Below are 42,063 nucleotides of genomic sequence, written 5' to 3' on the forward strand. Positions count from 1 at the left end.
TCGTATTGTTTAATTCTATTTTTTCATCTATCGGATTAAGACAAGAAAGCACTATTTCTTGTTCTTCTATTGATGGAATATCAAATTCAAGCCTGTTAAGAGTTTCTATTCTAAGACTTGGAATGGTTGTTCCCTCATTATAGTTATTTAGGTCTATAAGAGACATAATATAATATAAGTATTTGGGACGTACAATATCCGTATTAATGATAGTATAAAAAAGCGTATCAACTGTCCAAAATGGATGCTCCACATATTTAACTTTTCCTATTGTCCCCTTTCTTCCAATCAAAACAGATGGTTTATCATAAAGAGCTGTTGTCGCATACCCCATTAATCCTCCAGTGCCATAAATAGGAATATTTCCATCCTCTGAATGAACTTTTTTCTGATTTTTCCCATATTTAATCATCACCAATTCCGAAAGAGCGTATCTTTTATACTTCATATCCAATCGCCCCCAGCTTCTTACGAATCTCCTCTTCCAATTCATGAGATTTCTTGAACATATCTGAAAGTTCTGAGGTCAGTCTTGTCATCTTTTTTTCAAAAGGCTCTCCATCATCTTCCTGTTCTTCAATTCCCACATATCGACCAGGAGTTAAGATATAGTCTTGTTTTGCTATATCTTCTATTGACGCTATAGCAGAAAATCCTTTTTTCTCCTCTAATTCTCCATTTTGAAAATCTTCAAAGGTTTTTGCTAATAAGTCAATATCTCCAAGACTTCCATCTTCTTGTATCCCTTCCGTAAAGTCTCTATGCTTTCTATCAACCATATATCCCATTTTTCTGGCATCAATAAAAAGCGTCTTTCCTTTTTGCTTTTTATTTTTAGTAATGAACCATAATGTCACTGGAATAGTAACGCTATAAAATAACTGTGTCGGTAAAGCTACAATCCCTTCAACAAGATCATCTTCTATAATCTTTTTCCTTATTTCTCCCTCTCCGGAAGATTGGGATGATAATGCTCCATTAGCAAGTACTAAACCTATTTTCCCATTAGGTGCTAAGTGGTGAATCATATGTTGTATCCACGCATAGTTTGCATTCCCCGATGGCGGAGTTCCATATTTCCACCTAACATCATCTTTTAATTTATCTGCACCCCAATTAGAAAGATTAAATGGTGGATTTGCCATAATGAAATCTGATTTTAATGTTTTATGGATGTCATTAAAAAATGTATCGGCATGGTAGGAACCGAAATTGGCATCAATTCCTCTTATTGCCATATTCATTTTCGCCATCTTCCATGTGTCTGCATTAGATTCCTGCCCATAAACAGAAATATTCCCTCGATTGTCGCTATGAGCCTGTACAAATTTTTCACTTTGCACAAACATACCACCACTGCCACAACAAGGATCATACACTCGACAGTTATTGAACGGTTTCAATATAGCAACGATAGTTTTTACAATACTCGAAGGCGTATAAAATTCACCGCCTTTTGTTCCTTCATAAGCAGCAAACTGAGCAATACAATATTCATACGTCCTACCCAGCAAATCTTTACTTGCTTCTGTTTCGTCCATTTTTACTTCGTTAGTAAATAAGTCAACAACTTCCCCTAATACTCTTTTATCCAAATCAGGGCTGGCATAATTCTTAGGCAAAACATTTTTTAAACTCACATTTTCTTTTTCAATCGCTCTCATTGCGTCATCAATCACTGTACCAATTTCAGGTGTGTGTGCAGCAGAAGAAATCTTACTCCAACGAGCTTCTTCCGGCACAAAAAATATATTTTCTTCTACATATGCATCCCTATCGTTTTCAAAACCATCGCCTTCTTTTAAAAGTTCTTCATAACGTTTTTCAAAGGCACTGGATATATAACGAAGAAAAATAAGTCCAACAATTACTTTTCTATATTCAGCAGCAGGAATATGTCCCCAAAGAACGCAAGCTGCGTCCCAAATTTGTTTTTCAAAGCCTATATTTGCATTGTTTTTTCCAGCCATTCTTTATTCCCCATCCTCTTCAAATTCCATAATATCGTCTAATGTGCAATCCAAAGCTTTACAAATCTTACCTAAAACTTCGACCGTTACATTATCGTTCTTATTAAGCTTGTTGATAGTATATGTACTAACTCCAGATATTTGGGCTAATTCTTTCTTTTTCATGTCCCTATCTAATAAAATATGCCACAGTCTTTTATAATTAGCTTTCATTAAATTTCCTCACTTTCTATAAGTCCCCAAACTCAATTTAGGATATTATATCATATTTAGACATAAAAATATAGCGTTCTCTCTATTTTAATTTTATATTCTACTATTCTTTATATTTTATCAATATAAAAACATAAGAAGTCGATGTAGTCCTACGACCACATGCCTCAAATGTGGAAATTGCTTAAGAAAAGCATTTATTTCCTCATATGATTTCTGATATGCTTCAACATCTTTTCTGTTCATCATCATGTAAATTTTATCATTCGGATTTTTACGATACCCCTCGTAATGTTCTCTTTTGCTAATACAAGTTTGAATATATTTTACAACTTCCTTTATCCCTTTTTTGTTCCCATGACAGCTTATCAAATTCTCATTTCAGCTCATTCTTTTCAAAGAAATTTCTATCAATAGCCTTTTCCAGTTCTTACATTGAACCAAAATCTTTTTCATAAATTATAATCATAGTACCGATAGCTGCCTTCATATTATGCTTTATTGCCCAACGCTCATATCCTTTGTTAAACTTGGCTTTATCGTTATTTTTAATATCTATGATATTGCCAAATTTTCTGTCCTTATCCAGAATTCTATTTTTGATTTTTTCTTCTGTGTCATTAACTCCAATAATCTTTGTTCTTGAGTTAAACTGTTTCTTTGTTAGTTCAAATTCCTTATGAGCATTTTCTCTGCTGCACAGGTGCGTTGTAACATAAATTTCATCATCGGTTTTATCTCCGTTATAGATATAATCTATTGCCTTTTTCAGTGTTATTTTAATCGGATATATCTTTGTAACTGCCATTAGCTTATTACTTTGTTGATAATAAAATCCGATACTTTTTCTCTAAAGTCTATTAGGAAAAGCAGTTCTCTCCGCAAAGCTTTCTTAATACTTTCAATATCATTTTTATAAACAACCCCTGTACTGTTTGCTACCTTTGCAATCTGATTCAGGTTCGCTGAATTGCGACTGATAAGAGAAGATAATTTCCCTAGTTATTTTCTAAACTCTCCAGATATGTTAATACTGATAATCCTGTTTTTGAAAATGCTATCTCGGTAAAATTCTCTTCTATTCTTAAATTAGTCAATACAAATCTTCGGTTAAATCATTTATATCTCCTTCGTTCACCATGAAATGAACGGTACAATTGTTTTTACGGTTAACGGTCTTTGACATTTTTCATTACTCCTTTCTTCTTCGGGGTTTTACGATCTTCCTAAAATTGATTAAACCGAATTTTCGACTTACAAGCCTACTTTTTCGACTGTAGTCAAAAAGTATATGCTTGCTATCTCACTGAAAATAATATTTTTACTATACATACACGGAATATGATCTTATACGATTCTTATTTGAGTTGAATGACAGTATTGAGTTTAATATAAACAGGTTATTATGAATGGCGAAGATCCTGAATATACTATCACAGGTGCATATTTTGGCAGTGAGGCTATTCTTAGAATCCGTAATATGCTTGAACAGTGGCAGAAAATGAAAGAAAAATATGAGAATAACGAAATTACGAAAGAAGCCTTGCAAGATTGGAAATCTAACTATCCTGACAGTCTGAAAAAAGATTATGTTCCTTTTGAAGAAAGCAATGTAAAATTTTACAGAAAAGGTATAACCGCTAAGGTTCCACCGGATATTAGAAAGTAAGCATAGAAAAAGCACGTAGCTGAAAGATTGTTGGATCTTAAAGTCATGTGCTTTCGCTATATTATTTATCGAATGAGCCCGACAAACTGGGGTTTAGATTTTAACCCTTACGGAAAATAAAACGGGCTATTCTCCTGAAGTATGTTCTATAACATTATAGTTTAATGCAAAGTGTAGCTATGTAGTCATTTCCATAACGTGATAATCTATGTCTTTTGTCACACGATTCATAAAAATCTATCATAGCGAGACCATTTTTAAGTTGTCCTCTAATCTGAGTTTCTAAGGTATGGCTAAATTCATATCCATATTCTGGATTTATGGTTATCTTGCCTTCCTCTTCAAGCTCTTTTGAATTAAAAGGTATTGAAAACTTTAAAAGTAATTCCTCATCGGGTTTGTCCCACACAATGTCAGCATCATACATGTATATCCAAGTATTCATAAATCCGACCATTAACAATCCACCCTTTTTCAATACTCGAGAGGCTTCTTTATATATGTTTTCTAAATCTTCTACATATACATTTGAAACCGGATTAAAAATAATATCAAAAGTTTCATTTTCAAATGGAAATGGTTTTGTCATATCGCCTTGAACTGTGTTGATTTTTAAGCCTTCTCTTTTAGCAACCATATCATCTCTTTGTAATTGTGATTTAGAAAAATCCATTATGGTTACATCATAACCTTTTATGGCAAAAACTGGTCCCTGCTGTCCACCACCACAAGCTAAACCTAATATCTTTTTTCCGTTAGCTTTTTCAAACCATTCTTTTGGAACTTTTTTCCCAACAGTTAATGCAACAGAAATTGGATTATTTCTAACTTCTTCTAATTCTTCATGTGTCAATGGCTCAGTATAGTCATTTTTTACATTATTCCATCTATCTTCATTTAATTTTATATAATTGTTCATCTTATAATCTCCTCGTAATTTTATATTATTTCGATTTAAGTTGAATATGTTGCCATTACATTTTTCTCACCTCTACAAATTCTGATTTGGTTAATATCTTTTCCCATATAAACTTTTTGCTAAATTTGTATATTTTCTTATAAAATCTGTTTTTGCTTCAGTATATCCATCTCTATCATGTTTAAATTCTTTCCAAAGGGATAATTTTAAAGTTTCATATCCTTTGGCTATTTCCTTATACTCATTCAAATAATCTCTGAAATATAATTCATCATTATCTCCGGCAATTCTAATATGAAGATGAAATACTTTTTCAGCAAATCCTTGTTCTGTGTAGCCTTTGTTTAATGTAATGCGGGCTTCAGTCATATTCATACATAGCCAACCCTTGTTTATTAGAATATTTTTAACAATATCTAAATCTGCCTTGTCGTTTACTTCAACTAATACATCCACAATATTTTTTGCCCATATTCCTGATATAGCCGTGCTTCCGATATGAGATATTCTTTTTATGCTTTTACTCGGCACTGCTGATAATATTGATTTTCTTTCTTCTTCATACCATTTTATCCACTCTTTATTATGTTTAACTAAAAATATCGGAAACAGTTGCCAAAGCTCTTTTAAACTCATTTCCTCCAATTTTTTATTCATATCTAACCTCTACAATTCCGATTTACAACTCACTATTTTTACAAAAGCCTCCCACCAAAATGATGGAAGGCTTCCTAAACTATCGACCTAAATTCAACAACTCCCTTTTAGACCTGCTTTTTCACCTTTTTAGTATCAAAACAGTATCATTCAGGAGTTTTTTGCTCCTGCAAATCGCTAAAAACCACTGTTTTCAACAGTTTTACAACAGAAACATATTTGTTACTCTATTCCCACTCTATCGTCCCAGGCGGCTTTGACGTTATATCCAAAGCAACCCGATTGACATGTTGAACCTCATTAACAATACGCGTTGAAATCCGATCCAACACCTCATATGGAATCCTAGCCCAATCCGCTGTCATCCCATCAATAGAAGTCACAGCCCGAACCACCACCGTATAATCATACGTTCTTTGATCTCCCATAACACCAACCGAACGAATATTCGGCAAACAAGTAAAATACTGCCAAATTTCTCTCTGTAGACCAGCCTTATTAATCTCTTCCCGTAAAATCAAATCCGAATCACGAACAATTTCTAACTTTTCTTCACTAATTTCACCAAGAACCCGAATTCCTAACCCAGGTCCCGGGAAAGGTTGTCTCCATACCATTTCTTCCGGTAAACCAAGCTCAATTCCTAAAGTACGAACTTCGTCCTTAAACAACTTATTCAAAGGTTCAATCAACTTGAAATTCAAATCCTCCGGCAGTCCTCCCACATTATGATGCGACTTGATGGTCTGAGCCGTCTTCGTACCGGATTCAATCACATCCGTATATAAAGTTCCTTGAGCCAACCAGTGAATATCCACACCTTTCAATAACTTTTGAACCTCATCTTGAAACGTATACACAAATTCATTACCAATAATCTTGCGCTTCTGTTCCGGATCCGAAACACCCTTCAGCTTATTTAAGAATCGTTTCGAAGCATCCACCTTCGTCAACTGAATATTCATATTCTTAGCGAAGGTTTTCATCACCGATTCAGCTTCTCCTTTACGTAATAAACCATGATCAATAAACATACAATGCAGCTGACTCCCAATCGCTTTATGCAACAAAGCTGCCACAACCGAAGAATCTACACCACCCGATAAAGCTAACAAAACCTTATCCGAACCAACCTTAGTTCGAATCTCACTTACTTGCTGATGAATAAAATCCTTCATCGACCAGTTCGCTTTTGCATGGCAAATATTAAACACAAAATTCCGTAACATAACCAAACCATATTCACTATGGCGCACTTCCGGATGGAACTGAAGCGTATATATATTTCTTTCCATATCCATTGAAGCCACTAACGGGCAAGTGGCACTTTGACCAATTCCAATAAATCCATCCGCTAATTTAGTTACCTGATCCCCATGGCTCATCCAAACGATTTGTTTTTCAGGAAGTCCTCTCAATAAATCATTATCCGTATCAAAAATAACCTCTGTCCGCCCATATTCTTTCTTGTCTGAGCCTTTTACTTCGCCTCCTAACATTTGATGGGTCATCTGCATTCCATAACAAATTCCCAAAATCGGAAGACCGGAGGTAAAAATAGCCGGATCACACTTCGGAGCCCCCTCTTCATACACAGAATTAGGACCACCCGAAAAAATAATTCCCTTCACATCTTTCATCTCTAGGATATCATTTAACTTCATATCCCCGGGGTGCAGTTCGGAATACACCCCAAACTCACGAACACGACGAGCAATTAATTGATTATATTGACTACCAAAATCTAAAACAATAATTTTATCTGCCATTTTATTTTCCTCTTTAATAAAGATACTATATCAAAAAAAAGAAGGTTCTTCACCCTCTTTTCAACCAAAACCCTATTCCGATGGAATCACCGATCCATCCGACCAATTAGACTTAATAAAATCCTTGATTTCCTTCGATTGTAACACTTCCACCAACGCTTTAATCTTCTTATCCTTTTCATGTCCTTCTTGGCAAACAACGATATTCACATACGGATTCTTCGCAGTGGCCTTTTCTAAAATCAGTGCATCTTGACTAGGTTTTAAACCGGCCGAGATCGCATAGTTCCCATTGATAGCCACTAAATCGCCTTCGCCATTAGCGTAAGCCGTCGCCAATAATTCCGGTTTAACCTCCTTGAACTTTAAGTGCTTTGGATTATTAGTATCATTATCAATATCTGCAATCGTTGTTTTCAAAACATTCGCATTCGCCGGCAATTTAATCAAACCGGCCTCATTTAAAATCGACAAAATACGGCCGTTATCTGCTACAGAGTTTGAAATAATAACGGTTGCTCCATCTTTAACATCACTCACTTTCCGAATAGTCTTCGCATAAATTCCAAACGGTTCAATATGCACACCCCCTACATTTACAAGCTTATATCCTTTCTCTTTCTTTTGATTATCAAAGAATGGTACATGTTGAAAGAAGTTCGCATCTGCACTGCCACCGGAAACGGCTTCATTTGGGATATAATAATCATCTGTGATTGAAACTTCTAATTCAATTCCATATTTCTCTTTCAAGATCGGCTTCGCTTTTTCTAAAATTGTCCCATGAGGATTGGCCGTAGCGGCCACTTTTAACTTTCCATCTTGATGAGAAGATTCTTTAGAACCACTCCCACAAGCTATTAAGCTCAGTGCCAAACTAGAAATCGCTACCACTTTTATCCATTTATTCATACTAATTCTCTCCTTTACGATTTACCTATCGCTTATCTATTCGTTTTACAATTGTATCACCAACCCATTGCATCAAAAATACGATTGCAATAATAATAGCGGTTGAAGTGTAGACAACCGGCTTGTTATCTCGTGCAAAGCCATATAAATACGCAAGATTACCAAGACCGCCAGCCCCAATAGCTCCTGCCATGGCAGTATAAGAAATTAAGGCAATTCCTGTCACGGTGATTCCCGACACAATCGCCGGTAAAGATTCAGGTAATAAAACTTTTGTAATAATTTGCCAGTTTGAAGCTCCCATTGATTTACTGGCTTCAATCGTTCCTTTATTCACCTCTTGAAAAGCAATGACACACATTCGAGCAAAGAAAGGGGATGAAGCTAAAATCAAAGACGGCAAAGCCGCTTTAGCTCCCAACATACTTTTCGCAAAAAATTTCGCTAAGGGAATGGCCAATATCAATAAAATAATAAACGGAATAGCTCGAAGAACATTAATAACCATATCCGAGATTCGATGAATGAATCGATTTGGAAATAAACCATCGCTTTGCGTCCCATATAATAAAATCCCTATCAACAAACCCAAAATCACCGATACCGCCAAAGAAATAGAAGTCATATAAACCGTTTCCCAAACAGCCGTTAAAAGTTGTTCCATATTCACTGTTTTTGCCATTTCAAAGAACCTCCACACCAACATGACTTTGTTCTAACATTTTCATAAAACACCCATAATCTTCTTTATTTCCATTACTCAAATGAATGTATGTGACTCCCATTGGTCCACTCGCTGATTGAGAAATATTGGATTCCACAATAGAAACATCAAAGGATACTTTTCGAGCAGCCTTGATGATAATCGGTTGATCGGCATTATTGCCGGTAAATGAAACTCGTAATAATTGACCTTCCGGATATCGCTTCTTTAAACTTTCCGCCAAGTCCTCAATGGATTGATCCGCCTCAATATTCTGTACAAATTTTCGAGTCACCGCGTGTTTCGGATGGGAAAATAATTCTTCTACCAATCCGATTTCAACCATTCTCCCTTCCTCCATCACCGCCATGCGATGACAAATCTTTTGAACCACCTCCATTTGATGTGTGATCATCACAATCGTCAAACGCAACTTCTGATTAATTTCTCGTAATAATGATAGAATCTGTTCTGTCGTTTCCGGATCCAAAGCAGAAGTGGCTTCATCACATAAAAGAATCTTAGGGTGATTTGCTAGGGCTCTAGCAATACCCACTCTTTGCTTCTGACCACCTGATAATTCACTCGGATAAGCGTTCTCGCGACCGGTCAAGCCAACCAATTCAATCAATTCTTTTGCCTGCTTCTGACGTTCTTCTTTAGAAACACCAGCCAATTCCAAAGGCAATTCGATATTCTTTTGAACCGTTCGACTCCAAAGAAGATTAAAGTGCTGAAAAATCATGCCGATACTTTGTCTTTGAAAACGCAATTCTTTCTGACTAAGTTGCTTGATATTCACCTCATCAATGAAAATATCACCCGTTGTTTGTGTTTCAAGTTGATTAATCAAACGAATCAATGTACTTTTACCGGCACCTGAATAGCCGATGATACCAAATATCTCTCCATCTTGAATGCTAAGCGATACTTCATTGACCGCATGAATATTTTCCGATTTCGTAGAAAATGTTTTAGTCACATTTTTAATTTCGATCATCTTTTCCATCCCCTTTTTTTCTATGCAAAAATCCCGTCCTGCTTATAAGGACGGGATAGATCATCTCGTGTTACCACCTTAATTCACATATACCTCACGATACATGCCTCATAGAGTACCAACATACTCCGCGTCTATAACGGGACATCCCGTTGATGCCTAACGATCGACACCAAAGCTCCAAGACCATATTCACCAAACCTTCCTTGTTCCCTTTTCAGCTGCCGGGACTCTCTAAGACAACTATTTTCTGGCTACTCTTCTTTTCATCGCTGTATATGTAGAATTGTACTGTTAATTTTCCGTTTGTCAAATTTTTTCATCAACGAACGATCTTGCCTGGCCAAGTACCAATACCACCCATCTCATAAACCTTAGTATACCCTAAAGCCACTAACTTTTTCGCTGCTTGCCGACTTCTATTTCCACTTCGACAATACACAAAAATTGGTTGATCTTTTCGAGGCAACTCCTTTGGAGCTTCATTTTGAATACTTTCATTCGGAACCAAAATAGCTCCCTCAATATGCCCTTCACGAAATTCTTCTTCACGACGAACGTCCACAATCCGATAATCTTTTAAGGATTTCATCATCTCAATAGCCTTTTCTTGTGAAATAGAAGTATATCCATTTTTATTGGAAGAACCAGCACAGCCAGTCAAAACCAAACCAAATAAAACCATTAAAACAAACCATTTTTTCATTTTTATCACCTCTGGTATCACTATACCAAAGAATATAAAAAGCATCTTCTCAGATGCCTCTTAATGAACAAATCCAACAAAACTAAAAATCAGAACAACGATCCCTAAAATGATACGATATACCCCAAAAATCGTGAAATCATGCTTACGGATATATTTTAATAAGCGTTGAATCGCCACGATAGAAACCAAAAAACTAACGATGATACCCACCAATAAAATCATAACTGCATACCAATTAAACGCAATTTTTGCCTTGACCAGTTTCAATAAAGAAGCCCCAAACATAGCCGGAATTGCCATAAAAAAGCTAAATTCCATCGCTGTCTTACGATCAAATCCCATCAAAGTAGCTCCCAAAATAGTAGATCCCGAACGGCTGGTACCAGGAATGACTGCCAACAGTTGGAATAAACCGACCGAAATCGCATCTTTTGGCATAATATAGCCCACTCGATCAATAAGAACATCATGTTCCCGATGCTCCATCCAAATAAAGAGGATGCCATACACTATCAAAGCTACCGCAATCACATACGAACTACTCAATACCGTATCCACCAGCTTATCAATCACCACTCCAACCACCAACGGTATAGAAGCAATGACCACCAATAACCAAAGCCGTTGCGTTCTTCTTTTCTTCTCCAAAGTCGCCCTCTTACCATAAGTCAATTTTTTCCAATACAATAAAAGAACTGCCAAAATACTACCAAATTGGATCACCACTTTAAATAAATTCCAAAAAGCCGTGTTCATAGCAGGATCCGTATATACCTTTAAAGGTAAGAAATTCTCCATCAAAATCAAATGTCCTGTTGAACTAATCGGTAACCATTCCGTAATCCCCTGCATAATGCCATATAAAACAGCTTTGAAAATATTCCAAACAAAAGCCATACCATCCACCTCAATATCTTATGTATTTTATCATTATCATATAGGCAATGCAATTTGAGAATTGTGTATAATGGTAACTAAAAGGAGACCTAAAATGATTGTAATTGAAATGGATAATGGTGGTGTGATTAAAATTAAATTAGACGTCAACGCTGCTCCAAAAACAGTAGAAAATTTCGAAAGCTTAGTCAAGAAAGGATTTTATAACGGATTGACCTTTCATAGAATTATTCCCGGTTTTATGATTCAAGGAGGCGATCCACTTGGCAATGGCATGGGCGGATCAGAAACGAATATCATTGGTGAATTTGCAAGTAACGGAATCCAAAACCCGCTACCTCACAAACGTGGAGTCATCTCAATGGCTCGTTCACAAGATCCAAACTCTGCCAGTTCTCAATTTTTTATTATGCACGCTGATGCTTCCTATTTAGATGGCCATTACGCTGCTTTTGGAAAAGTTGTAGATGGCATGGATGTTGTAGATGAAATCGCAATGACACCGACTGGATTCCAGGATAAACCAACTCATCCTGTTATCATGAAACGTGTTTATATTGAAAACTAAAAAAGGCTTCGGCCTTTTTTAAATATTCATTTTTTCACGAATCGGTTTTAGAGCTCGATACATGAAAGGAACCATCATCCCCGCCGCCATCATTTCAAATAAGCCATTGCTTAATAACACAGTTACAATCACCGATCCAACGCCAACGCCAACCACTCTTGAATAAACCGACCCGAAGACAAGCCAAATCAAACCCATAACACTTATCGTATGCACCAAAGTACAAATCACCGATAGAGCCATCATCCAAGGTAATTCAGAGAACCGTTTTTTTCCAAAGTTTTTCAAAAATCCGGCAAACCATCCTAAAAAGATTCGTGGTCCAAAACAAATTACCAAACTAAATATATTTCCTTGCACGTTTCCAACCGAATAAAATGGTGTAAAACAAAAGCTTGTTAAATTTGGCGCAAAAGTTGCTCTTAGAAAACTGGCTAAACCAAACACAAAACCAATGATCGCTCCTTCTTTTTTCCCCATAAACACACCGGATAAAATCACCGGCAAATGCATTAAAGTGATTGAAATCACTCCTACATTCAAATAGCCAAGAGGGGTCAATGCCAGCAGCAGTTCGATTGCTATAAAAAAAGCCAAGACTGTAAAGTGCTGTGTTTCTGATTTTATTTGCATAAAAGCTCCTTATTTCCGATATTATTTTATCATCCCTACTTTAGCACAGATTTATCTTACCAACAAAAAAACTCCCGCAGGAGTTTCGTTAGACTTACTTACTGTTGACTAAATCTTTCAAAGTCTTAGAAGCTTTAAACTTAGGAGCCTTAGAAGCTTTGATTTTAATCTTCTCACCAGTTGCTGGGTTTAAACCTTCGCGAGCCGCTTTTTCAACAACCACAAATTTACCAAAACCGTTAATGGAAACTTCTTCACCCTTCTTGATAGCTGTTGTGATTTGATCAAACACAAAGTTTACCAATTCATTTGCATCTTTTTTCGATACTTCATATTCAGCTGCGATGCCTTCAGCTAAAGTTTTCTTCGTTACTTGTTCTGCCATGATTCTCGGCCTCCTTAACCTAGTTCAATTCTATCTAAATTTTCATACTAATTTCAATAGGTTTCTTTTATTTTTTGCTCTTAATACCCATTTTTATGATTTTTTTCTGTAAAAATGGAACAATCTCTGCTTCAAACCAAGGATTTTTCTTCAACCATATCCCATTTCTTCCTGAAGGATGTACCAGTGGTAAATATTCCGGCAAATAGTTAAAGTAGTTTTTGACTGTCTCTGTTAACGTCTTTTTTCGTCTTTCTTTTAAATAATACGCTTGTGCATATTGACCAATTAACAGGAATAATTCCACTTCCGATAACTGTTTTAAAAGGAGCGGATGCCACTTTTGGGCAAACCCTTTCCGTGGGGCCAAGTCACCTCTTTTTGCACTTCCGGGAAAATAAAAGTCCATTGGTAAATGAGCTATCAAATTAGTTTGATAGAATTCTTCTCTGGATAAGCCAAGCCAATCTCGCAAGCGATTTCCACTTGGATCATTCCAATATAAATGACTTTCTTGCGCTTTAATACCGGGAGCTTGCCCAACGATAACCAATTTTGCCTCTTTGGGAGCTGAAAATAAAGGTTCAATGCCTTTTTCAGTATATACCCTATTTGGTGCATCATTCATGATGGAGGTTTTGATTTCTTCGATGTTCATACGATAAAAAACATAGCTTACGCTATGTTTAGTTAGCCTTTGCGTTTGCTAAAGCCGCTTTAACAGCCTCCTTGATTGCATTGGAAGTGATTGTAGCACCAGAAGCACCATCTACTTCTACTGAATTCTTCTTAACAATGGCTTCAGGAACATTCTTTAAAGCCGGATCCGCAAGACCGGCCGTTTCTTTATGTTCCTTGATCTCTACTTTTGTAATCGCTGTATCGGATACTGTTACCGCAACCATAACATCTCCATTACGACCTTTCGCCTTTCCTTCATACGTACCGGCCTTATAAACCTTCTTAGAACCGCATCCTGCCAATAAAGCAATTGATGCTGCCGCAACCACTAATTTGTTTAATTTCATGAGTATTATCCTCCCTTTGGTCAACCTCATTATAAAGGATTTTCCACCCCTACGCAAAACATTAATTCAAGCGATTTTTCCCTGTTTGATAATCAATCCAAATACCTTTCTGTACATTAAAACAGAAGACGCAAAAATGAATTCCCTTTCCTCCATCTTCAATGGATCGTGCTTCCATTAAAACTCCTCTGGCCACTAATTCATTTGCTTCATACAAAGGGCGAACACGATATAAGACATGATTCCCCGTTTTACGAATGTAACGCACCACTTGATTCTCATATGGTAACATCTCTTCCACATTCAACTGTCTGGTTCCTGTGATCAGATTCAAAGGATTCGCATTTTGTCCACTTAATTCATAAGCGATCAAATGACAACGGTGATACAAATACTTACCGTCAATAAAATCATACTTGGCCATCTGCCAACCACTTGGCTTCACCATACCAATGGATTCTCTTTTCTTTTTTGGTAATGTATGCACCCCCAATAAAGCATAAGCCATTCTAGCTCTACCTAATGAATCTAAAGGTTGGTATATTTCAAAAGCCTTTTGACGCAAATCCGCTTTTGAAAAATAAGGGATATTCGCATTCATTTCGACAACATGTTTCCCCTCATATTTTGGAATGGAGACAGGCGTTTCCATTTCCACTGTCGAAATTTTTTTCGGCCAATATTCCGTTATCAAAAAGGAAGTAAATAACGCCGTCACTAAAAAATACTGTCGAAATTTCCGTCTCCATTTTCGGTTTCGTGGTTGAAAAATCACCTTGACTAGTGCGATCAATAGAAAAAAGCTAGAGATAAAGACACAAGAAAGGCTTCCTAACCAGATCAAATCAATTTCTTTCCACATGGTTCTATTCTATCATTCCCCGTTTTTTTCATAAGCCATAAAAAATAGTGGGATTTTATAATTGTCCCACTAATTCATACATATATGCCGCCAAATGACTTGATATATTTCTTCCTACTTCATTGACTTCTTCATCTGATAGTGGTTGTTCTAAAATACCGGCAGCCATATTTGTACAAACCGAAAAACTCAATACCTTCAAACCACAATGACCGGCTGTCAGAGTCTCTGTGACCGTGGACATTCCTACTGTATCTCCCCCTAATATCCGAATGGCCCTAATTTCTGCCGGTGTCTCAAAATGAGGCCCCTGCATAAAGAAATAATTGCCCTCATGAAAAGTTAAAGGAAAATCACGAGCCACTTCTTTCGCTTTTTCTCTTAATTCCGGAGTATATAACGTGGAAACATCATAGAAACGAGACCCGAAATCTTCTTCATTGAAACCTCGCATCGGACTTTCAATGCCAAAAAACAGGTGATCTCGAATGATCATAACATCCCCAGGTCGATAACTTTCATTTACCGCTCCTGCCGCATTGGTGGTCATCAGAATTTGAATCCCCAACAATTTCAATAAACGAACAGGAATAACCAATTCCGAAAAAGAAAAACCCTCATACGAATGGAAACGACCTGACATACAAACCACTTTTTTACCATTTAGAAAGCCGAAAATCAATTCACCTTTATGAGATGGATTGGTGGTTTGTAAAAAACCGGGTATCTCTTGATAAGCAATCGTGATTGTATTTTCCAATTGTGTCACTAAAGTTCCTAACCCCGAACCTAAAATCAAACCGATTTCCGGTACCATATCCGTTTTAGTACGAATAAAATCTAGGGCTTCTTGAAAATAAGCTTTATTATACCGCATGTGTTCCTCCTAATTGCATGACTAATGCTAGAACTAATTTTGCACAATCTCTTGCAGCCTGTTCTTCAAACTGCTCATAAGTCAGTGAACTTTGATGATCTGCCTGGTCAGAAATAGCTCTGATGATCACAAAGGGTACCTGATTTAAATAACAGGTTTGAGCAATCGCAGATCCCTCCATTTCCACACAAAGAGGTTTAAAATCTTCCCACAATTTCTTTTTGACCGTCTCTTCTCGAATGAATTGATCTCCTGAGACAATCGGTCCCGCTTGCAAACTTCGAATGGTTTGAACCCAATGAATCATCTCTTTATCCGCTTCAAACCATAAAGGAAGCTGAGGTACTTGCCCCTTGGCATAACCGAAATTCATGACATCCACATCATGATGAGCCACCTTTGTACTAACTACAATATCTCCCACCTTTAAAGAGGGATTAAGCCCTCCTGCAATACCGGTATTCAGTATTTTATCCACACCAAATCGATCCACCAGTAACTGAGTACCGATAGCCGCATGCACTTTCCCAATACCACATTTCATCACCACAACTTCTTGATTATTGATTTTACCTGTATAAATTTTAAACCGTCCGATTTCATGTTCCCGAAGACTTTGGCATTGATGCAAAATAGTTTGAACCTCGATATCCATAGCTCCAATAATTCCCAATTTCATAAACTTTCTCCTATCTTTTTGACGTTAAAAAGCGTTCAAAAGTGTTCTTCTATTTTTTGCAATAACACTTCTCCAGACCGTTCGTAATAGTGATTAAAGTCCTCTTTAGCTTCCATAAATTCCACATATTCATTGAAAATAGCTAATTCCAAATCTATTTGATACTGCCTACGATCCATCTTTTCCGGTAATCTTTCATACATTCTCTGTACAAATATTGTTTTTTGTTCATCACTCATGTAAAAAGGGAAGGTACTTTTATGGACGGTGCTATGCGCTATGAAACGAGCCACATCCAAGGTATAGGGCATTTTACCACCAAATCCCCAATCGATGATTTTAACTCCACTCTTAGTTTCTATCACATGACAAGCCAATAAATCTCCACAAGATAGAGTTAAGGGCAATTCCTTTTGTCGATCTATAAAGATGTGATAGATTTTTTCCCATCTTGGTCTATTTCTCAAAAAAGCAGCTCTCTTTTGAATCCTTTTTAAATATCTTTCAAAACGATCGTCTTGGATATCGGTTTTCCAATATTTTCGTTGCAATTGAGAAAGACTCGTAACCAGCGGCATCACCAAATCATTCCTCATTTCAGACAAATCATTTCCTTGGCAATATTCCATCAACAACCAATTTCCTTCTTCTGTCTTTAGAAAGCCAAAATAGTCAGGGACCGCTAAGTGATGATCTTTCAAATACGTTTCATAAACAAAAATTTCTTGTTTTTCTACTTTTTTTAATATATATGAACAAGCTGAACATTCAATACGAAATACATCATACATTCTTCCCTGTTCTTCATATTGTTGGTAGATTTCCTGGATTTCTCCTTTTTGAAAAGATTGAAAGATCGCCATGACAAATTCTCTTTTTTTACCTTTAAGCTTTTTCTCCATGTTCTTTCTGTTTAGCAGCTAAAGCTGCTTTCTTCAAGTTGGCGATAGAAGTTGGACAAGTTTCCGGTGTACAAGCCCCATTTGGGCCGAGATCACTTGAACGATCCATAAATCCTTCAGTATGCAATAACTGATGAGACTGTTCACTCAATGGCGCTCCAAAAAATTCATTATACATATTTTGGATTTCCGAATTATCTTGAGCCGTTTTAATCACAACTTCACCATCTCGTTTATACAAAGAATCAATCCGAGCCTGCTTAGCCGCCATCACTTTAGGCATCTTCACTCTCGGCATCCCACCACCACCAATACAACCGCCCGGGCAAGCCATGACTTCAATAAAATCATAATGCTTACCCGATTCCTTCATTTCCAAATAAAACTTACGAAAGTTTCCAGTACCCGAAATAGCCGCCACATGAAGAGTGTGCTTTCCAATTTGTACATCTGCCTCTTTAACTCCCTGTAATCCACGAATTTCTTTAAATGGAATCAAAGACAATGGCGCATTTTCATTGGTCATAAACTTATACGCCGAACGCATAGCAGACTCCATCACTCCACCGGTGTTTCCAAAGATAACCCCACCTCCGGAGGCTTCTCCCATCACCTGATCAAAACTTCCTTCTTCCAGATTCACAAAATCAATTTCTTCTTCTCGAATCCATTTTGCTAATTCGCGTACTGTAATACACAAATCTCCATCTCTTAAATTTTCTTGATTCCAATACTGTGCTGAACTATTCATTTCCGGACGACGAATTTCCGCTTTTTTAGCTGTACATGGAGTGACGCAAACAGTGACCATTTTAGATGGATCAATTTGATGTTTCTTTGCAAAATAAGTTTTTTGCGTTGCTGCCGCCATTAAAATAGGACTTTTAGCAGACGATAAATGCGGAATCAATTCAGGATAAAATGTTTCTACAAACTTTACCCACGCTGGACAACAACTTGTTAATTGAGGTAATGGATGATTGGAACTTGTCAACCGTTCAATCAATTCTGAAGCTTCTTCCATAATTGTCATGTCCGCTCCGAAATTGGTATCTAACACATAATCAGCCCCTAATTGTCGAAGGGCAGTAATCACTTTTCCTTCCACAAAGGAACCATATTCCATGCCAAATTCTTCCCCCAAGCCAACCCGAATCGCCGGAGCGGTTTGGAAAACCACCACTGATTGTGGATCCATGATGGCTTTCTTTACTTCTGAAATCTCCGAGCGCTCATTGATACAATCAAAAGGACAGGCAACGGCACATTGCCCACAATTAATACAAATTGGCCGATCACCATTAGTTGTTAGATCATAAAAATCCATCACTCCCGCATCATTGACACAAGCCCTTCGACATAGGGTACAATTCTTACACTTGTCCAAATCTTGAACCAAAGACACATTATCCAAGGCAATCGGAACACGCTTATCTAAATTTTGATATTGACTCATTGTTTTCCTCCTCTAAAAACAGTAAGTATCTCTTTACTTCTATTGTAATCGCAGATCACTTGAAAGGTCTAGACACAAAGAGTCTTCCGGAAAGTCAAGTTCTTCATGATTTACCCAAAGTGTCAATGAACCATGACACTTTTCTAATAAATATTGATACACCATTTCTTTCGTTTCCGAATCAAATCCCTTCAACGGTTCATCCAATAACACTAAATCATAGGGAATTAAAAAAGCTCTTATAATCGCAATTCTTCTTCGCATTCCTCCTGATAAAGTGGCAACAGGTTGATCCATCCAATCCTCTAAGCCAAGTTTTTTTAATTCCTTTTTAATTTTATTCTTGGCTTTCTCCTTAGGTTCATCCATCACCATCCATAAATTGGTAAAGACCGTCAAATTCATGACTAAGCGATCCTCCTGAAAAACCATGGTTTTATGTTTGATTTCATCCACACTTCCTTGATATGGTTCTAAACCGGCCAAGATCCTCAATAGAGTTGTTTTTCCACAACCATTTTTCCCCTTGATCCAATATAAACTTCGATCTTGAAAATCATAGTTAAATGAATGGAAAACCTCCTGATCACCATACGATTTAGATAGCTGTCTGATGTTCATGAACGTAAAACCTCCTTAATCATTTTATGAATACCTATTTGAACCATTCGATCCATAAGACTACTTAAAATGATTACCAATAAAGTCCACGCAAACAAAGAATTGGTATCTAAAAAAACTTTGGCTTCATGTAGCTGACTACCAATGGCCCCATCCGGTAAACCGATCACTTCCGCTGCCATGCCTGCTTTCCAACAAAAACCAATGGCTAAAGAACAAGCCGTTTCCAAATAAGGCAAAATCTGGGCCAATGTCAGATAACGAAACTTTTTCTTCTTGGATATATGGAAAACAATACTCATTTCCTCTAAAGATGGATTCTGCGATTCTAGGGCTTTTAAAATCTGATCATAGAAAATAGGCAATCCTACTAAAAAGGAAATCACCGGCGCTAAAGCATTCGCTTTCACCCAAACTAGAATTAAAATCACAAAACTGGCAACCGGAATAGACTTCACCGTATAAAAAACCGGGTTCATCAACGTTTTAAACCAATTCCAACGATACGCTAGATAGGCCAATAAAACCCCTAATATCATAGCTAACAAAAAGCCTGACATCACCCGAACCATAGAGGCACCTATCAAAAACCAATTATGACTATCTTTCAGTAATTGAAAAAGCCTTTGAAATACGACAAAAGGAGACACCAACAGTATCTCCTGATTTAATAAACGAGCTCCTATTTCCCAAATCAATAACCAAAATAGGATGACCCACCACGTCCATTTCTTCTTACTTTTGAACTCCATAATAGAAATCATCTTCCGGCAAATGCCCCCCTATAGCCTTTGGATTTTGTTGGTGTAAAATACTTAAATAATTCGCTAATTGTTTCTTTAAATCTTTTCCGGTTACTAATGTAATATGGCAATTCGGTAATGCTTTTTTCGCAATAGCTTCTTTCACAATATTATATTGCCCAACCAATTTTGCTGCCTCATCCGTTTTCGAATTCGCAAAATCAACAGATTCTTTATACTTATGTAAGAAATCTTGAATGACTTCCGGGTTTTTCTCAACAAATTCTTTACGAGCAATCACCACACCTGTTAATAAAGGACTACCATTGACCTTTTCCCATTCCTTATTTAAATCCAAGGCTACACGAATCTTAGGATTCTTTGTCGTGGCAACGGTGACGAAAGGTTCCGGCAATAAAGCAATCCCCTTGGGATCTTTCGCCAAAGCTTGTACTACTTCTGTATGTTCGCTCTTCCATTCAATATGAACATCTGAAATTCCATTCTTTTCTAATAAGGATTTCAAGCTGTATTCCGGAGTAGCTCCTTTTCCACTGGCATAAATGGTCTTTCCTTTTAAATCAGAAAGTTGCTTCAATTGATTTCCCGTTTCCACCAAATACAAAACACCTAATGTATTAATTCCCAATACTTGAACCGATTTTTTAGTGTTATTATACAAAACAGAAGACAAATTCGCCGGCACAGTAGCAATATCCACTTCTCCCTTTGCTACTAAAGCAGTTACCTCATCCACCGCTGATGCTATCTTAAAATGATAAGCATGTGTCTTTACTTTTCCTTGTTCACTATCTTGCATCAGTTTGACAAGCCCCATGGAAGTCGGTCCTTTTAAGCTAACCACTTTAACCTCTGTTCTTTTGATTTCTTGCTTAGGAATGGCACAAGCCACTAAAGATAAAGCCGTGATACAAGCCACTATGATTTTATTAAAACGATTCATATTCCCTCTTTTCCTTTCTGAAATCATATCATAAAACTTCCCAATAAACCTAAGTCTAGAAAATTTATGAAAGCGCACCCAAACATGATATTATATTATCTGTAGGTATATAAGTCTTATATCAAAATGACTCATTGATATTTTAATACATACCAACTCCACCTACAGAAAGGATATGACATAATGAAATTATTCAATCGTTTAAATAGCCATCAACCTCTAAGTCCCATGGAAAGAAGAGATAATAATAACCGGTTGATTCAAGAAATGGGAATTTCCTGTTTGGAAAATTTACCAGTGCTTGAATCAAGTGAAGAAGTGCAACTAAAAGAAGTAGATATCATCATCAAAAGAGCTATTGCGTGTTTACTTGTTATCCAACTAGCTTGCGATATTTGTGGAAATGGCGATTATCAAGAGTCAAAATCAATTATTTCTGATTTATTAAAAAAGTTTCAGGTAGAAGAATGCTTATTGAGTCATGAACAAAGATTATTCGATCAAGATTATACCGAACAAGATGCCATTAATGTAGCGTGGACTTATGAATGTTACTGGAGTTTGATATGGGCTTTAGGATTGATTGAAGACGATGATTTAAAAGTTCCAAATACAATATGCGATTGCGAACGAGCCATTAATTTCGTTAAGAATTGTAACAATTTTAAGGAATTTAAAGACAAAACCAAATTAAGAAGTATCGAAGAGGTTTTAGATATGACAGATCTTTACTACCGATACCATTGGGCTTGTGTTGAAAAATCCATAAATCCCCAAACCAATATTGGCGATCTAAATCCGGAAGTGGTCTTAGAAAGAAGAAAAGGATTAGAATGGCTCATTTCCACAAAGGATGATTGGAATGAAATATCGCTTGATACTTAATGATTTTTAAAAAGAAGTTTTTCTTTCTTGAGAAACTTCTTTTTTATTATTCCTTACCAATAAAGTCACTTCTCAACATAGGATTGAAGTACTTTTCCTTTAAATTCTGCTAAAATAAACCTATGTTTCAAACCCTATTCAAACTAAGTTTATCCACTATCCTACTTCTTTCTTTCTCTGTTAAAACAGAGCTTTTTCAGAACACTAAAAGTAGTCATTATCTTTTACTGGATCTAGAACAAGGAGAAGTCTTAGAAGAAAAAGGAAAAAGTGAAAAAATTTATCCCGCTTCCTTAACTAAGATGATGGTAGTCTATGTGGCTTTAAATCACATCGAAGACAAGCAAAAAACCGCTATCATTTCACCGAATCTATTAAAAGAACTTCGTCAACAAGGAGCAGCTATATCCAATTATCCTAGTCAAACTCCTATCAGCTATGAAGATCTTCTATACGGAATAGCCCTCCCTTCTGGTGCCGATTGCTCCATCACTTTAGCTAAAGCTTTATTTCCCACAACCGATGCCTTTGTACAAGCTATGAATCAAGAAGCCAAACAGTTAGGCATGCTCCATAGTCATTTTGATAATGTGACTGGGCTACATAGCCCCAATCACTACACTACCCTAGAAGACCTTAGTCGCTTCTTAAAGGTAGCCCTCAAAAATCAACATTTTCGAAACTATTTTTCAGCTATCAAATATACTTCCAAAACAGGAATCACTTTATCTCATACCCTTTATCGGGATATACAAAAAACAGGATTGAAAATTCCCGGCTATCAAGGCTCTAAAACAGGATATACCGCTCAAGCCGGTCATTGCTTAGCTCTTTGGTTCAATCAAAAAGGTCATCCTTTCCTTTACTTAGCCACTGGTGGTCCGGGTGATGTTTACACTAGTAGTCACTTAAGTGATGCTCATCTAGTGACCTCTCGACTGGCCAAAGCAACAAAAAAGTCCTTTGGACCATTTGATTTTTTTTACAGTCATTCAAAAGAGGTTTTCTTTTCTTATTGCCTGATCCAATCCGGTATGCCTCATCTATATCTATTTCAACATGGTTCTTAATTCCAATCGCTGATTTTTCATTTCATAAATGCGGTCACAATGCACTAACGTTGAATAACGATGAGAAATAATGATCACCATCTTATGTTGATAAGCTTTTTCAATGGTTTGTAATAATTCCAACTCATGTATGGTATCTAAGTTGGCACTTGGTTCATCTAAAATCAAGATGTCGGGATCCTTTAAAATAGCTCTAGCCAAACTCAATCGTTGTCTTTCACCACCTGACACCCTATCATTCATCTCTCCCATCAACGTATCTAAACCTTCCGGTAAATGATGCACAAAAGTATCAATACCTGCCTCTTTCAAGCAGGCTTCTATTTCCTCTGTACTGGCATCTTTTTTTGCCATCAACAGGTTATCACGGATACTTTGATCAAATAAATAACTATCTTGTTCTAAAAGAGACATGCGATCATGTAACGATTGTAATGAATAGTTACGAATATCCTTCCCATTGATTAAAATAGAACCGGATTGAACATCATAAAAACGCATCAACAAACGTAATAAAGTTGACTTACCGCTACCACTTTCGCCAATAATACCAATTGTTTCTCCTGATTGAATCATGAGATTCATCCCACTTAAAATTTCTTCTTGAACTTTTGGATACGTAAAATGAACATCTTGAAATACAATTGTTGAAATCGAGGATAACGGTTCGCTATCCTTTTTCTCTTGCACAAACAAGGGTCCATCTTCCAGTTGAAATAAACGGCTCGCTGCCGCATACGCTTGTATTAATTGCGTTAATATAAATGTCAAACTAAAGGAAGAAGAAAAAGAAGCACTCGTTACAAAACTCACTACAATCGTTCCAACCGGATCCGCTTTCCCAATTCCCGCTAGATAAGCCGCTACATAAATCACTAATACTCGAGCCAAATAAACAAAGAAATTTGGAATGGAATTTAAAGCCTGTTTGTATAAAGTCAAAACATGTTGACCGGCATTCACTTCTTCATTTTCCTGTTGGATCATTGCCAAACGTTTTCCCTGGAAATGATAAATTTGAAGATCCTTTAATCCATAGACTGTTTCTAAAATAAGAGCTTTTAAACGACCCAAGGAACGACGTAAGCGAAGCCCGATTCGTTGTCCATATCGCAAAGAAACTGAAGGAATCACTACAATCACCATTATGTACACCGGCAATAATACCCACATCCATAAAGCAGAGTAATGGTAAGCAATGGCTAATGAAATGATTGGTAATAAAATAACTGTAATCATTGGTCCTATGGTGTGTGCATAAAAATACTCTAGCGTTTCAATATCTCCCATTGCTAAATTCATTAAGTTCCCCATTTCTTCCTGAACGAAGATGGCGGGGCTTCTTTTTTCAATAGAAGTGAAGAATTCAATTCGCAATTGAGCCAATATCGCATAAGCTCCAATATGAGAAAATATCCCTTCTATATACCTTCCTATCGCAATGAAAATAGCCGAAAGAATCATTAGCCATGGATAAAGCGCATGAAAAGAAATCATCTTTGCCACTGAAAGAAGCCAAAGAGCTCCAAAGCCCATAAACCCCATCTGACCAAGATGACCAAAAAAGCTAGCTAAACAAGAAATCACCAGTTCTTTCCAAATTGGTTTTGCTTTAGAAAGAAGTCTTTTAGTCAGAATAAAAATCGAATATTTCTTAATCACCAAAACCTCCTTCTAACGCCTCTTGTTGATCCACCATTTGAGCATACAAACCTGCATTAGCCATCAACTGATCGTGTGTTCCCTCTTCCACAATTTTCCCCTCTTCCATCACTACAATACGATCCGCTTGTTGAATAGTAGATAAGCGATGGGATATCAACAATAATGTTTTTTCATGAAATAAAGTATGAATAATTCGCCAAATTTCTTCCTCATTTTTTGGATCTACCGCTGAAGTGGCTTCATCCAACACCATATAAGGAGCATCGCTTAATAAAGCTCGAGCCATGCCTAATTTTTGTTTCTGACCGCCGGACAACCGACTACCATTTTCCCCAACTTCTTCATCCAATTGATGGGGAAGAGTCTTTACAAAATCTTCTAAACGTACTTTCTTTAAAACTGCAAATAATTCCTCATCACTTGCGGTTTCTTTTCCTAACATCAAATTTGAACGAATCGTTCCTGAAAAAATATGTACCCTTTGAGGTACCATCACCAACTTTTTTCGCAATATTTCTTCTGATAAGCTTCGATAATCCTGACCATCTAATCGAATATGCCCTTTTTTTGGATCAATGAATCGTAGTGCCAAAGAAGCGATGGTACTCTTCCCACAACCCGATAAACCGACCAAAGCTAAAACCTCTCCTTTTTTAATATCTAAATTGAGATCTTGAATCACTTCATTCCTTCCCTCATACGAAAAGGAAACATTTTCAAATTGAATCCCTTCTTCTTGATTAGCCGGTATGAATTCATAAACTCTAGCGGTTTTTTTCTGAAGGATAGATTGCATCTTTGTTGAAGCAGAAATAGCCGTTAAAGCATCATGTGTTGCTGACATCAATTGGCGAATACTCGCGAAATACGCATAACCCAGTAATAATAAAGACAAATTATTTGCCAAACTCAACTGACTTTGTATCCCCCATAAAACCACTAAAAATAAAGTTCCATACATGATCCACTCTGTCACTAAAAAAGAGCTGAAGTTGATTTTCATAAACGCATGAATATCCCGGTTTAATTCTTGACTATATTGTTCTAATTTCTTAACATGGGCCTTTGACTGATTATAAATTTTCAAAGTGGTCATACCTCTTAAACCATCCAAATACAATCTCGTCATCATTTCTAAAGAAAGCCAATATTTTTTTCTTAAGCGTTCAATGTTTTTACGAAATAGATTATGAATCGGTAATAAAAGCCAAGAAACCGCCAATAAAATATAAGCAATACCAATTTGGTATTTGCAAACTTCAAAAAATAAATACAATGGTGCCACAAAGCTATATACCAAACTGGGCAAATAAACGCTCACATAAGGAAGGGCCATTTCCACCGCATCTAACGCCGCTATACTACTGGAAGTCGGCCCAATTTCCTCCAATTGCCCACTATCCAATTCCAAGGTTTTCTTCACCATCTCATTACGCATCATCGTTCTCGTGCGAGCTTGCAATTGATATTCCAGTTCCCCTTGCACCAAAGAAACAAGCAAAATAAACAAGGAGATACTAAGACATAAACCAATCACAAACCCGATTGTAGATACGGTCATAGTCGCTAAAACTTTTCCCAACAATAGTGAAAACTGCGTAATGCCAACCAATATAAACAATCGTAAGCCTACAATACCAACAATCCATAACCATGATCTTTTCCCATATTCCATCAATAAGCGATCAATGAGTAACACTTTATCTCTCCTTTCAAAAAAACCATCAGGATACACCTAATGATTTCTTATAGAGCAAGCTGAGCAGCCACCTTTAGACAATTGCCAAGCTCTGCTTCCGCTTTTTCTTATCCATCTTTTATTTTACGGCCAATCTTCTCAATTAGAACATATCATTTTTCACGTCTTTATTATACCGAAGTTTCCGTATTTCACTATTTATTTGCTTCAAGATCTCTAGCTAATTTTTCCGCTAAAACCTTTCCCGACACAAAACTAAACGCATTGGAAACTCCCAAAGATTCCTTGTTTCCAAAAACTCCGCCAACCGCAGAACCAATCGCATACACATTCGGAATCGCTTTATTACCGCTCATCACATGAAACTCTCGATCCACCTTTAATCCTGATAAACTTTGAATACGATATGGTTCTAACTCAATACAATACAATTGACCTGTTAATTTAATTCCTTTCGGTAAAGCGATACCTGCTTTCTTAGCTACTTCCGAAACACTATTTCCACTGCTAATCAACAAACTATCTTTTTCTCGCATGGCCTTAACATATTGTTCCGATAAAGCATGTGTTTTGATAATTTCCTCACGCAATTTATCATAACCGGATTTCGTTAGCCATAAGTAACCACGATGATGATCTAACTTTTGAATCCAAGAAGACAATCCATTCTTTTCATAGCTTTCTGTTGATAGTAAATTTCCTTTAGCATCACTTAAACTAAATTCATTTTGCTTCAGTTCATGAAGGGCTTCCTCTACCGACACAGCTTGTGTCTGATCATTAGCACCAGCTTGTGCCATGATGGATGGCAATGAAGATGTCACATCATATTTTTCTTGTTTTGCTAACACCAAACCGTCTCCTTGGTTTTGAATAGGACCGCCAAACACATGCGTTGCATCCAACGGTGTTAAACCATCCATATTACGTAGCTGACTTCCCATTGCTAAAACAACCGCTTGGGCTCTAATATCAACTAACCTACCATTCGCTTTCTTAATGCGCACACCTACAATTTTATGGCCTTCTTTCAAATAACCAACTAAGGCCGCATTCGTATATACATCCGCTCTGGACACCCCTATTTCCCGACGAAGAAGGGCTAATAATTCATCTTTCTTTTTTTCATATTTAGCACTGGTTAAATTAGCATCTTTCGCATCGGATACATATTTATTCTCAAAAGTCATCCCTAAGTCTTCTGTTTGCCAGTTAATGGTTTCTTGCAAACGGCTTTGAAAATCTTGAATCATCTCTAAATTTCCTTTACCGGCTTTTTGTAGCTTAGTAGCCAATTCAGAAATAGACATCTTCTTACTTTGTGGATCTAAACTCGTTCCTGATACATACTGATACGCATTTGAGGCAAAGGCCATAGTTCCACCCACTTCCCTTGCTTTTTCCACTAAAGTCGTTGGAATACCTTGTTGACGAAGGCGAAGCGTCGCTGCCATCCCGGCCGGTCCGGCTCCAATCACCACCACTTTCGTTTCTTTTTTCTCCACTTTGGTTTCACTATGACTCCTACGATCTATCATCCATTCTTTTTCCACACCGCCAGCTTGAAGAATCGCTTTTTTCACACCTTCTTGAATTGCTTTTGAAGTTTTCGTTGCTCCTGTTGACAAATCCACGTTTAAAGATTGACTTTCGATCATCTTCTTTGGAATTCTATCAAAAGCTTCATTGGTTAACACATCCGTTTCTGAATGAGAAACCACTTTGATTTCTTTCAAATTCTGCTTTTCGAAAAGAACCTCCAATTCAATATTGCCACGATATCCCGCTACCTTTACCGCATAAGTACCATCTTTAATTCCTGTTCTTTTAACTGTTACACCCTGACAAGCACTCAAGCTCATCGCTAGCCCTAATAAAGGCACATACCATTTCTTTAATTTCATACTTGTATTATATCAGTTATTTCAAATACATAAAAAGTAGGATAGCTCCTACTTTTGAATCACTTGTTGAATCGCCGATACATAACGATTCGCTATTTCTTCATACCCTTTATCAGAATGCCAAGTTTTCACATCATTTTGATTCGATATATAAAATTGTTCCACCACAATGATTCTCTTATCTGAATCATTCATAATTGACCAAGTTTCCAAGTTTTCTTTCTTGCCGCCCAAGTCCACATACGTAGGTATTTGCGTATTTTTTTCCCCTTGCTTATAGAAAAGATACCCGGCCCAAACTCCCTCATGCCCATTACTGAAAGATTGCTTTAAAGCAGACACAATGGAAGTTGTTGCCTCTTGTTTTGGATTCGCATAAAAACGAATACCTGATTTCTTTGGATCCTTACTATGCGCAGCTCGAATACTAATCACCAAAGCCGGATGATTCTTTTGAATGAATTTTATCTTTTCTTCCAAAGTCGCAAAAGTTCCCGCCGGATGCGTTCTTTGTACTCGATAACCACTTGCCAACAATTTCTTTTCCAAGGCATTGACCGTTTTTTCTGCCACATCAGCTTCATTTACGATACCTTCAAAACCTTTCTGTTCACCACCATAAGTCGCATCCAACAAAATCAACGGCTTCTTCAATTCATTTTTCGTATGAATCGTTGATAAAACAGAGCCAATTAATGAACCAAGTGTCAAAAAGATCAGTAAAACAGAAAGAATAAAAACCATCGGATCTTTCCAATTCAAAGATTTAAAGTAATGTACTACTATTTCTATATATTTTTTCACTCGTTCCATATTTTATTTTCCTTTTCCTTTAAAAGCAATTTTTCTCGAATCGCTCTTAAATTTTGTTTTACATACCGATCTAAAGGACTATTCAACTCATAATTGGCCGGCACCGCTACGTTTACCCTTCCTTCTTTTAAAAGAGTTTGACTCACTTCTAAAGGATCTTTTTGATCCGGATGGTAAACTACAATGGATTTTCCTTTATATTCCTTGATCAAACGCATACAAGGCACATCGGTGAAACCATCTCCAATATACATCATATTTGAAATCGGAATCGGTCTTTCTTCCAATGGCACATAGGTATTAATAGCCGTACTGGTTTCAGATAAAATCTGCTTATTAATACGAAATACAAATTGCGTTTTTGTCGTGTAATTGATAATTTGTGACGGCCATACCGCTTCTTTATTTTCATCATAGAGATAAGAACAAGCATAAATTTGCGTAATATCCTTAGCAATGGAAGTACCCTCCACTATCTCTTTTAATCCTGACGAAATAATATAGTGTTCCACTTCCAGATTCAGTGTTTTCCCATATTCCGTGATTCGTGAAAACCAAGTCTCCACACCATCACAAAATGAAATATTCTTACCGTATTGCTGCAATCTTTCCTTGGTTAAAGAAATTCCTTTTTTCTTAAATTCTTCTTTCAATAAATACAAATACGCCGGAATATAGTCCATATCCCTTTCTTGGGCCAACTTGACCACTTGAACCCAAAAAGCCTCGGTATTCGTATACCCAAGCTCAGGCAATACTTCAAAATCAAACATATTTTGACGACTTAAGGTATCATCAAAGTCATAAATTAACGCCACTTTTTTCATGGGGTTATTATAACACAATAAAAAAAGCGACCTAAATCGCTTTTCACTACAATTCTAATAATTTTTCAATACCACGAACGTAAATCTCCGTTTGTAAAAGAAGTTCCTCCACGGGGCAAAATTCATTGGCATCATGGATATGATAGTCTGTGCCCGGAAAAGCACAACCAAAGGCAATGGTATTCTTAATAGCTTTAGCATAGGTACCACCACCAATCACCAATGGCACTGCTTCCAAGTCACCCGTCACCTCTTGATAAGCTGATACTAAGCTCTTAATAAGTGGGGCATCCGGTGGAAAGTACAATGGTTCAACCAGTTCATCAAAGACAACTTGCCCGCCTTCATCTTCCAACCGATTTTCCACCATTTTCATCATTTCCTTCACTGTCTTCGTAACCGGAAAACGAGAATCTATCGAACCACGAATCACACCATCTTTCATCATGATGACTCCGGTATTCATTGTCAAAGAACCAAATTCATCTTCACACTTCGCATTCATTCCCGAACCATCCGTAGATAAACCAAAGTGTGAATCATAAAATTCCACAAACGGATCCTGATACCCGGCTTCCTTTAATCCAACTAACGCATAACTAATAGCATTAACCCCTAAATGAGGTAAAGAGGCATGAGCTGCGACACCTTCTACCACTAAAGTACAAACTTTCTCACCACATTCTAAAGAAAAATTAATATTATGATCGTTTAAGAAATCTTCTAGTACCTTCTTGGAAAAAGAATTCTTTTCCACTTTCACCATACATTGACGAGCCACTACATTTTCAGCACTACCCCCAACAATATCTAAAATATGACTATTCTTAGAAAAATAATATCCTCTCATCAATCCTTTTTCACCATGAATAGCCGGAAAATCACCATCTGGAGTAAAACCATAGTCTACCGAACCTAGTTTTTGCACATAATGCTCTAAACACTTAGAACCATTTTCCTCATTTGTTCCTAAAATCAAACGAATTCGTTTATTTAATGGAATCCCACTTTCTTGAATTAGTTTCATAGCCATCATTGAAGCTACGGCGGCTCCTTTATCATCGCTAACCCCACGGCCATACACAATACCATCTTTTTCCACCATTTCAAACGGATCACTGTTCCAACCATCTTCTTTATGAGCTGGAACAACATCTAAGTGAGCAATAATCCCAATAACCTCATCGCCTTGGCCAATCTCTCCATAACCAATGTAGTTATCCACATTGACTGTCTTGAAGCCATCATCCTCCATCATTTTCAGTGCCGACTCTAATGCTTTCTTAGGGCCGGTTCCAAAAGGAGCCTCAGCACTCGCTTCTCCCATTTCAGAATTAATGGAAACTAATGTTCCTAAACGCTTCAACAATTCTTGTCGACAAGCCTGCACCTTTTCTTTTACGCTCATACTTCTCCTTTCATTGCTTAAAAATCCATTTCCAATTCAATCGGACAATGATCCGAACCTTTAACTTCATCATCAATCAAAGCATTCTTTACTTTTTCTTTCAAATTTTCCGATACGATAAAGTAATCAATTCTCCAACCAACATTTCTTTCCCTGGCAGCTGCCCGATATGACCACCATGAATACTTCACTTCCTTAGGATATAAATAGCGAAAGGAATCAATATAGCCATCTGCCAATAATTCTGTCATTTTTTGCCGTTCTTCATCCGAAAAACCGGGATTCTTGTGATTGGATTGCGGATTCTTTAAGTCGATTTCTTCATGAGCCACATTCAAGTCACCCGTATAGATCACCGGTTTTACCTCTTTTAAACGATTCAAATGATCTCTTAACCTATCTTCCCATTCCATACGAAAACCCAAACGTGCCAACCCTTCTTTCGAATTAGGGACATACGCCGTCACAAAATAGTAATTTGGATATTCTAAAGTAATCACACGACCTTCCATAGAAGTATCCCCTTCTATATCGTATTGCACGGATATCGGCTCTTCCTTACAATACACCATCGTTCCTGAATAGCCTTTTCTTTCAGCTGAATTCATGTACCGATAATACCCTTCAAATTCCATCTCCGATGTGATTTGATCAGCTTGCATCTTTGTTTCTTGAAGAGCAAACACATCCGCATCTACCCTTTCAAAAAACTCTTTAAATCCCTTCTTCATCACTGCCCGAAGGCCATTCACATTCCACGAGACAAACTTCATCAACGAACTAACTCCCTCGTCACTTCTTTCAAGTAAGCCAATTCTTCTCCTTGTAAATAAGGACTTAAAATAGAACAAACTTGACTATGATAGTCGTTCAATTGTTTCAACTCTTCATCCGTTAATAAGGAAATATCAATTGCTTCCACTTCATAAGGCACGTACGTCAAGGTCTCAAAGTGCATAAATTGACCATAAAAATTTTTCTTCCCATTAACCACTAATAATTCATTTTCAATTCGAATGCCTAATTCATGAGGTAAATAAACCCCCGGTTCATCTGTTACAATCATTCCCTCTACAAAAGGAACCGGTGGGCGAAGGCTGGAAAATCCCCACCCAATGCGATGTGGTCCTTCATGAACCGCTAGGACATGACCAACTCCATGTCCTGTTCCACACTGATAATCAATATTTTCTTTCCACAAAGGTTGACGAGCTAAAATATCTAAGTTATTACCTGTTGTTCCTTTTAAGAAATGAGCCGCCATCAAATCTAAATGCCCCTTTAAAACTAAGGTATAGTATTTCTTCTCTTCTGCCGTTAAAGGACCTACCGCAATGGTACGAGTGATGTCTGTCGTCCCATCTTTATAGGTTCCACCAGAATCCACTAATAAGAAACCTTTTTGTTCAAGTTTAGCGTGGCTTTCTTCTGTAGCAGAATAGTGCATCATGGCCCCATTAGCTTGGTAGGCAGAAATCGTTGTAAACGAAGGTTCAATGTAATCCTGCCCTTCTGATCGCAAAGCATATAACTTATTTTGAGCACTAACTTCTGTCACTTCAGACTTCTTAACTTCATTTTTCAGCCAATAAATAAACTTAAATACCGCAACTCCATCTTTCACATGAGCATTCTTCGTACAAGCAATTTCCACTTCGTTCTTCACTGCTCTATAATAAGCGATTGGCGATCTTTGATCTAAAATCGTATTACCTTGTAAAGCTGCATAGAGTTTCGAATTTAGAGTATCTAAATCAGCTAAAACCACTTTATTTTGAAGCTTTAATAAATCCGTTTCAATTTCCTCATAATCCTTAACTGTCACACCATTGTCTTCCAAATGAGCTTTTACTAACGCGTTTACTTTCTTTTCATCTACATAGTAGTTCACTTCATTAGCACTCATTAACACAAACGCATACGCCACTGGTGTGTTCTCAATATCATCGCCTCGAAGATTCAATAGCCAGCAAGGATCCTCTAAAGTACTAACGAATAATTCATCCGCTCCAACTTCTTCCATAGCCTTTCTGGTTCGAGCAATTTTATCTTTCGCTGAAACACCTGTAAACTTCGTATCTAACACATACAAAGCCGCTTCTGGCATCCTAGGGCGTTCTTCCCAAATTCGACCCACAAGATCCACATCATTTACGATGGAAGCTTTTTTCTGAGCTAACTTTTTTTCTAAAAACAACATGGTTCTAGCGCTCACCACAGAACCATCAAAACCTAAGACACCATGATCCGGTGTCTGTTCCACTAAGAAATCCAGCGGATTGGGAACTCCCTCTTGACGAAGACGCATCAATTCAACCTGTGTTCCAGCCAATTCATTTTCAGCTTGTGTAAAATAACGACCATCCGTCCATAAACCAGCAAAATCTTTGGTAACAATCACGCAACCCGATTCTCCACTAAAACCAGATATATAAGACTTGGCTTTAAAGTAATCTGCTGTATATTCTTCCGATAAATGATCATCTTCATTTGGAACATAATACACGTCCAAATGGTTCTCCCTCATCAACTGACGAAGTGCTTCTATTCTTTCATTTACTGTCATAATTCACCTCTTTAATGTATGTGTTATTTATTATATCCCTTTTAGTAAGGTCAGGCTAACAAAGCCGTTATTTTCTTTCTTCAATCTCATCTCTTCTATAATACTCTTCTTCTAAAATACCCATAGTAATAACATCATAATACCGCCCACGATGGTACGAAGCTGCTCTTCTCACACCTTCTTTCACAAAACCCACTTTTTCATAGACATGAATCGCTGAATCATTATAAGAAAATACATTCAATTCTACTTTATGGGCATTCAATTCTTCAAATGCCAACTCAATTCCTTTTCTCATTGCCTCGGATCCATATCCATGTCCTTGATAATCCGGCCCAATAAAAATACCTAATGTAGCAATTCTTTCCGGTAAAGTTAAACCAAAGCAGGATAGATGACCCACCACTTTTCCTTCATGATTTTCAATTGTTAAACCAAAACCATCTTTTTTTTCATTACTTGACCATTCCATAAATAACTGATCATTTTTTTCTTCATAAGTTGGAAACAAGCGGGAACGATTCCCAAGCAATAAAGAATCTTCATTCCACCATTTTGCAAAAATAGCCCGATCACTTTCCGTTGTTCCTCTTAAACGAATTTTATCTCCTTGCAATAATTGATTTCGATATTGAATTAGTTCCTTCATATTAAACCTCACTATTCTAAGTATAACCTAAAAAAGAGTGTCCGTTTGACACTCTTTCTTGCGAGTTACCTCGCTGTTGGAATCTCGTATTCCAAACCACTTATTTTATCAACTATTCAATTTTTCCTAACTTAAATTGTACATGGGTATATACCCCCTTGCCTGTTTTCTCTAATTCTTTTAGCCAGGCCACTAAAAGAACGCTACCTTAATTCGAGAAGAATCTCCTTCATAACTTGCGCTCCTTTCTGTCCAAAGGGGACACTTTTTACACCTTCATCATACCTCTTTTTTATTCTTTTCCAAGTCTGTTTTTTAAAAATTATTTGATGTATAATTATTCTATGAGCCATCTAGAAAAGAGGGGCTTTTTTAATCACATCATTTACTTAAAAATTGAAAGAAAAACCATACACAAAGCAATACTCATCAGTATTATCACCGCCAACTGTACATACTGATTTTTAATAAACCGATAATGCTTAATTTTCTCATGTAAAAAAAGACTAAAAATAATTGCCGATAAAACTAATGCATACTCTACCCAAGACACAAAACCACCCCTCCCTTGGATAACATCTATATGTTAACCACCAATTAACATCCAAAATAACACCATTGCCAGGTCTATTAGCATTATAATCCACTGTATCTGCAATAGAATAGGCATAGAGAGCCGACAATCCGCTTGGCAAAGATCCTATCCCACCAAAGATTGCCCCAGCCAACGCAGCCGCTCCTGCATCAACATGTGCATTCATTCTGACATTATATGCATAATCTCTAGCTGAGAAAACTTTCGATCTATACATAGCAACTCCCTCTCCCCCTTTACTTCACACTTCCATGTAATCATCTAAATTGTACATGGGTATATACCCCCCCTTGCCTGTTTTCCCTAATTCTTTTAGCCGGACCACTAAAAGAACGCTACCTTAATTCGAGAAGAATCTCCTTCATAACTTGTGCTCCTTTCTGTCCAAAGGGGACACTTTTTACACCTTCATCATACCTCTTTTTTATTCTTTTCCAAGTCTGTTTTTTAAAAAATATTTATTGTATAACGTTCTTATGGGCATCCAAACAATGATGCACTTTTTTATTTTCAACTGCTTATCTTGATTAAAATTTTGGATGTTTTTCCTTTTGCCTTATACTAAAAAGAAAAGGAGGTTCTTATGATTCAAGATATTTATCCCTACATCATGATGAATCACTATCATCCTCATCAAAAGCCTAAGAAAGGGGATAAAATTTTTTACTTTGAAGATAATCAAGTCATTACAAAACCGGATGGACGCTTCTTTCAATATGAAGATTGTATTGAGAATGAAAGCTACATTTATTTGTTCTCAATGGGAACTCACCACTTCTTTCTAAGCGACATTCGCTCTTTACAACATAGTTCTTTTTCTGCCCGTCAACTTCGCTATTACGAACCTCAATTTCTTGGTTTTGCGGCTTTAACCGCTCTCCATTTGTTCCACTGGTACACTGAAAATAAATATTGTGGGAAATGTGGTCATTTGTTTGAACTGGATCAAAAAGAAAGAGCACTTCATTGCCCTTATTGTCAAAACATCGTTTATCCTAAAATTTCTCCTGCCATGATTGTAGCTATTCTTAATCAAAAAGGTCAATTATTAGTCACTAAATACGCTCAAGGAGACTATCAAAAATACGCTTTAATAGCAGGCTATGCTGAAATAGGCGAAACCATCGAACAAACCGTTCTTCGAGAAGTTCAAGAAGAAACAGGATTAAAAGTTAAAAATCTTCATTATTATAAATCTCAACCATGGGGATTCTCTTCTTCTCTTCTCTTCGGTTTCTTTGCTCAAGTAGATGGTGATGAGACCATTCATATGGATCAACAAGAACTTCGTTTAGCTAGATGGGCTAATCCCCATGAAGACTTAGATACCAATGGTGTCGCTTCTTTAACAGGAGAAATGATAGAATTATTCTTAACCGGACGATACAAAGATTTCTATACTTTGGAAAAGTAAAAAAGAGCAACTGCTCTTTTTTATAGTTGGCTTCGCAAATACGAATCGATGAAGCCCTCAATATCTCCATCCATAACCGATTGCACATTGCCTACTTCATAACCTGTTCTTAAATCTTTAACCATTGTATATGGTGCAAAAACATAGGAACGAATTTGTGATCCCCATTCATTGGCTTTCACTTCACCTTTAATTTCAGAAGCTCTTTGTTCTTGTTCACGAATCTTGAGCTGCAATAGCTTAGATTTCAACATATTCAAACAAGTTTCCCTATTCTGAAGTTGTGAACGTTGAGATTGAGAAAAAACCGTAATTCCTGTCGGCTTATGTGTCATCCGAACCGCTGAATCAGTTTTATTAATATGCTGACCTCCAGCTCCTGAAGAACGCATCGTAATCACATCCAAATCTTTATCTTCAATTTCAATTTCCAAATCATCCTCAAACTCCGGCATAATTTCCACCGAGGCAAAAGAAGTATGTCTTCTAGCATTTGAATCAAAAGGAGAAATGCGCACCAGCCGATGCACCCCATTTTCCGCCTTCAAATATCCATATGCCATATTACCTGAAACACGCATCGAAACTGACTTCACACCCGCTTCTTCTCCCGGTTGATAGTCCAAAACGTCTAAATGATATCCTTTTCTTTCCGCAAAACGGGTATACATGCGATATAACATTCCCGCCCAGTCCATTGCTTCCGTTCCACCAGCTCCCGGATGAATTTCTAAAATCGCATTGTGGTCATCATAAGGGCCAGATAGCAAAACACGAACCTCAAATAGTGCATAATCTTGATCATATTGGACATATTCTTCTTCCACCAATTCTTTCATATCTTCATCCAAAGAAGATTGTAATTCCGTAACGGAAGCTAATAAATCCAAGGTTGTTTCATACAACTTGGTATGTTGATCAACCAAGTCTTTCAAACTATTGTTTTCTTTAATGATTTTTTGAGCTTTCTTTTGATCATTCCAAAAGTCTTCCTGTGCCATCAAATCATTGTTTTTTTGAATTTCTTGTTTCTTCTGATCTAAGTCAAAGCGAGTAGCCAAGCGACTCCAATTTGGCTTGGCGTTGACTTAAGATCTGTTTTAATTCATACAATTCCATTAAGCTACCTCTTCTTGTTTAACCACTTGAACGTTCATACAATAATTCACCACATCTTGTGAAATATTTCTTTGCATATCTTCAAACATTTGGAAACCTTCGGATACATACGCTTGTAAAGGATTACTTTGAGCATACGAACGTAACCCAATTCCGTCTCTTAGTTTGGACATATTATCAATATGATCCGACCAAGCACGATCAATCACACTTAAAGTCATATTTCGTTCAAAATCCTGAATTTGATCACGAACCGGTTCAATTTTTTGATCATAATCTTCCCAAGCTTTCTCTGTACTGAAATCCATTACCTGTTCATCATTCATCCCTTCAATATCTTCTATCCTCACAATACCTTCAAAGCCCAAACTATCCAACGCCTTCACATAATCATCTACATTCAATTGACGTGACTCAGGATTCACATGAGAAGCCACCAAATCAGAAATGACTCGTTTAAACATACTTTCAATGAAACTATGGATATCTTCATGTTCTAAAATGTAATCCCGCTGTTCATACATTGTTTCACGTTGTTGACGCATAACGTCATCATATTGAAGAAGTTGTTTACGAGCATCATAGTTAACTCCCTCCACCCGTTTTTGTGCGGAAGAAATCGAACGAGTAGCCACTTTGGATTCGATCGCTGTATCCCCTAAAGATGCGAACAGAGATTCAAATCGTTCTGGAGCGAATCGTATCATCAAATCATCCTGTACAGAGATATAAAAACGAGACATTCCCGGATCACCCTGACGACCAGAACGACCACGTAACTGGTTATCAATACGACGAGATTCGTGTCTTTCAGAGCCGAGAACACATAAACCACCTAATTCACGAACCCCTTCTCCAAGCTTAATATCGGTACCACGACCCGCCATATTGGTCGCAATCGTAACCGAACCGATTTGTCCTGCCTTAGCGATAATTTCCGCTTCTCGTTGATGATTCTTTGCATTTAAAACTTCGTGGTGAATATGGCGCTCTTTCAAATATTTTGAAATCAATTCTGAAGTTTCTACTGCAATCGTACCCACTAAAACAGGTTGCCCTATCTCATGACGTTCCACCACTTCATCTACCAAAGCTGAAAATTTTGCCTTCTTAGTTCCATAAACTGCATCCGGATAATCCACCCGAATAACCGGACGATTGGTAGGAACTTCCACCACATACATATTGTAAATTTCCAAGAATTCTTCTTCTTCCGTCTTAGCAGTACCGGTCATACCGGCTAACTTGTTATATAAACGGAAGAAATTCTGATATGTGATAGTAGCTAAAGTAGTTGTTTCCTGCTTAATAGAAATTCCCTCTTTAGCTTCTACCGCCTGATGTAATCCATCCGACCATTGACGACCCGGCATCAAACGTCCTGTATTTGGATCAACAATCACAATCTCATCATTTTCTGTGTCCACTAAGTAATCAATATCACAAATCATAATATAGTTCGCTTTTAAAGCTTGGTTAATATGATGCAACAATTGTGTATAAGCCAAGTTGTACAAATTATCAATCTTAAACGCTTTTTCCGCCTTATGCACACCAAATTCTGTCAATTGAACTGTCTTTGATTTAACATCTAATTCATAGTCTTCATCTTTATGTAAAGACTTCACAAAACGGTCAGCTTGTAAGTATAGGTTTGCCGTTTGTTTCTTGCCACCAGAGATAATTAATGGCGTTCTGGATTCATCAATCAAAATAGAGTCTACTTCATCGACAATCGCAAAATTTAAGCCTCTTAAAACACGGTCATTTAATTCTGTTACCATATTGTCTCTTAAATAGTCAAAGCCTAATTCTGAATTAGTGGTATAAGTAATATCACAAGCGTAGGCCGCTCTTTTTTCAGATGGTGTTAACTGGCGAAGATTCAAACCGACACTTAATCCCAGAAAACGGTGAATCTGTCCCATCCATTCCGAGTCACGTTGGCTTAAGTATTCATTGACCGTCACCACATGAACCCCTTTTCCTTCCAAAGCGTTTAAATATACCGCCATTACAGAAGTTAAGGTTTTTCCTTCCCCGGTTTTCATTTCCGCAATATCGCCTTGTTGCATAACGGTTGCTCCAATTAGCTGAACCGGATATGGAAATTCTCCAATCACCCGCTTACAAGCCTCTCTTGCCGTAGCGAAAGCTTCGACATAAATATCATCTAAGCTTTCCCCATTTTCTAAACGCTCTTTAAACTCAACGGTTTTATGTTGCAATTGTTCATCGCTTAGTTGTGCATATTCTTCTTCCAATGCCAAAATCGGCTGAATCTGTTTTTCTAATTTAGCCAGTTTTCTTGCATCTTCATTAAAAAGTCTTGTTAAAAAATTCGCCATAATTTACTTTTCCTCGCATAATAACTCAGGCTAATTATAAGGAAATACACCCTAAAAGGCAATCGAACCAACTTTATTATTCCTTCAAAATAACCAACTTTGATTCACCGAAACACAATAAATTTGAATCTTCACTTTCTTATCTTGCAATAAATTCAACGCTGCCTCTAAAGTGGCTCCTGTAGTAATGGTATCGTCTACTAATAAAATCCGTTTTGGAAGAGAAACGTCCGGAATTAAAGAAATGAACTTTCCAACATTTAAACGTTGTTTAACACTTAGGTTTTTTTGATCCATCGCATCATTTTTTTGAAACAGTTCTTTTTGTTCCAAAGGGATATCCGCAAAAATTTCTCTCAACGGGAAAAAACCCCTTTCTTGAATTTTCTGTTTTCGAGAAGGCATAAAAACGATTGTGTATCCTCGATAACGCCACCAAATCTTTCTTTTTAAGCCATAGAGAAAAACGGTTTTCAACGCTTCATCCTTTTGTTCCTTAAATTGTTTCAACAGACGAGAAAAAGCCACATCATACACATAATCCGAACGCAACCAAACACCATGAAACCGGAAACCAATTGATTTCTTTGATAAGCCTCTTCGACATTCCAAACACAAAGGATCTTCTGAAAAAAACAACTCCCATAGAGAAGCGTTCTTTCTTCGATCACAAAGCAGACAACGCATTCGACTCCTGTATAGATTGAATCGCTTTTTCCACCACTTTGGATCTTTCCATGCATAGAAACAACACATCTCCACTTGGATGATTCATTTTTCTTCCCACACGACCGGCTATTTGAATTAAACTTGCCTGATCAAAGACGATATGTTGCGCTTGCCAAACACAGACATCGACTCCTTCAATGGTGATTCCCCTTTCCATCACGGTAGTACAAAATAAAAGATGACATTTTCCTTTTCGAAAAGAAGTTAATACCTCTTCTTTATTTTTACTTTCACTTGTGACTATTTCACACGGATAAAAAAGACGAAAAATGCGATAAAACCAATTTGCCAAAACGATTGTCGGCAGAAAAACCATACATGGAATCCTCCGCCTTTTCTTTAACCAAACACACAAACGGAAAAACTGTATTGCTTTTGAACCATATTTTAAATAAGGAACCACCAAAGGATACCCATGAGGTCTTTGATCCAAACGAAGAATTTTTAACTTTTTCCGCTTCAAAATAATATCATTGGGTGTTGCACTTAAAAAAATCATGTGACCGAAGCAGGCTCTTTGAGCAAAGCCCCATAAAACCGGATTGTTTTTAAAGGGAAAGGCATCAGGCTCATCTAAAATCAAGACATCAAAAGTATGTGGATACCGATATAACTGATGCGTTGTGCAAACCACAATATCTCCTTTCGTTTCTGTGGTATAACCCGCACAAACCGCAATCACTTTCGCTTCTTGAAAAATCATAGCCAGCCTTTCCTTTAATTCCAAAACCACCTCTCTTCTTGGAATCGCAAAGCCCACCACTTTTCCTTTCTTTAGTTGTTGTGCGATCGTTTCCAACACCATTTCTGTTTTCCCTGCTCCACAAACACAACGTAATAGCACATCTCGATGTTCAATCTCAACAGCACATTGATGAGAAATTTCTTGTTGCTTCAAGGATAATGGATAGCTCAGACAATATTCATCACAATCTTCTTTTGATAATTTCCACTCTAGCTTTTCTTCCTCTAAAAATGAAACACATTTTCGACAATAACGCCCTCTTTTTCCATGATAAAAATAACCGGGATCTTCATTTCCGCACCTTAAGCATTTCATATCTTTATATTCCCTCAAAAAAGATTTTCCCCAAAAAAAAAGGATGATTATCGCAAATCATCCGGTGTTGTTATTTTAAAATTGCTTGGACTGCCTTCTACAATCTTAACAGGCACATCACTATAATATTCCACTAAAGAAGCGTCATCTGTAGCTAAATATCCTTCCTTCTTTGC

The 42,063-nt window shown here is 37.1% G+C and carries 45 protein-coding genes and 1 other annotated feature; of the genes, 5 read left to right on the plus strand and 40 right to left on the minus strand.

What is annotated here, in order from left to right:
* The 5 genes from HMPREF9013_RS05845 to mobC all read right to left on the minus strand — a co-directional run.
* Nucleotides 1-448: restriction endonuclease subunit S (locus HMPREF9013_RS05845; protein ID WP_040333713.1), on the minus strand; the 448-nt coding region annotated here is incomplete at its 3' end.
* Nucleotides 438-1,970 carry a type I restriction-modification system subunit M gene (locus tag HMPREF9013_RS05850; protein WP_006627462.1) on the minus strand — a complete coding sequence of 511 codons (1,533 nt, stop codon included), beginning with the start codon at nt 1,968-1,970 and terminating at the stop codon, nt 438-440. The genes HMPREF9013_RS05845 and HMPREF9013_RS05850, both read right to left, overlap by 11 nt.
* Nucleotides 1,971-1,973: 3 nt before the next feature.
* Nucleotides 1,974-2,183, minus strand: coding sequence for a helix-turn-helix domain-containing protein (locus tag HMPREF9013_RS05855; RefSeq protein WP_006627463.1), 210 nt, complete (start codon nt 2,181-2,183; stop codon nt 1,974-1,976).
* Between the two features lie 430 nt (nt 2,184-2,613).
* Entirely contained in the window at nt 2,614-2,991 is a 378-nt protein-coding gene (locus HMPREF9013_RS07710) for a hypothetical protein (RefSeq protein ID WP_006627464.1), read from the minus strand.
* Nucleotides 2,991-3,164 (minus strand): plasmid mobilization relaxosome protein MobC, encoded by a 174-nt coding sequence (gene mobC / locus HMPREF9013_RS07640; protein WP_332247693.1) that lies wholly within the window; start codon nt 3,162-3,164, stop codon nt 2,991-2,993. Before mobC ends, HMPREF9013_RS07710 begins: the two co-directional genes overlap by 1 nt.
* Nucleotides 3,165-3,588: 424 nt before the next feature.
* Here mobC and HMPREF9013_RS07505 point away from each other — a divergent pair, with 424 nt between their 5' ends.
* Nucleotides 3,589-3,852: a prefoldin domain-containing protein gene (locus HMPREF9013_RS07505; RefSeq protein WP_198002139.1), complete on the plus strand. Its 264-nt coding sequence runs from the start codon at nt 3,589-3,591 to the stop codon at nt 3,850-3,852.
* A 154-nt stretch (nt 3,853-4,006) separates the two neighbouring features.
* Here HMPREF9013_RS07505 and HMPREF9013_RS05880 read toward each other — a convergent pair whose 3' ends face one another.
* The 8 genes from HMPREF9013_RS05880 to HMPREF9013_RS05915 all read right to left on the minus strand — a co-directional run bounded on the left by HMPREF9013_RS05880 (nt 4,007) and on the right by HMPREF9013_RS05915 (nt 11,418).
* Complete coding sequence (locus HMPREF9013_RS05880; protein ID WP_006627465.1) at nt 4,007-4,771, minus strand: class I SAM-dependent methyltransferase; 765 nt, start codon at nt 4,769-4,771, stop codon at nt 4,007-4,009.
* A gap of 90 nt (nt 4,772-4,861) precedes the next feature.
* Nucleotides 4,862-5,428 (minus strand): GrpB family protein, encoded by a 567-nt coding sequence (locus tag HMPREF9013_RS05885; RefSeq protein ID WP_006627466.1) that lies wholly within the window; start codon nt 5,426-5,428, stop codon nt 4,862-4,864.
* A 227-nt stretch (nt 5,429-5,655) separates the two neighbouring features.
* On the minus strand, nt 5,656-7,197 hold the full coding sequence (gene guaA, locus HMPREF9013_RS05890; protein WP_006627467.1) for a glutamine-hydrolyzing GMP synthase: 1,542 nt from the start codon (nt 7,195-7,197) through the stop codon (nt 5,656-5,658).
* 72 nt (nt 7,198-7,269) lie between these two features.
* Nucleotides 7,270-8,109 carry a MetQ/NlpA family ABC transporter substrate-binding protein gene (locus HMPREF9013_RS05895; protein ID WP_006627468.1) on the minus strand — a complete coding sequence of 280 codons (840 nt, stop codon included), beginning with the start codon at nt 8,107-8,109 and terminating at the stop codon, nt 7,270-7,272.
* A gap of 25 nt (nt 8,110-8,134) precedes the next feature.
* The gene (locus HMPREF9013_RS05900; protein ID WP_006627469.1) at nt 8,135-8,791 is read right to left on the minus strand and encodes a methionine ABC transporter permease; all 657 of its coding nucleotides are present in this window, start codon (nt 8,789-8,791) and stop codon (nt 8,135-8,137) included.
* A gap of 1 nt (nt 8,792) precedes the next feature.
* The gene (locus HMPREF9013_RS05905; RefSeq protein ID WP_006627470.1) at nt 8,793-9,812 is read right to left on the minus strand and encodes a methionine ABC transporter ATP-binding protein; all 1,020 of its coding nucleotides are present in this window, start codon (nt 9,810-9,812) and stop codon (nt 8,793-8,795) included.
* Between the two features lie 43 nt (nt 9,813-9,855).
* Nucleotides 9,856-10,091: a binding site (T-box leader), on the minus strand.
* A 43-nt stretch (nt 10,092-10,134) separates the two neighbouring features.
* Complete coding sequence (locus HMPREF9013_RS05910; RefSeq protein WP_006627471.1) at nt 10,135-10,518, minus strand: rhodanese-like domain-containing protein; 384 nt, start codon at nt 10,516-10,518, stop codon at nt 10,135-10,137.
* A gap of 60 nt (nt 10,519-10,578) precedes the next feature.
* A complete protein-coding gene (locus HMPREF9013_RS05915) occupies nt 10,579-11,418 on the minus strand; it encodes an undecaprenyl-diphosphate phosphatase (RefSeq protein ID WP_006627472.1) in 840 nt (279 codons plus the stop codon).
* 94 nt (nt 11,419-11,512) lie between these two features.
* Here HMPREF9013_RS05915 and HMPREF9013_RS05920 point away from each other — a divergent pair, with 94 nt between their 5' ends.
* Complete coding sequence (locus tag HMPREF9013_RS05920) at nt 11,513-11,986, plus strand: peptidylprolyl isomerase (protein WP_006627473.1); 474 nt, start codon at nt 11,513-11,515, stop codon at nt 11,984-11,986.
* An 18-nt stretch (nt 11,987-12,004) separates the two neighbouring features.
* On the opposite strand, the gene HMPREF9013_RS05925 is transcribed toward HMPREF9013_RS05920, so the two are convergent.
* The 12 genes from HMPREF9013_RS05925 to HMPREF9013_RS05980 form a co-directional block, all read right to left on the minus strand.
* The gene (locus HMPREF9013_RS05925; RefSeq protein ID WP_006627474.1) at nt 12,005-12,619 is read right to left on the minus strand and encodes an ECF transporter S component; all 615 of its coding nucleotides are present in this window, start codon (nt 12,617-12,619) and stop codon (nt 12,005-12,007) included.
* A 94-nt stretch (nt 12,620-12,713) separates the two neighbouring features.
* Complete coding sequence (locus HMPREF9013_RS05930) at nt 12,714-13,004, minus strand: HU family DNA-binding protein (protein ID WP_006627475.1); 291 nt, start codon at nt 13,002-13,004, stop codon at nt 12,714-12,716.
* Nucleotides 13,005-13,071: 67 nt separating this feature from the next.
* A complete protein-coding gene (locus tag HMPREF9013_RS05935; RefSeq protein ID WP_006627476.1) occupies nt 13,072-13,662 on the minus strand; it encodes a uracil-DNA glycosylase family protein in 591 nt (196 codons plus the stop codon).
* A 28-nt stretch (nt 13,663-13,690) separates the two neighbouring features.
* The gene (locus HMPREF9013_RS05940; RefSeq protein WP_006627477.1) at nt 13,691-14,032 is read right to left on the minus strand and encodes an FMN-binding protein; all 342 of its coding nucleotides are present in this window, start codon (nt 14,030-14,032) and stop codon (nt 13,691-13,693) included.
* A gap of 61 nt (nt 14,033-14,093) precedes the next feature.
* Nucleotides 14,094-14,894, minus strand: coding sequence for a DNA/RNA non-specific endonuclease (locus tag HMPREF9013_RS05945; RefSeq protein ID WP_006627478.1), 801 nt, complete (start codon nt 14,892-14,894; stop codon nt 14,094-14,096).
* Between the two features lie 55 nt (nt 14,895-14,949).
* A complete protein-coding gene (locus HMPREF9013_RS05950; protein ID WP_006627479.1) occupies nt 14,950-15,771 on the minus strand; it encodes a purine-nucleoside phosphorylase in 822 nt (273 codons plus the stop codon).
* Complete coding sequence (locus tag HMPREF9013_RS05955; protein WP_006627480.1) at nt 15,761-16,450, minus strand: 5'-methylthioadenosine/adenosylhomocysteine nucleosidase; 690 nt, start codon at nt 16,448-16,450, stop codon at nt 15,761-15,763. Before HMPREF9013_RS05955 ends, HMPREF9013_RS05950 begins: the two co-directional genes overlap by 11 nt.
* A gap of 35 nt (nt 16,451-16,485) precedes the next feature.
* Nucleotides 16,486-17,313 (minus strand): aminoglycoside phosphotransferase family protein, encoded by an 828-nt coding sequence (locus HMPREF9013_RS05960; protein WP_006627481.1) that lies wholly within the window; start codon nt 17,311-17,313, stop codon nt 16,486-16,488.
* A 22-nt stretch (nt 17,314-17,335) separates the two neighbouring features.
* Complete coding sequence (locus HMPREF9013_RS05965) at nt 17,336-18,808, minus strand: [FeFe] hydrogenase, group A (RefSeq protein WP_006627482.1); 1,473 nt, start codon at nt 18,806-18,808, stop codon at nt 17,336-17,338.
* 39 nt (nt 18,809-18,847) lie between these two features.
* On the minus strand, nt 18,848-19,429 hold the full coding sequence (locus tag HMPREF9013_RS05970; protein WP_006627483.1) for an ABC transporter ATP-binding protein: 582 nt from the start codon (nt 19,427-19,429) through the stop codon (nt 18,848-18,850).
* A complete protein-coding gene (locus HMPREF9013_RS05975) occupies nt 19,426-20,193 on the minus strand; it encodes an ABC transporter permease (RefSeq protein ID WP_040333715.1) in 768 nt (255 codons plus the stop codon). The genes HMPREF9013_RS05970 and HMPREF9013_RS05975 overlap by 4 nt, the downstream gene beginning before the upstream one ends.
* Complete coding sequence (locus HMPREF9013_RS05980) at nt 20,165-21,136, minus strand: ABC transporter substrate-binding protein (protein WP_040333721.1); 972 nt, start codon at nt 21,134-21,136, stop codon at nt 20,165-20,167. The genes HMPREF9013_RS05975 and HMPREF9013_RS05980 overlap by 29 nt, the downstream gene beginning before the upstream one ends.
* A gap of 183 nt (nt 21,137-21,319) precedes the next feature.
* On the opposite strand from HMPREF9013_RS05980, the gene HMPREF9013_RS05985 reads away from it, so the two are divergent.
* Together HMPREF9013_RS05985 and HMPREF9013_RS07280 are read left to right on the plus strand one after the other, a co-directional pair.
* A complete protein-coding gene (locus HMPREF9013_RS05985) occupies nt 21,320-22,021 on the plus strand; it encodes a DUF4272 domain-containing protein (protein WP_006627486.1) in 702 nt (233 codons plus the stop codon).
* A gap of 122 nt (nt 22,022-22,143) precedes the next feature.
* Entirely contained in the window at nt 22,144-23,091 is a 948-nt protein-coding gene (locus HMPREF9013_RS07280) for a D-alanyl-D-alanine carboxypeptidase family protein (protein ID WP_006627487.1), read from the plus strand.
* On the opposite strand, the gene HMPREF9013_RS05995 is transcribed toward HMPREF9013_RS07280, so the two are convergent.
* From HMPREF9013_RS05995 to HMPREF9013_RS06040, 10 genes are all read right to left on the minus strand, one after another.
* The gene (locus HMPREF9013_RS05995) at nt 23,071-24,753 is read right to left on the minus strand and encodes an amino acid ABC transporter ATP-binding/permease protein (protein WP_006627488.1); all 1,683 of its coding nucleotides are present in this window, start codon (nt 24,751-24,753) and stop codon (nt 23,071-23,073) included. The two genes, HMPREF9013_RS07280 and HMPREF9013_RS05995, sit on opposite strands and share 21 nt — an antisense overlap.
* A complete protein-coding gene (locus HMPREF9013_RS06000; RefSeq protein ID WP_006627489.1) occupies nt 24,746-26,455 on the minus strand; it encodes an ABC transporter ATP-binding protein/permease in 1,710 nt (569 codons plus the stop codon). The genes HMPREF9013_RS05995 and HMPREF9013_RS06000 overlap by 8 nt, the downstream gene beginning before the upstream one ends.
* Before the next feature lie 194 nt (nt 26,456-26,649).
* Nucleotides 26,650-28,359 carry an FAD-binding protein gene (locus HMPREF9013_RS06005; protein ID WP_006627490.1) on the minus strand — a complete coding sequence of 570 codons (1,710 nt, stop codon included), beginning with the start codon at nt 28,357-28,359 and terminating at the stop codon, nt 26,650-26,652.
* A 48-nt stretch (nt 28,360-28,407) separates the two neighbouring features.
* Complete coding sequence (locus HMPREF9013_RS06010; protein WP_006627491.1) at nt 28,408-29,172, minus strand: N-acetylmuramoyl-L-alanine amidase family protein; 765 nt, start codon at nt 29,170-29,172, stop codon at nt 28,408-28,410.
* Nucleotides 29,160-29,999 (minus strand): HAD family hydrolase, encoded by an 840-nt coding sequence (locus HMPREF9013_RS06015; protein ID WP_006627492.1) that lies wholly within the window; start codon nt 29,997-29,999, stop codon nt 29,160-29,162. The genes HMPREF9013_RS06010 and HMPREF9013_RS06015 overlap by 13 nt, the downstream gene beginning before the upstream one ends.
* Nucleotides 30,000-30,045: 46 nt before the next feature.
* Nucleotides 30,046-31,407: a Sapep family Mn(2+)-dependent dipeptidase gene (locus HMPREF9013_RS06020; RefSeq protein WP_006627493.1), complete on the minus strand. Its 1,362-nt coding sequence runs from the start codon at nt 31,405-31,407 to the stop codon at nt 30,046-30,048.
* Nucleotides 31,408-31,424: 17 nt separating this feature from the next.
* On the minus strand, nt 31,425-32,180 hold the full coding sequence (locus tag HMPREF9013_RS06025; protein WP_006627494.1) for an exodeoxyribonuclease III: 756 nt from the start codon (nt 32,178-32,180) through the stop codon (nt 31,425-31,427).
* Nucleotides 32,180-33,973, minus strand: a complete 1,794-nt coding sequence (locus HMPREF9013_RS06030; protein ID WP_006627495.1) for an aminopeptidase P family protein — start codon at nt 33,971-33,973, stop codon at nt 32,180-32,182. Before HMPREF9013_RS06030 ends, HMPREF9013_RS06025 begins: the two co-directional genes overlap by 1 nt.
* A 67-nt stretch (nt 33,974-34,040) precedes the next feature.
* Nucleotides 34,041-34,622, minus strand: coding sequence for a GNAT family N-acetyltransferase (locus tag HMPREF9013_RS06035; RefSeq protein ID WP_006627496.1), 582 nt, complete (start codon nt 34,620-34,622; stop codon nt 34,041-34,043).
* Nucleotides 34,623-35,128: 506 nt separating this feature from the next.
* Nucleotides 35,129-35,383 carry a hypothetical protein gene (locus HMPREF9013_RS06040; RefSeq protein WP_006627497.1) on the minus strand — a complete coding sequence of 85 codons (255 nt, stop codon included), beginning with the start codon at nt 35,381-35,383 and terminating at the stop codon, nt 35,129-35,131.
* 417 nt (nt 35,384-35,800) lie between these two features.
* Here HMPREF9013_RS06040 and nudC point away from each other — a divergent pair, with 417 nt between their 5' ends.
* Nucleotides 35,801-36,631, plus strand: coding sequence for an NAD(+) diphosphatase (gene nudC / locus HMPREF9013_RS06045; RefSeq protein ID WP_006627498.1), 831 nt, complete (start codon nt 35,801-35,803; stop codon nt 36,629-36,631).
* Nucleotides 36,632-36,651: 20 nt separating this feature from the next.
* Here the strand turns inward: nudC and prfB are convergent.
* The 5 genes from prfB to HMPREF9013_RS06070 form a co-directional block, all read right to left on the minus strand.
* Nucleotides 36,652-37,750, minus strand: a protein-coding gene (prfB, locus tag HMPREF9013_RS06050; RefSeq protein ID WP_232209576.1) for a peptide chain release factor 2 whose coding sequence is annotated in 2 segments (ribosomal slippage) — nt 36,652-37,677 and nt 37,679-37,750 — 1,098 coding nt in all. Because the reading frame shifts where the segments join, the coding sequence is not laid out codon by codon here.
* The gene (secA, locus tag HMPREF9013_RS06055; RefSeq protein ID WP_006627500.1) at nt 37,750-40,098 is read right to left on the minus strand and encodes a preprotein translocase subunit SecA; all 2,349 of its coding nucleotides are present in this window, start codon (nt 40,096-40,098) and stop codon (nt 37,750-37,752) included. Before secA ends, prfB begins: the two co-directional genes overlap by 1 nt.
* An 84-nt stretch (nt 40,099-40,182) precedes the next feature.
* Nucleotides 40,183-40,785, minus strand: a complete 603-nt coding sequence (locus HMPREF9013_RS07285) for a ComF family protein (protein WP_006627501.1) — start codon at nt 40,783-40,785, stop codon at nt 40,183-40,185.
* Nucleotides 40,766-41,887 (minus strand): helicase-related protein, encoded by a 1,122-nt coding sequence (locus HMPREF9013_RS06065; RefSeq protein ID WP_006627502.1) that lies wholly within the window; start codon nt 41,885-41,887, stop codon nt 40,766-40,768. Before HMPREF9013_RS06065 ends, HMPREF9013_RS07285 begins: the two co-directional genes overlap by 20 nt.
* Before the next feature lie 47 nt (nt 41,888-41,934).
* Nucleotides 41,935-42,063 (minus strand): 2-C-methyl-D-erythritol 4-phosphate cytidylyltransferase (locus tag HMPREF9013_RS06070; RefSeq protein WP_006627503.1); only part of this gene is annotated, 129 nt, incomplete at its 5' end.

This window comes from Bulleidia extructa W1219, from assembly GCF_000177375.1.
GTDB classification, from domain to species: Bacteria; Bacillota_I; Bacilli_A; order Erysipelotrichales; family Erysipelotrichaceae; genus Bulleidia; species Bulleidia extructa.

Coding starts and splice junctions, on each gene's coding strand:
- HMPREF9013_RS05975 (WP_040333715.1), bottom strand. CDS start 20,193: ATGATTTCTATTATGGAGTTCAAAAGTAAGAAGAAATGGACGTGGTGG.
- HMPREF9013_RS05935 (WP_006627476.1), bottom strand. CDS start 13,662: ATGAACATCGAAGAAATCAAAACCTCCATCATGAATGATGCACCAAAT.
- HMPREF9013_RS06035 (WP_006627496.1), bottom strand. CDS start 34,622: ATGAAGGAACTAATTCAATATCGAAATCAATTATTGCAAGGAGATAAA.
- HMPREF9013_RS05915 (WP_006627472.1), bottom strand. CDS start 11,418: ATGGCTTTTGTTTGGAATATTTTCAAAGCTGTTTTATATGGCATTATG.
- HMPREF9013_RS05850 (WP_006627462.1), bottom strand. CDS start 1,970: ATGGCTGGAAAAAACAATGCAAATATAGGCTTTGAAAAACAAATTTGG.
- HMPREF9013_RS05925 (WP_006627474.1), bottom strand. CDS start 12,619: ATGCAAATAAAATCAGAAACACAGCACTTTACAGTCTTGGCTTTTTTT.
- HMPREF9013_RS05905 (WP_006627470.1), bottom strand. CDS start 9,812: ATGATCGAAATTAAAAATGTGACTAAAACATTTTCTACGAAATCGGAA.
- HMPREF9013_RS05980 (WP_040333721.1), bottom strand. CDS start 21,136: ATGAATCGTTTTAATAAAATCATAGTGGCTTGTATCACGGCTTTATCT.
- guaA (WP_006627467.1), bottom strand. CDS start 7,197: ATGGCAGATAAAATTATTGTTTTAGATTTTGGTAGTCAATATAATCAA.
- nudC (WP_006627498.1), top strand. CDS start 35,801: ATGATTCAAGATATTTATCCCTACATCATGATGAATCACTATCATCCT.
- HMPREF9013_RS06005 (WP_006627490.1), bottom strand. CDS start 28,359: ATGAAATTAAAGAAATGGTATGTGCCTTTATTAGGGCTAGCGATGAGC.
- HMPREF9013_RS06015 (WP_006627492.1), bottom strand. CDS start 29,999: ATGAAAAAAGTGGCGTTAATTTATGACTTTGATGATACCTTAAGTCGT.
- HMPREF9013_RS05950 (WP_006627479.1), bottom strand. CDS start 15,771: ATGCGGTATAATAAAGCTTATTTTCAAGAAGCCCTAGATTTTATTCGT.
- HMPREF9013_RS06030 (WP_006627495.1), bottom strand. CDS start 33,973: ATGACAGTAAATGAAAGAATAGAAGCACTTCGTCAGTTGATGAGGGAG.
- HMPREF9013_RS06010 (WP_006627491.1), bottom strand. CDS start 29,172: ATGGAACGAGTGAAAAAATATATAGAAATAGTAGTACATTACTTTAAA.
- HMPREF9013_RS06065 (WP_006627502.1), bottom strand. CDS start 41,887: ATGAAATGCTTAAGGTGCGGAAATGAAGATCCCGGTTATTTTTATCAT.
- HMPREF9013_RS05945 (WP_006627478.1), bottom strand. CDS start 14,894: ATGTGGAAAGAAATTGATTTGATCTGGTTAGGAAGCCTTTCTTGTGTC.
- HMPREF9013_RS05985 (WP_006627486.1), top strand. CDS start 21,320: ATGAAATTATTCAATCGTTTAAATAGCCATCAACCTCTAAGTCCCATG.
- HMPREF9013_RS05970 (WP_006627483.1), bottom strand. CDS start 19,429: ATGAACATCAGACAGCTATCTAAATCGTATGGTGATCAGGAGGTTTTC.
- HMPREF9013_RS05880 (WP_006627465.1), bottom strand. CDS start 4,771: ATGAACAATTATATAAAATTAAATGAAGATAGATGGAATAATGTAAAA.
- HMPREF9013_RS07505 (WP_198002139.1), top strand. CDS start 3,589: ATGAATGGCGAAGATCCTGAATATACTATCACAGGTGCATATTTTGGC.
- HMPREF9013_RS07285 (WP_006627501.1), bottom strand. CDS start 40,785: ATGCGTTGTCTGCTTTGTGATCGAAGAAAGAACGCTTCTCTATGGGAG.
- HMPREF9013_RS05940 (WP_006627477.1), bottom strand. CDS start 14,032: ATGAAATTAAACAAATTAGTGGTTGCGGCAGCATCAATTGCTTTATTG.
- HMPREF9013_RS06040 (WP_006627497.1), bottom strand. CDS start 35,383: ATGAATGCACATGTTGATGCAGGAGCGGCTGCGTTGGCTGGGGCAATC.
- HMPREF9013_RS07710 (WP_006627464.1), bottom strand. CDS start 2,991: ATGGCAGTTACAAAGATATATCCGATTAAAATAACACTGAAAAAGGCA.
- HMPREF9013_RS05910 (WP_006627471.1), bottom strand. CDS start 10,518: ATGAAAAAATGGTTTGTTTTAATGGTTTTATTTGGTTTGGTTTTGACT.
- HMPREF9013_RS05900 (WP_006627469.1), bottom strand. CDS start 8,791: ATGGCAAAAACAGTGAATATGGAACAACTTTTAACGGCTGTTTGGGAA.
- HMPREF9013_RS06025 (WP_006627494.1), bottom strand. CDS start 32,180: ATGAAGTTTGTCTCGTGGAATGTGAATGGCCTTCGGGCAGTGATGAAG.
- secA (WP_006627500.1), bottom strand. CDS start 40,098: ATGGCGAATTTTTTAACAAGACTTTTTAATGAAGATGCAAGAAAACTG.
- HMPREF9013_RS07280 (WP_006627487.1), top strand. CDS start 22,144: ATGTTTCAAACCCTATTCAAACTAAGTTTATCCACTATCCTACTTCTT.
- HMPREF9013_RS05920 (WP_006627473.1), top strand. CDS start 11,513: ATGATTGTAATTGAAATGGATAATGGTGGTGTGATTAAAATTAAATTA.
- HMPREF9013_RS05885 (WP_006627466.1), bottom strand. CDS start 5,428: ATGAATAAAAAATTGGAGGAAATGAGTTTAAAAGAGCTTTGGCAACTG.
- HMPREF9013_RS05895 (WP_006627468.1), bottom strand. CDS start 8,109: ATGAATAAATGGATAAAAGTGGTAGCGATTTCTAGTTTGGCACTGAGC.
- HMPREF9013_RS06020 (WP_006627493.1), bottom strand. CDS start 31,407: ATGAGCGTAAAAGAAAAGGTGCAGGCTTGTCGACAAGAATTGTTGAAG.
- HMPREF9013_RS05955 (WP_006627480.1), bottom strand. CDS start 16,450: ATGAAATTGGGAATTATTGGAGCTATGGATATCGAGGTTCAAACTATT.
- HMPREF9013_RS05930 (WP_006627475.1), bottom strand. CDS start 13,004: ATGGCAGAACAAGTAACGAAGAAAACTTTAGCTGAAGGCATCGCAGCT.
- HMPREF9013_RS05965 (WP_006627482.1), bottom strand. CDS start 18,808: ATGAGTCAATATCAAAATTTAGATAAGCGTGTTCCGATTGCCTTGGAT.
- HMPREF9013_RS05855 (WP_006627463.1), bottom strand. CDS start 2,183: ATGAAAGCTAATTATAAAAGACTGTGGCATATTTTATTAGATAGGGAC.
- HMPREF9013_RS05960 (WP_006627481.1), bottom strand. CDS start 17,313: ATGGCGATCTTTCAATCTTTTCAAAAAGGAGAAATCCAGGAAATCTAC.